Annotated in this window: 52 protein-coding genes and 5 tRNA genes (1 of these 57 cut by a window edge); 18 read left to right on the forward strand and 39 right to left on the reverse strand. The window is 34.4% G+C overall.

Annotation, left to right across the window (positions count from 1 at the left end):
• Positions 1-1,951, reverse strand: a 1,951-nt coding sequence (locus KWG70_RS15465) for a beta strand repeat-containing protein (RefSeq protein WP_394801641.1), incomplete at its 3' end; no start/stop codon positions are given.
• 430 nt (positions 1,952-2,381) lie between these two features.
• Between KWG70_RS15465 and KWG70_RS15470 the strand changes: the two genes are divergently transcribed.
• Complete coding sequence (locus KWG70_RS15470) at positions 2,382-3,971, forward strand: peptide chain release factor 3 (protein ID WP_230936946.1); 1,590 nt, start codon at positions 2,382-2,384, stop codon at positions 3,969-3,971.
• A gap of 145 nt (positions 3,972-4,116) precedes the next feature.
• A complete protein-coding gene (locus KWG70_RS15475; protein ID WP_230936947.1) occupies positions 4,117-4,344 on the forward strand; it encodes a (4Fe-4S)-binding protein in 228 nt (75 codons plus the stop codon).
• A 303-nt stretch (positions 4,345-4,647) separates the two neighbouring features.
• Here KWG70_RS15475 and KWG70_RS15480 read toward each other — a convergent pair whose 3' ends face one another.
• The 25 genes from KWG70_RS15480 to KWG70_RS15600 form a co-directional block, all read right to left on the reverse strand.
• A complete protein-coding gene (locus KWG70_RS15480) occupies positions 4,648-4,962 on the reverse strand; it encodes a DUF3467 domain-containing protein (protein WP_230936948.1) in 315 nt (104 codons plus the stop codon).
• 185 nt (positions 4,963-5,147) lie between these two features.
• Positions 5,148-9,449, reverse strand: a complete 4,302-nt coding sequence (gene rpoC, locus KWG70_RS15485) for a DNA-directed RNA polymerase subunit beta' (protein ID WP_230936949.1) — start codon at positions 9,447-9,449, stop codon at positions 5,148-5,150.
• Between the two features lie 62 nt (positions 9,450-9,511).
• On the reverse strand, positions 9,512-13,324 hold the full coding sequence (rpoB, locus tag KWG70_RS15490) for a DNA-directed RNA polymerase subunit beta (protein WP_230936950.1): 3,813 nt from the start codon (positions 13,322-13,324) through the stop codon (positions 9,512-9,514).
• A 125-nt stretch (positions 13,325-13,449) separates the two neighbouring features.
• Positions 13,450-13,827 (reverse strand): 50S ribosomal protein L7/L12, encoded by a 378-nt coding sequence (gene rplL / locus KWG70_RS15495; RefSeq protein WP_230936951.1) that lies wholly within the window; start codon positions 13,825-13,827, stop codon positions 13,450-13,452.
• Positions 13,828-13,886: 59 nt separating this feature from the next.
• A complete protein-coding gene (gene rplJ, locus KWG70_RS15500; protein WP_230936952.1) occupies positions 13,887-14,408 on the reverse strand; it encodes a 50S ribosomal protein L10 in 522 nt (173 codons plus the stop codon).
• Positions 14,409-14,428: 20 nt separating this feature from the next.
• Positions 14,429-15,109, reverse strand: a complete 681-nt coding sequence (gene rplA, locus KWG70_RS15505) for a 50S ribosomal protein L1 (protein WP_394801642.1) — start codon at positions 15,107-15,109, stop codon at positions 14,429-14,431.
• An 18-nt stretch (positions 15,110-15,127) separates the two neighbouring features.
• On the reverse strand, positions 15,128-15,568 hold the full coding sequence (gene rplK, locus KWG70_RS15510) for a 50S ribosomal protein L11 (protein ID WP_230936954.1): 441 nt from the start codon (positions 15,566-15,568) through the stop codon (positions 15,128-15,130).
• Positions 15,569-15,641: 73 nt separating this feature from the next.
• Positions 15,642-16,199 carry a transcription termination/antitermination protein NusG gene (nusG, locus tag KWG70_RS15515; RefSeq protein WP_230936955.1) on the reverse strand — a complete coding sequence of 186 codons (558 nt, stop codon included), beginning with the start codon at positions 16,197-16,199 and terminating at the stop codon, positions 15,642-15,644.
• 17 nt (positions 16,200-16,216) lie between these two features.
• Positions 16,217-16,408 carry a preprotein translocase subunit SecE gene (secE, locus tag KWG70_RS15520; protein ID WP_230936956.1) on the reverse strand — a complete coding sequence of 64 codons (192 nt, stop codon included), beginning with the start codon at positions 16,406-16,408 and terminating at the stop codon, positions 16,217-16,219.
• Between the two features lie 14 nt (positions 16,409-16,422).
• Positions 16,423-16,495: transfer RNA gene (locus KWG70_RS15525), tRNA-Trp, on the reverse strand.
• Between the two features lie 63 nt (positions 16,496-16,558).
• The gene (tuf, locus tag KWG70_RS15530) at positions 16,559-17,746 is read right to left on the reverse strand and encodes an elongation factor Tu (protein ID WP_230936957.1); all 1,188 of its coding nucleotides are present in this window, start codon (positions 17,744-17,746) and stop codon (positions 16,559-16,561) included.
• A gap of 61 nt (positions 17,747-17,807) precedes the next feature.
• A tRNA-Thr gene (locus KWG70_RS15535) sits at positions 17,808-17,879 on the reverse strand.
• Between the two features lie 61 nt (positions 17,880-17,940).
• Positions 17,941-18,013, reverse strand: a tRNA-Gly gene (locus tag KWG70_RS15540).
• 273 nt (positions 18,014-18,286) lie between these two features.
• Positions 18,287-18,368 (reverse strand) — tRNA-Tyr (locus tag KWG70_RS15545).
• 54 nt (positions 18,369-18,422) lie between these two features.
• Positions 18,423-18,496 (reverse strand) — tRNA-Thr (locus KWG70_RS15550).
• A 101-nt stretch (positions 18,497-18,597) separates the two neighbouring features.
• A complete protein-coding gene (hpf, locus tag KWG70_RS15555) occupies positions 18,598-18,900 on the reverse strand; it encodes a ribosome hibernation-promoting factor, HPF/YfiA family (RefSeq protein ID WP_230936958.1) in 303 nt (100 codons plus the stop codon).
• 27 nt (positions 18,901-18,927) lie between these two features.
• Positions 18,928-19,818, reverse strand: a complete 891-nt coding sequence (locus KWG70_RS15560; RefSeq protein ID WP_230936959.1) for a tyrosine-type recombinase/integrase — start codon at positions 19,816-19,818, stop codon at positions 18,928-18,930.
• Positions 19,819-19,938: 120 nt separating this feature from the next.
• A complete protein-coding gene (gene rpsU / locus KWG70_RS15565; protein ID WP_230936960.1) occupies positions 19,939-20,133 on the reverse strand; it encodes a 30S ribosomal protein S21 in 195 nt (64 codons plus the stop codon).
• Between the two features lie 87 nt (positions 20,134-20,220).
• The gene (locus KWG70_RS15570) at positions 20,221-21,651 is read right to left on the reverse strand and encodes a carboxypeptidase-like regulatory domain-containing protein (protein WP_230936961.1); all 1,431 of its coding nucleotides are present in this window, start codon (positions 21,649-21,651) and stop codon (positions 20,221-20,223) included.
• 56 nt (positions 21,652-21,707) lie between these two features.
• Complete coding sequence (locus KWG70_RS15575; RefSeq protein ID WP_230936962.1) at positions 21,708-22,874, reverse strand: acyl-CoA dehydrogenase family protein; 1,167 nt, start codon at positions 22,872-22,874, stop codon at positions 21,708-21,710.
• Between the two features lie 21 nt (positions 22,875-22,895).
• Positions 22,896-23,753 carry a ComEA family DNA-binding protein gene (locus KWG70_RS15580; RefSeq protein ID WP_230936963.1) on the reverse strand — a complete coding sequence of 286 codons (858 nt, stop codon included), beginning with the start codon at positions 23,751-23,753 and terminating at the stop codon, positions 22,896-22,898.
• A gap of 36 nt (positions 23,754-23,789) precedes the next feature.
• The gene (locus tag KWG70_RS15585; RefSeq protein ID WP_230936964.1) at positions 23,790-25,409 is read right to left on the reverse strand and encodes an alanine/glycine:cation symporter family protein; all 1,620 of its coding nucleotides are present in this window, start codon (positions 25,407-25,409) and stop codon (positions 23,790-23,792) included.
• A gap of 97 nt (positions 25,410-25,506) precedes the next feature.
• Entirely contained in the window at positions 25,507-26,538 is a 1,032-nt protein-coding gene (locus KWG70_RS15590; RefSeq protein WP_230936965.1) for a potassium channel family protein, read from the reverse strand.
• 12 nt (positions 26,539-26,550) lie between these two features.
• Positions 26,551-26,778: a PspC domain-containing protein gene (locus tag KWG70_RS15595; protein ID WP_230936966.1), complete on the reverse strand. Its 228-nt coding sequence runs from the start codon at positions 26,776-26,778 to the stop codon at positions 26,551-26,553.
• A gap of 15 nt (positions 26,779-26,793) precedes the next feature.
• On the reverse strand, positions 26,794-28,065 hold the full coding sequence (locus KWG70_RS15600; protein ID WP_230936967.1) for a DUF2851 family protein: 1,272 nt from the start codon (positions 28,063-28,065) through the stop codon (positions 26,794-26,796).
• A gap of 106 nt (positions 28,066-28,171) precedes the next feature.
• On the opposite strand from KWG70_RS15600, the gene KWG70_RS15605 reads away from it, so the two are divergent.
• The 3 genes from KWG70_RS15605 to KWG70_RS15615 are packed head-to-tail and all read left to right on the forward strand — an operon-like array spanning position 28,172 to position 30,476.
• Positions 28,172-29,065 (forward strand): hypothetical protein, encoded by an 894-nt coding sequence (locus tag KWG70_RS15605; RefSeq protein ID WP_230936968.1) that lies wholly within the window; start codon positions 28,172-28,174, stop codon positions 29,063-29,065.
• Positions 29,066-29,084: 19 nt separating this feature from the next.
• Entirely contained in the window at positions 29,085-29,603 is a 519-nt protein-coding gene (locus KWG70_RS15610) for a lipocalin family protein (protein WP_230936969.1), read from the forward strand.
• Between the two features lie 42 nt (positions 29,604-29,645).
• Entirely contained in the window at positions 29,646-30,476 is an 831-nt protein-coding gene (locus tag KWG70_RS15615; RefSeq protein WP_230936970.1) for a M23 family metallopeptidase, read from the forward strand.
• On the opposite strand, the gene lipB is transcribed toward KWG70_RS15615, so the two are convergent.
• The 3 genes from lipB to KWG70_RS15630 are packed head-to-tail and all read right to left on the reverse strand — an operon-like array spanning position 30,477 to position 32,168.
• On the reverse strand, positions 30,477-31,175 hold the full coding sequence (lipB, locus tag KWG70_RS15620; protein ID WP_230936971.1) for a lipoyl(octanoyl) transferase LipB: 699 nt from the start codon (positions 31,173-31,175) through the stop codon (positions 30,477-30,479).
• 4 nt (positions 31,176-31,179) lie between these two features.
• Positions 31,180-31,968, reverse strand: coding sequence for a hypothetical protein (locus tag KWG70_RS15625; protein ID WP_230936972.1), 789 nt, complete (start codon positions 31,966-31,968; stop codon positions 31,180-31,182).
• 41 nt (positions 31,969-32,009) lie between these two features.
• Complete coding sequence (locus KWG70_RS15630) at positions 32,010-32,168, reverse strand: YqaE/Pmp3 family membrane protein (RefSeq protein WP_230936973.1); 159 nt, start codon at positions 32,166-32,168, stop codon at positions 32,010-32,012.
• Between the two features lie 122 nt (positions 32,169-32,290).
• Here KWG70_RS15630 and KWG70_RS17990 point away from each other — a divergent pair, with 122 nt between their 5' ends.
• The 7 genes from KWG70_RS17990 (at position 32,291) to KWG70_RS15665 (ending at position 41,624) form a co-directional block, all read left to right on the forward strand.
• A complete protein-coding gene (locus KWG70_RS17990) occupies positions 32,291-33,349 on the forward strand; it encodes a helix-turn-helix domain-containing protein (protein ID WP_230936974.1) in 1,059 nt (352 codons plus the stop codon).
• Positions 33,350-33,458: 109 nt separating this feature from the next.
• On the forward strand, positions 33,459-33,869 hold the full coding sequence (locus KWG70_RS15640; protein WP_230936975.1) for a DUF1573 domain-containing protein: 411 nt from the start codon (positions 33,459-33,461) through the stop codon (positions 33,867-33,869).
• Between the two features lie 74 nt (positions 33,870-33,943).
• Positions 33,944-34,834 carry a thioredoxin family protein gene (locus tag KWG70_RS15645; RefSeq protein WP_230936976.1) on the forward strand — a complete coding sequence of 297 codons (891 nt, stop codon included), beginning with the start codon at positions 33,944-33,946 and terminating at the stop codon, positions 34,832-34,834.
• A 103-nt stretch (positions 34,835-34,937) separates the two neighbouring features.
• Positions 34,938-36,629: a lysine--tRNA ligase gene (gene lysS / locus KWG70_RS15650; RefSeq protein ID WP_230936977.1), complete on the forward strand. Its 1,692-nt coding sequence runs from the start codon at positions 34,938-34,940 to the stop codon at positions 36,627-36,629.
• Between the two features lie 42 nt (positions 36,630-36,671).
• On the forward strand, positions 36,672-37,589 hold the full coding sequence (locus KWG70_RS15655) for an endonuclease/exonuclease/phosphatase family protein (RefSeq protein ID WP_230936978.1): 918 nt from the start codon (positions 36,672-36,674) through the stop codon (positions 37,587-37,589).
• Positions 37,590-37,712: 123 nt separating this feature from the next.
• Positions 37,713-38,972: a fibronectin type III domain-containing protein gene (locus tag KWG70_RS15660; RefSeq protein WP_230936979.1), complete on the forward strand. Its 1,260-nt coding sequence runs from the start codon at positions 37,713-37,715 to the stop codon at positions 38,970-38,972.
• A 165-nt stretch (positions 38,973-39,137) separates the two neighbouring features.
• The gene (locus KWG70_RS15665; protein ID WP_230936980.1) at positions 39,138-41,624 is read left to right on the forward strand and encodes a zinc-dependent metalloprotease; all 2,487 of its coding nucleotides are present in this window, start codon (positions 39,138-39,140) and stop codon (positions 41,622-41,624) included.
• Positions 41,625-41,677: 53 nt separating this feature from the next.
• On the opposite strand, the gene KWG70_RS15670 is transcribed toward KWG70_RS15665, so the two are convergent.
• The 7 genes from KWG70_RS15670 to KWG70_RS15700 all read right to left on the reverse strand — a co-directional run bounded on the left by KWG70_RS15670 (position 41,678) and on the right by KWG70_RS15700 (position 45,565).
• Complete coding sequence (locus KWG70_RS15670) at positions 41,678-42,427, reverse strand: alpha/beta hydrolase (protein WP_230936981.1); 750 nt, start codon at positions 42,425-42,427, stop codon at positions 41,678-41,680.
• Positions 42,428-42,461: 34 nt separating this feature from the next.
• Positions 42,462-43,340, reverse strand: a complete 879-nt coding sequence (locus KWG70_RS15675; RefSeq protein WP_230936982.1) for an alpha/beta hydrolase — start codon at positions 43,338-43,340, stop codon at positions 42,462-42,464.
• 37 nt (positions 43,341-43,377) lie between these two features.
• Positions 43,378-44,073: a CPBP family intramembrane glutamic endopeptidase gene (locus KWG70_RS15680; RefSeq protein WP_230936983.1), complete on the reverse strand. Its 696-nt coding sequence runs from the start codon at positions 44,071-44,073 to the stop codon at positions 43,378-43,380.
• Between the two features lies 1 nt (position 44,074).
• Positions 44,075-44,341, reverse strand: coding sequence for a hypothetical protein (locus tag KWG70_RS15685; RefSeq protein WP_230936984.1), 267 nt, complete (start codon positions 44,339-44,341; stop codon positions 44,075-44,077).
• A gap of 73 nt (positions 44,342-44,414) precedes the next feature.
• A complete protein-coding gene (locus tag KWG70_RS15690; RefSeq protein WP_230936985.1) occupies positions 44,415-44,897 on the reverse strand; it encodes a hypothetical protein in 483 nt (160 codons plus the stop codon).
• A gap of 40 nt (positions 44,898-44,937) precedes the next feature.
• Positions 44,938-45,405 (reverse strand): hypothetical protein, encoded by a 468-nt coding sequence (locus KWG70_RS15695; protein WP_230936986.1) that lies wholly within the window; start codon positions 45,403-45,405, stop codon positions 44,938-44,940.
• A gap of 1 nt (position 45,406) precedes the next feature.
• On the reverse strand, positions 45,407-45,565 hold the full coding sequence (locus KWG70_RS15700) for a hypothetical protein (RefSeq protein WP_230936987.1): 159 nt from the start codon (positions 45,563-45,565) through the stop codon (positions 45,407-45,409).
• A gap of 151 nt (positions 45,566-45,716) precedes the next feature.
• Here KWG70_RS15700 and KWG70_RS15705 point away from each other — a divergent pair, with 151 nt between their 5' ends.
• The 3 genes from KWG70_RS15705 to KWG70_RS15715 all read left to right on the forward strand — a co-directional run bounded on the left by KWG70_RS15705 (position 45,717) and on the right by KWG70_RS15715 (position 48,227).
• Positions 45,717-47,228 (forward strand): hypothetical protein, encoded by a 1,512-nt coding sequence (locus KWG70_RS15705; protein WP_230936988.1) that lies wholly within the window; start codon positions 45,717-45,719, stop codon positions 47,226-47,228.
• Positions 47,229-47,321: 93 nt separating this feature from the next.
• A complete protein-coding gene (locus tag KWG70_RS15710; RefSeq protein ID WP_230936989.1) occupies positions 47,322-47,783 on the forward strand; it encodes a Spy/CpxP family protein refolding chaperone in 462 nt (153 codons plus the stop codon).
• Between the two features lie 114 nt (positions 47,784-47,897).
• Complete coding sequence (locus tag KWG70_RS15715) at positions 47,898-48,227, forward strand: hypothetical protein (protein ID WP_230936990.1); 330 nt, start codon at positions 47,898-47,900, stop codon at positions 48,225-48,227.
• A 50-nt stretch (positions 48,228-48,277) separates the two neighbouring features.
• On the opposite strand, the gene hemL is transcribed toward KWG70_RS15715, so the two are convergent.
• The 3 genes from hemL to KWG70_RS15730 are packed head-to-tail and all read right to left on the reverse strand — an operon-like array spanning position 48,278 to position 51,277.
• Positions 48,278-49,564 carry a glutamate-1-semialdehyde 2,1-aminomutase gene (gene hemL, locus KWG70_RS15720; RefSeq protein ID WP_230936991.1) on the reverse strand — a complete coding sequence of 429 codons (1,287 nt, stop codon included), beginning with the start codon at positions 49,562-49,564 and terminating at the stop codon, positions 48,278-48,280.
• Between the two features lies 1 nt (position 49,565).
• On the reverse strand, positions 49,566-50,381 hold the full coding sequence (locus KWG70_RS15725) for a glucosaminidase domain-containing protein (RefSeq protein ID WP_230936992.1): 816 nt from the start codon (positions 50,379-50,381) through the stop codon (positions 49,566-49,568).
• Between the two features lie 5 nt (positions 50,382-50,386).
• Positions 50,387-51,277: a 1-aminocyclopropane-1-carboxylate deaminase/D-cysteine desulfhydrase gene (locus tag KWG70_RS15730; RefSeq protein ID WP_230936993.1), complete on the reverse strand. Its 891-nt coding sequence runs from the start codon at positions 51,275-51,277 to the stop codon at positions 50,387-50,389.
• 198 nt (positions 51,278-51,475) lie between these two features.
• On the opposite strand from KWG70_RS15730, the gene KWG70_RS15735 reads away from it, so the two are divergent.
• The 3 genes from KWG70_RS15735 to KWG70_RS15750 all read left to right on the forward strand — a co-directional run.
• On the forward strand, positions 51,476-55,843 hold the full coding sequence (locus KWG70_RS15735) for an Ig-like domain-containing protein (protein WP_230936994.1): 4,368 nt from the start codon (positions 51,476-51,478) through the stop codon (positions 55,841-55,843).
• Between the two features lie 372 nt (positions 55,844-56,215).
• A complete protein-coding gene (locus KWG70_RS15745; RefSeq protein ID WP_230936996.1) occupies positions 56,216-56,377 on the forward strand; it encodes a DUF5522 domain-containing protein in 162 nt (53 codons plus the stop codon).
• Positions 56,377-57,671, forward strand: partial view of a urocanate hydratase gene (locus KWG70_RS15750; protein WP_230936997.1) — the 5' portion only. 706 nt of this gene lie beyond the right edge of the window; only the first 1,295 of its 2,001 coding nucleotides appear in the window; the start codon lies at positions 56,377-56,379; its stop codon lies off the right edge, out of view. The genes KWG70_RS15745 and KWG70_RS15750 overlap by 1 nt, the downstream gene beginning before the upstream one ends.

Below are 57,671 nucleotides of genomic sequence, written 5' to 3' on the forward strand. Positions count from 1 at the left end.
TTGCCGTTGTTCCACCTGCTGCGGAATCAATTGGTGTTCCACTAAAGTCATCATTCTCAGCGTTGATACTTGGATCTACATCTATAGTCACATCGGCTGTGTCACAAATCGTTGGGTCTACATCTAAACAAATCTCATAGGTAACTGTATATGTACCTGCTGTACTTCCCGCTGGTACATTAATCGTTCCATCGGTATTGATTGTTACGCCTGTTAAACCTCCATCATTGGTGATGTTAATATTATCTGCGATGTTACCATCAGTTGCAGCTACTCCATCGGCTGTATCTGTACCATTTCCGTTATCTGCAAATACACTTGCCGTTGTTCCACCTGCTGCGGAATCAATTGGTGTTCCACTAAAGTCATCATTCTCAGCGTTGATACTTGGATCTACATCTATAGTCACATCGGCTGTGTCACAAATCGTTGGGTCTACATCTAAACAAATCTCATAGGTAACTGTATATGTACCTGCTGTACTTCCCGCTGGTACATTAATCGTTCCATCGGTATTGATTGTTACGCCTGTTAAACCTCCATCATTGGTGATGTTAATATTATCTGCGATGTTACCATCAGTTGCAGCTACTCCATCGGCTGTATCTGTACCATTACCATTATCTGCAAAAACACTTGCCGTTGTTCCACCTGCTGCGGAATCAATTGGTGTTCCACTAAAGTCATCATTCTCTGCACTAATACTTGGATCTACATCTATAGTCACATCGGCTGTGTCACAAATCGTTGGATCTACATCTAAGCAAATCTCATAGGTAACTGTATATGTGCCTGCTGTACTTCCCGCTGGTACATTAATCGTTCCATCGGTATTGATTGTTACGCCTGTTAAACCTCCATCATTGGTGATATTAATGTTATCTGCGATGTTACCATCAGTTGCAGCTACTCCATTAGCTGTATCTGTACCATTACCATTATCTGCAAAAACACTTGCTGTTGTTCCACCTGCTGCGGAATCAATTGGTGTTCCACTAAAGTCATCATTCTCAGCGGTTATAGTAAAGCTACAAGACACTGGAGCAGTAGTTACATTTGAATTGGTCAATGTACATCCAGCATCATCAGAAAAGGCAGCTGTTAAATCGATAGCGCCTCCATCTGCAGGTAATTGCACACCAATAAACGTATGAAATGTTGGATCATCTAAACTACCCACAGCTACAGATGCTGTTCCGTCTCCACTTAAATCTAAAGTTCCAGTTGTAGGTGCGTTAGCAAAAATCACTGAGACATCAGCAGTAAAGAAATCATCACTAGTATTTAAAGGTGTTCCATTATCATTACAAACTGATTCGTTTGATGCACTAATGTTTGTTACCTCACATACAAGGGATAAATTAAGTGCATCAACAAAATTCCAAGTTCTTGCACAGGTTCCTCCGGAGAAAAATTCAAATAAAAATGTACCACTGGAAGGTGCCACGAAGGTTGCAGTTGGTCTAGTCCAAACATTTTCAGTTGGAGGTGCAGCAAACGTTAAAAACACAACCCCATCAAGTCTAATTTGTAATTCAGGAGTACATGCCGTACTTCCTGGTCTTGTTTCAATTAAATAATCAAAAGAAAAACTATAGGTCTCGCCTCCAATTAGAGTAACATTTTGACCAATACCTTCTTCACCACCTCCTAAAGCTCTAAATCCAAAATAACAACCACCACTAGGTGATGCTGTTCTTGGGAAATAAGTACCATCCCAAGATCGCTCTCCTTCCGTTGATCTATCGGGTGTATTGGTTTTAATCCAACCATCTGGTGCTTCATCTCTATCGGCATCGATACCTGTACAGTCTGCTACTGCTTGATCAAGACCAGGATTTGTTAGAATATTTTGTGAATTACCGTTCCAAGAAAATAAAATGGCCGCAAAGATTAAAGCTCTGGACACCAATGAAACGTTTGTAAACGAGAATCGAGTAAAGATTTTCATATTATCTTAAGGTAAAATTATTTATATCTATATAAAATTTTATTATTCCAAACACTAGAGTAATAACAACACCTTAAAATTTTAAACAAAAAAAACCTAGTCACATACAGAAGTATGCAAGAAGGAATATCTTATTTTTTGTAGGTTCAAAATAGTGCTATTAATCTATAATTATTTATGGAAAACCATCTAGAGGGACAATGGAGTCCAAAAATAATGATTCTCCTTAAGAATATTTTAACAAGTAATTTCTTTTCGTTCATGGTTTAAAAATTATCGATGAAATACCAATCACCAATCTACAAAGCACAAAAAACCACTGTTTTAGTATGAATGCTGTATACTATCGATAGATAAATTATAATTATATCACTGGTTTTTAATCTTAAATAATTTAATAAAATTATATTTGCATCTACTAAAAATGACTATGACTTTTAAAGAGGAAATCAATAGACGACGTACGTTTGGAATCATTTCGCATCCAGATGCTGGTAAAACAACTTTAACTGAAAAATTACTTCTATTTGGAGGCGCCATTCAGGAAGCAGGAGCTGTAAAAAGTAATAAGATCAAGAAAGGTGCTACTAGTGACTTTATGGAAATAGAACGCCAAAGAGGTATATCGGTAGCCACTTCAGTTCTGGCCTTTGAATATAATGGTATAAAAATTAATATTCTTGATACACCTGGTCACAAAGATTTTGCTGAAGATACATTTAGAACCCTCACAGCAGTTGATAGTGTTATTGTAGTTATTGATGTCGCAAAAGGTGTTGAGGAACAGACAGAAAAGCTTGTTGAAGTTTGTAGAATGCGTAATATACCAATGATCGTTTTTATTAACAAAATGGATCGTGAAGGAAAGGATGCTTTTGACCTATTAGATGAAATTGAGCAAAAGCTTGGCCTTACGGTTGTTCCTCTCAGCTTTCCTATTGGAATGGGATACGATTTTAAAGGAATCTATAACATCTGGGAAAAAAATATCAACCTTTTTAGTGGAGATAGTAGAAAAGACATAGAAGAAACGATTGAGGTTAATGACTTGGCATCTTCAGAACTTGATAAGCTTGTAGGCGATGTAGCTGCAGAAACTTTAAGAGAAGAAATAGAATTAGTAGACGGCATCTATCCTCAATTTAATAAAGACGACTACCTAAGTGGACAATTACAGCCTGTCTTTTTTGGCTCGGCTTTAAATAATTTTGGAGTTAGAGAGCTACTCGATTGTTTTGTTAATATTGCACCAAAACCCAGACCTAAAAACAGTGAAGAGCGATTGGTACTACCTGATGAAGATAAGTTTTCAGGATTTGTATTTAAAATTCATGCTAATATGGATCCAAATCACAGAAACCGATTGGCCTTCATAAAAATTGTTTCTGGTGAATTTAAGCGTAATACACCCTATCTTCATGTGAGACACAATAAAAAATTGAAATTTTCTAGCCCTAATGCTTTTTTTGCTGAAAAGAAAGAAATCGTTGATATCTCATATCCAGGTGATATAGTGGGCCTACAAGACACAGGTAACTTCAAAATTGGTGACACTTTAACAGAAGGTGAAGTCTTAAATTATAAAGGAATACCTAGTTTTTCACCAGAACACTTTAGATACATCAATAATGCAGATCCTCTTAAGTCCAAACAACTTTATAAGGGTATAGATCAACTTATGGATGAGGGAGTCGCACAGTTGTTTACACTAGAACTTAATGGAAGAAAAGTTATTGGTACCGTTGGTGCACTGCAATATGAGGTAATTCAATATAGATTAGAGCATGAATATGGGGCAAAATGTACATATGAAAATTTAAATGTACATAAAGCTTGTTGGGTAGAAGCAGATGATATTAAAAGTGAAGAATATAAAGAGTTTTTGAGAGTAAAACAGCGTTTCTTGGCTAAAGACAAGCAAGGACAATTGGTGTTTTTAGCGGATTCAGCGTTTTCTTTACAGATGACACAGCAGAAATACCCAAGTATTATCTTTCATTTTACTTCAGAGTATAATTAAGTTAAAAAAAGTGTCGTTCATCTAAAATTTCAGAATAAATTTGTTTTTTAACGATGTTTTTATACTTTTAATCGATGATTAGGTTACGATAACATTTTAGTTATCTAAATTTAATATAGATTAAAACCCCAAAATTGATCTACTCATGAAAACAAATCCCAATGTTTTCAGTAATAGCGATATTACTGTAACGTACAACCCGTGTAAGTGCATTAACGCTGAGCGTTGTGCCAAAGAACTTTCGAACGTATTCCGCCAATCCGTTATTCCTTGGATTGATTTAGATGGCGCATCTACAAAAAAGATTATTAAGCAAGTTAAGAAGTGCCCTTCAGGTGCTTTACAGTTTCATTTAAACCAAGAAGTGGCTTAAATCAATGATTTTTGTCTTATTGAAGTTGCTATACAATTTTCTAAGAAATAGGTATTTGCGAAGAACAAAGCTTGCTAAAGTAGCTTAATGAACTCTTATTCGGATACTAAGCATTCCGAAATAAACAACCATGCTTAACTACCTACATTATTTCAATAAAAAAGCCTTTGAAACAAAATTTCAAAGGCTTTTTTAAGGTTATGCTTGACCTGTTGGACCAAAATTCAAAGGAATTGGAGGTTGCTCATGGGACATTTCGAGCACCTATAAAACGTCCTTTATCAGGACCTTATCCTTAAAAGTTTAAGCCTGTCCTGTTGGGCCAAAATTCAAAGGAATTGGAGGTTGCTCGTAATCTTTGATTTCTCCATGGGCCTTTTCGAAGCGATTTACATTATCTCCCAGAGCCTTTAACAAGCGTTTTGCATGCTGTGGTGTCAAGATAATTCTCGATTTCACCTTGCTTTTAGGAGTTCCTGGCATAATACTTACAAAATCGATTACAAATTCTGAAACCGAATGATTTATAATTGCTAGGTTGGAATAAGTCCCTTCTGCTATTTTTTCATCTAATTCGATGTTTATTCCTGGTTTTTTATTTTTATTTTCTTCTGCCATAACAAAATTGTTTGTATTTCCGTTGAACGGAAAATTTATGATTTATACATTCTATTAAAAAAGCCTTCAAACAAATTAATGCGTGAAGGCTTTTATTTTATAAACTCCTGCCTTACTCATTCATGCTAACCCTACAATAAATAAGGCATTCGCGAATCTTCGATTTTGCAGGATTTAGATAACTATTAATTATAGTTCATCTCTTCTTTTGCTTTCATCATTTCATTGAATTCTTCTTTAGAACCTACAATGATGTTATCAAATTTTCTAACACCAGTTCCAGCTGGAATTCTATGACCAACGATTACATTTTCTTTCAATCCTTCAAGATCATCTACTTTAGCATTTACAGCTGCTTCGTTAAGAACTTTTGTTGTTTCCTGGAACGATGCTGCAGATATAAATGACTTGGTTTGTAATGAGGCTCTTGTAATACCTTGTAAGATAGGTGTAGCAGTAGCAGGTTGTGCATCACGTGCAGTTACTAATGCTTTATCTTCTCTACGTAGTATTGAGTTCTCATCTCTTAACTCTCTTGATGTTAAAATCTGACCAGCTTTTAAATTCTCAGAATCTCCAGCTTCTTCAACCACTTTCATTCCGAAAATCTTGTCATTTTCTTCAATGAAATCTGATTTATGAACCAATTGATCCTCTAAGAAAATAGTATCACCAGAATCAATAATTTTTACTTTACGCATCATCTGTCTAACAACAACCTCAAAGTGCTTATCATTAATCTTCACACCTTGCAAACGGTATACTTCTTGAACTTCATTCACTAAGTATTGTTGTACAGCAGCAGGTCCTTTAATATTTAAAATATCATTAGGTGTAATAGAACCATCAGATAAAGGCATACCAGCTTTTACATAATCATTTTCTTGTACAAGAATCTGATTAGATAATTTTACTAAATATTTCTTGATTTCACCAAGCTTAGATTCAATAATAATCTCGCGGTTACCTCTTTTGATTTTTCCAAAAGATACAACACCATCAATTTCACTTACTACAGCAGGATTAGACGGGTTACGTGCTTCGAATAACTCAGTTACACGAGGTAAACCACCTGTAATATCACCAGCTTTAGCAGATTTACGAGGGATTTTAACTAAGATTTTACCAACCTTAATTTTCTCTCCATCATCAATCATAAGGTGTGCTCCTACTGGTAAGTTGTAAGAACGTATTGTTTCTCCTTTAGAATCTTCAATATGAAGTGTTGGAATTAATTTCTTGTTTCTAGATTCAGAAATTACTTTCTCTTGGAAACCAGTTTGTTCATCAATTTCTACTTGATATGTCACACCCTGTTCGATGTTTTCATACTTCACTTTACCAGCAAATTCTGAAATAATTACACCATTATAAGGATCCCACTGACAAATAGTATCTCCAGTCTTCACTTTATCACCTGGTTTTACATAGATGAAAGATCCGTAAGGAATATTATTTGTACTTAATGTGATACCAGTTTTGGCGTCCACTAATTTTAATTCAGATGTACGAGAGATAACAACATCTACTTCTTTTCCATCATTATCAGTACTCTTAACAGTTTTTAAATCTTCGATTTCTGCAATTCCATCGAATTTCACTGTTAATTTATTTTCTTCTGAAATGTTACCTGCAATACCACCTACGTGGAATGTACGCAATGTTAACTGTGTACCAGGCTCACCAATTGATTGTGCAGCAACTACACCAACAGCCTCACCTCTTTGTACCATTTTACCAGTAGCAAGGTTACGACCGTAACACTTAGAACAAATACCTTTTTTAGCTTCACAAGTTAATGCTGAACGCACTTCGATTGAATCTAAAGCAGATGCTCCTATTCGTTTTGCAATGGCATCATCAATGTGACCACCAGCTTCAATTAGCAACTCCTCAGTAAGTGGGTCATAAACATCATTTAAAGATGTACGACCTACAATTCTAGCCTCAAGAGTTTCGATAACTTCTTCATTCTTCTTCAACGGATTAACTTCAATACCTCTTAATGTTCCACAATCTTCTGTGTAGATAATAACATCTTGAGACACATCTACTAAACGACGTGTTAAATAACCAGCATCGGCAGTCTTAAGTGCCGTATCGGCAAGACCTTTACGAGCACCGTGAGTTGAGATAAAGTATTCTAAAATTGAAAGACCTTCCTTAAAGTTAGAAAGAATCGGGTTTTCAATAATTTCTCCTCCTCCTGCATTCGATTTTTTAGGCTTTGCCATCAATCCACGCATACCTGTCAACTGACGAATCTGTTCTTTAGATCCACGAGCTCCAGAATCAAGCATCATAAACACTGAGTTAAATCCTTGTTGATCCTCACGGATACGTTTCATAGATAACTCTGTTAATTCAGCATTGGTAGATGTCCAGATATCAATAACTTGGTTATAACGCTCGTTATTTGTAATTAATCCCATGTTATAGTTACCCATAATACCATCAACTAAGCCATTGGCTTTGTCGATCATACCTTGTTTTTCTGCAGGAATAATGATATCCCCTAAACTAAATGATAAACCACCTTGGAATGCGAACTTATATCCTAATGTTTTAATTTCATCTAAGAAAGCCGCCGTTTCAGGTACACTAGTTACTTTTAAGATACCATGAATAATATCTCTTAACGATTTCTTAGTTAATACTTCATTGATATATCCTGCTGCTTCAGGTACTTTTTCGTTGAAAAGTACACGACCAACAGTTGTTTCAATGATTTGAGTTGTTAACTCACCTTCTTCGTTAAAATCTTTCGTACGAACTTTAATACCAGCATTAAGATCAACTTTTTTCTCATTGTAAGCAATAGTTACTTCCTCAGGAGAGTAGAATGTTAATCCTTCACCTTTAACCGTATAATCCTTATCTGTTTTACGATGCTTAGTCATATAGTAAAGACCAAGTACCATATCCTGAGAAGGTACAGTTACAGGAGAACCATTAGCTGGGTTCAAAATATTATGAGACGCTAACATTAATAGTTGCGCTTCTAAAATCGCTTCAGGACCTAATGGTAAATGAACAGCCATCTGGTCACCATCAAAATCGGCATTAAATGCAGTACACACTAATGGGTGTAACTGAATTGCTTTTCCTTCAATTAATTTTGGTTGGAAAGCTTGAATACCAAGTCTGTGTAATGTAGGAGCACGGTTTAGTAATACTGGATGTCCTTTAAGAACATTCTCTAAGATATCCCAAACTACAGGCTCTTTTCTATCTATAATTTTCTTTGCAGATTTTACAGTCTTTACAATACCTCTTTCAATCAGCTTTCTGATAATAAAAGGCTTATAAAGTTCTGCAGCCATATTTTTAGGCAATCCACATTCGAATAATTTTAATTCTGGTCCAACAACAATTACCGAACGTGCTGAGTAATCTACACGCTTACCAAGTAAGTTCTGACGGAAACGTCCTTGCTTACCTTTCAATGAATCGGATAACGATTTTAATGGTCTGTTAGAATCTGTTTTAACTGCAGAAGCTTTACGTGTATTATCAAATAATGAATCTACCGATTCTTGTAACATACGTTTCTCATTACGCAAGATAACTTCAGGAGCTTTGATTTCAACTAAACGCTTTAAACGGTTGTTACGGATAATAACACGACGATAAAGGTCATTTAAATCGGATGTTGCAAAACGCCCACCATCTAAAGGCACTAAAGGTCTTAATTCTGGTGGAATGATTGGAATAGCCTTCATGATCATCCACTCTGGCTTATTCTCTCTATTGGCATTAGAATCTCTAAACGCTTCGACAACTTGTAAACGTTTTAATGCTTCTGTTTTACGTTGTTTAGAGGTTTCAGTGTTTGCTTTATGACGCAATTCAAATGATAATTCGTTTAAGTCGATTCTTGATAATAACTCGATTAAACATTCAGCTCCCATTTTGGCGATAAACTTATTAGGATCTGTATCATCTAGATGTCTGTTTTCTTGTGGAAGAGCTTCCATGATATTAAGGTACTCTTCTTCAGTAAGGAAATCCATTTTCTGTAAAGGTTCTCCTTCGGCATTTTTAGCCTCACCAGGTTGAATTACCACGTATCTTTCGTAGTAGATAATCATATCTAAACGCTTAGATGGTAAACCAAGTAAGTAACCTATTTTATTTGGTAACGAACGGAAGTACCAGATATGAGCGACAGGCACAACAAGATTGATGTGTCCAACGCGATCACGACGTACTTTCTTTTCTGTTACTTCAACACCACAACGGTCACAAACAATACCTTTGTAACGTATTCTTTTGTATTTACCACAAGCACATTCAAAATCCTTAACAGGACCAAAAATACGCTCACAGAATAAACCATCTCTTTCTGGTTTATGTGTTCGATAATTAATAGTTTCTGGTTTTAAAACCTCACCACGAGATGCTGCTAAAACAGACTCAGGAGATGCTAAACCAATTGAGATTTTATTAAATCTCTGTACTGTATTCTTATCTTGTCTTCTTGCCATAATATTATGTGGTTACCGTTTGGGCAACTCTAGAGTTGCCCTCACTAGCAAAATTTTTCAAATTATTCTTCTAATCTAATATCTAATCCTAATCCTTTCAATTCGTGCATAAGTACGTTGAAAGATTCAGGTAGTCCTGGTTCTGGCATTGGCTCTCCTTTTACGATAGCTTCGTAAGTTTTAGCTCTACCGATAACATCATCAGATTTTACTGTTAAGATTTCACGTAAAGTACTTGATGCTCCATAAGCTTCAAGTGCCCAAACCTCCATCTCACCAAAACGCTGACCACCAAACTGTGCTTTACCACCTAATGGTTGTTGTGTAATTAATGAGTAAGGTCCAATAGAACGTGCGTGCATCTTGTCGTCAATCATGTGACCTAATTTAATCATATAAATCACACCTACCGTTGCTGGTTGATCGAAACGATCTCCTGTTCCACCATCATATAAGTATGTATGACCAAATCTTGGCACACCAGCTTCATCTGTAAACCCATTAATCTGGTCTAGAGTTGCACCATCAAAAATTGGCGTTGCATATGTACGTCCTAATTTTTGTCCTGCCCAACCTAAAACAGTTTCATAAATCTGTCCGATGTTCATACGCGATGGTACACCTAACGGATTTAATACGATATCAACAGGTGTTCCATCCTCTAAGAATGGCATGTCCTCTTGACGAACAATACGAGCAACAATACCTTTGTTACCGTGACGTCCTGCCATTTTATCTCCAACTTTTAATTTACGTTTTTTAGCAACATAAACCTTAGCCAATTTGATAATACCAGCTGGTAATTCATCACCTACAGAAATGGTAAACTTCTCACGACGTAATGATCCTTGAAGGTCATTTTCCTTAATCTTATAGTTGTGGATTAAATCTGCAACTAAGGTGTTTAAGTGGTCATCAGTTGTCCAAGTTCCTGAAGTTAAATGCGTATAATCGTCGACAGCGTTTAACATCTTAAGTGTATATTTCTTTCCTTTAGGAATGATTTCTTCACCTAAGTCGTTATAGATACCTTGAGCGGTTTTACCATTTACAAGAGCGAATAATTTTTCAACTAAAACAGCTTGTAAATCATCAAACTTCTTGTAGTAGATATTTTCTAATGCTTCAATATCTTCTTTATCTTTTGCTCTTTTGCGTTTATCTTTGATGGCTCTTGAGAATAATTTCTTCTCAATAACTACACCGTGTAATGAAGGAGATGCTTTTAAAGATGCATCTTTTACATCACCAGCTTTATCACCAAAAATAGCGCGTAATAACTTTTCTTCTGGCGTAGGATCAGATTCACCTTTAGGAGTAATCTTACCAATAAGAATATCACCTGGCTTAATCTCTGCACCAATTCTAATCATACCATTTTCATCAAGGTCTTTTGTTGCCTCTTCAGAAACGTTAGGAATATCGTTAGTCAATTCTTCGTTACCTAATTTGGTATCTCTAACTTCTAATGAATATTCATCAATATGAATAGATGTAAATATATCGTCACGAACAACTTTTTCTGAGATTACGATTGCATCCTCAAAGTTATAACCTTTCCATGGCATAAAGGCCACTTTCATGTTACGTCCTAATGCTAATTCTCCATTTTCGGTAGCATAACCTTGGCAAAGCACCTGTCCTTTTTTAACTTTATCACCTTTCTCAACGATAGGCTTTAAGTTAATAGAAGTTCCTTGGTTTGTTTTTCTAAATTTCACTAGTGGATACGTTTTAGTATCACTATCAAAACTTACCATTGCTTCCTCATCGGTACGTTCGTACTTAATTGTAATTTCATTAGCATCAACATACTCTACAACTCCATTTCCTTCAGCATTAATTAATACTCTAGAATCTGAAGCCACTTGACGCTCAAGACCTGTTCCTACGATAGGTGCTTGAGGGCGTAATAAAGGTACAGCTTGACGCATCATGTTAGATCCCATCAATGCACGGTTGGCATCATCATGCTCTAAGAACGGAATCAACGATGCCGAAATAGATGCAATCTGGTTAGGAGCAACATCTGTATAATGAACGTTAGCAGGATCTATCACTGGGAAATCACCTTCTTGACGTGCAATAATTTTATCTTCAAGAATTTTTCCATTATCATCAACACTGATATTCGCTTGAGCGATTAACATGTCTTCCTCTTCCTCTGCACTTAAATACGTAGGCGCATTCTTGATATCTACAACACCGCCATCTGCTTTTCTATAAGGTGTTTCAATGAATCCCATTGAGTTTACCTTAGCATATACCGATAGAGATGAAATTAATCCAATGTTTGGTCCTTCAGGAGTTTCAATTGGACATAATCTTCCGTAGTGTGTATAGTGAACATCACGAACCTCGAAACCTGCTCTTTCTCTAGATAAACCTCCAGGTCCTAAAGCTGATAAACGACGTTTGTGTGTAATCTCTGCTAATGGATTAGTTTGATCCATAAACTGAGATAACTGGTTTGTTCCGAAGAATGAATTAATAACAGACGATAAGGTCTTAGCATTAATTAAATCAATCGGTGTAAATACTTCGTTGTCACGAACATTCATACGTTCACGAATCGTACGAGCCATACGTGCCAAACCAACACCAAATTGAGAAGATAACTGCTCACCTACAGTACGTACACGACGGTTAGATAAGTGATCAATATCATCAATCTCTGCTTTAGAGTTGATTAATTCAATTAAGTATTTAATGATGGTAATGATATCTTCTTTAGTAAGCACTTGCTTATCCATTCCAATATCCAAACCTAATTTTTTGTTCATTCTGTAACGACCTACTTCACCTAAAGAGTAACGTTGGTCAGAGAAGAATAATTTGTCAATGATACCACGTGCTGTTTCCTCATCTGGCGGCTCAGCATTACGTAATTGACGGTAGATATGTTCTACAGCTTCTTTTTCAGAGTTTGTTGGATCTTTTTGTAATGTATTGTGAATAATTGCGTAATCTCCTTGTTGAGATGTTTCTTTGTGTAACAAAATAGTTTTTACACCAGCTTCAAGGATTTCTTCAATATTATCTTTGTCTATAACTGTATCACGATCTAAAACAATTTCGTTACGTTCGATAGATACAACTTCTCCTGTATCTTCATCAACGAAATCTTCATGCCATGTATTCAAAACACGAGCGGCAAGTTTACGATCGATTACTTTTTTAAGTCCAGATTTTGATACTTTAACCTCTTCGGCAAGATCAAAAATCTCAAGAATATCTTTATCACGCTCAAAACCGATAGCTCTAAAAAGCGTAGTAACAGGTAACTTTTTCTTTCTGTCAATGTAAGCATACATTACCTGATTGATATCTGTAGCGAATTCTATCCAAGATCCTTTAAAAGGAATAACTCTTGCTGAATATAATTTAGTACCATTTGCGTGAAATGACTGACTAAAGAATACACCAGGAGATCTGTGTAATTGAGAAACAACTACACGTTCTGCACCATTGATACAGAAAGTTCCACTTGGAGTCATGTAAGGGATTGTTCCTAAATATACATCTTGAACAATCGTCTCAAAGTCTTCATGTTCTGGATCTGTACAATACAGTTTTAAACGTGCTTTTAATGGCACACTGTATGTAAGTCCTCTTTCGATACATTCTTCAATTGTATATCTAGGTGGATCGATAAAATAATCCAAGAACTCTAGTACGAATTGATTACGAGTATCTGTAATTGGAAAGTTTTCCATGAAGGTATTGTACAGTCCTTCATTTCCTCTTTCTTCTGATTTTGTCTCTAACTGGAAAAAATCCTGGAAGGATTTGATTTGAATATCCAAGAAATCTGGGTATTCAGTTCTGTTTACTATGGAAGAGAAATTTAATCTTTCAGCTGTATTTGCTAACATCGATGAACGAGATTTTGATTAAAAAAATAACTAGTTTATTTGTGCACCTTTTTTATACACAAAAGGGTTTAGGTCATTCCGAGCGTTTCGGAAGACCTAAACCATAATTTGTAGGTTTGTTAAGCTTACTTAAGCTCAACCTCTGCTCCAGCTTCCTCTAATTGAGATTTTAGAGCTTCAGCTTCGTCTTTAGCAACACCTTCTTTGATAGCACTTGGTGCTTCGTCTACTAAACCTTTAGCTTCTTTTAATCCTAAACCAGTTAATTCTTTAACTAATTTTACAACAGCTAATTTAGAACCACCTGCTGCTTTAAGGATTACGTCGAATTCTGATTTTTCTTCAGCTGCGTCTCCACCTGCTGCTCCGCCACCTGCTGCTACTGCTACTGCTGCTGCTGCTGGTTCGATACCATATTCGTCTTTTAATATTGTAGCTAATTCATTAACTTCTTTTACTGTTAAATTAACTAATTGTTCTGCGAAATCTTTTAAATCTGCCATTTCTATCGTTTTTAATAATTTTAATAAAATATAATTTGTTTAAGTGCGTACTTATTTGATTATCCTTCTTTTTCGGATAATGTTTTGATGATACCTGCTAATGTTCCACCACCTGATTTAAGTGCTGAAATAACATTCTTTGCTGGTGATTGTAACAATGTAACAATCTCTCCAATCAACTCTTCTTTAGACTTGATATCAACTAACATGTCTAATTGATCGTCTCCTAAGTAAATTGCTTCTTCAATAAAAGCTCCTTTAAGCAAAGGCTTTTCAGATTTTTTACGGAAGGCTTTGATTACTTTAGCTGGAGCATTACCAGTTTCAGAATACATTACAGAGGTATTACCTTTTAAAACTGTTGGAAGATCTCCGAAATCTCTTTCAGAAGCTTCCATTGCTTTAGTTAATAATGTATTTTTTACTACATTTAATTTTACATCTGCTTTGAAACAAGCGCGACGTAAATCTGAAGTGCTACCTGCATTTAATCCAGAGATATCTGTTAAATAGATATTTGTATTATCTGCTAACTGTGCAGTTAACTCTTCAATTACTTGTGATTTTTCTTCTCTTGTCATAATATTAAAGATTTAACTACTTATGCGAATTTAACGTCAATCGCAATACTTGGGCTCATTGTACTAGACATAAATACACTTTTCATGTATACACCCTTTGCAGCAGTTGGTTTCAGTTTGTTTAAAGTGGTTAACAATTCCATTGCATTGTCCTTAATTTTATCAGCACTAAATGATGCTTTTCCAATTGGAGCGTGTACAATTCCTGTCTTGTCTACTTTAAAATCGATCTTACCAGCTTTAACTTCAGATACTGCTTTAGCAACATCCATTGTTACTGTTCCTGTCTTTGGATTTGGCATTAAACCTCTTGGACCTAATACTCTACCTAATGGACCTAGTTTACCCATAATAGCTGGCATAGTAACGATAACGTCAACATCTGTCCAACCACCTTTGATTTTTTCTAGGTATTCATCTAATCCTACGTAATCAGCACCTGCAGCTTTAGCTTCCTCTTCTTTATCTGGAGTTACTAATGCTAATACCTTCATGTCTTTACCTGTTCCGTGTGGAAGAGATACAACACCTCTTACCATTTGATTAGCTTTACGAGGATCAACTCCAAGTCTCACCGCTAAATCAACAGAGGCATCAAACTTTGTATACGTAATTTCTTTTAATAATGCTGAAGCTTCTTCAAGAGAATATAATTTATTCTTCTCTACTTTAGCTCTTGCTTCTTTTTGTTTTTTTGTCATTGCCATTTCAAAACGTTTTTAGTTAGGAGCTTCTCCGCCTCTAACAGTGATACCCATTGATCTTGCAGTTCCTGCAACCATCTTCATTGCAGAGTTTATGTTAAATGCATTTAAATCTTGCATTTTGTCTTCTGCGATAGCTTTCACTTGATCCCAAGTTACTTTTGCTACTTTTTTTCTGTTCGGTTCACCAGATCCTTTTTTTACTTTGGCCGCTTCCAATAATTGTACCGCAGCTGGAGGAGTTTTAATAACAAAGTCGAAAGACTTGTCTTTGTAAACAGATATTACAACTGGAAGAACTTTACCAGGTTTATCCTGAGTTCTGGCGTTGAATTGCTTACAAAATTCCATGATATTAACTCCAGCAGCTCCTAAAGCGGGTCCAACCGGTGGCGACGGATTCGCAGCACCTCCCCGAACTTGTAATTTAACTACTTTACCTAATTCTTTTGCCATTTTAAAAATTTTAGTTTTGTATGTCTTTTATGTGGAAGCAAAAAAGACGTACTATCTATATTTGTAACAATTATTATACTTTTTCAACTTGCATATAACTTAATTCTAATGGTGTTTTTCTTCCGAAAATCTTAACCATAACTTCAAGTTTACGCTTTTCTTCATTTATCTTTTCGATGGTACCATCAAATCCATTGAATGGTCCATCTATAACTTTTACTGTTTCTCCAAGTGTGTAAGGTATAGCAACATTTGCATCGGCATCTACAGCCAATTCATCTACTTTACCTAACATTCTGTTTACCTCAGATTGTCTTAATGGTACTGGATCTCCTCCTTTAGTTTCTCCTAAAAATCCAATTACGTTTGTAATAGATTTAATAATATGAGGAATCTCACCACTTAAATTTGCCTGAATCATAATATATCCTGGAAAATAAACACGTTCTTTATTTATTTTCTTTCCGTTACGAATCTGGATAACTTTTTCTGTTGGAACGAGTACTTGATCTACATAATCTTCTAAACCTAATCTAGAAATTTCATTCTCGATATAGGTTTTGATTTTGTTTTCTTGACCACTTACGGCTCTAACAACGTACCACTTTTTATTTGTATTACTTTCAGACATTCTCTGTGTTGTTTTAGTTATATTAAATCAAAGTAAGCCTTAATTACTTTACTAAAAACAGTATCAACTCCCCAAATAGCTAATGAGAATATGATTGAAAATACAGCCACTAAAACGGTTAAACTTTGCCCTTCTGCCAATGTTGGCCAAGACACATTATTCTTTAACTCGTCAAAAGATTCTTTTATATAATTTACAATTCCTGCCATTTGTTTTGTATTTGCACGGGTTGAGAGACTCGAACTCCCGACACCTGGTTTTGGAGACCAGTGCTCTACCAACTGAGCTAAACCCGTAAATATAAATCAAGGCGTTCCGACAAATCGGAACACCTTAATTAATATTTATTTAATAAATATTTAGTCTAAAATTTCAGTAACCTGTCCAGCACCTACTGTTCTACCACCTTCACGAATTGCGAAACGTAAACCAACGTTCATTGCAATTGGTTGAATTAATTCAACTGTAATAGTAAGGTTATCTCCAGGCATTACCATTTCAACTCCATCAGGAAGCGCAATGTTTCCAGTTACATCAGTTGTACGTACGTAGAACTGTGGACGGTAGTTATTATGGAATGGAGTGTGACGTCCACCTTCTTCTTTCTTAAGGATATAAACCTCAGCTTTGAAGTTTTTGTGTGGAGTTACAGATCCTGGCTTAGTAATTACCATACCTCTAGAGATTTGAGTTTTCTCAATACCTCTTAATAAGATACCAGCGTTATCTCCAGCTTCTCCTCTATCAAGGATTTGACGGAACATCTCGATACCTGTAATTGTTGAGTTTAATTTCTCAGCACCCATACCAATAATCTCTACTGGATCACCTGTATTAGCAACACCTGTTTCGATACGACCTGTAGCAACAGTTCCACGACCAGTAATTGAGAATACATCTTCAATTGGCATTAAGAAAGGCTTGTCCATATCACGTACTGGCTCTTCAATCCAAGCATCAACAGCTTCCATTAATTCCATTACTGTATCAACCCATTTTTGTTCACCGTTAAGTGCTCCTAAAGCAGAACCAGCTATTACAGGACCATTATCTCCATCATACTCATAGAAAGATAATAAATCTCTGATTTCCATTTCTACTAATTCTAATAACTCATCATCATCAACCATATCCACTTTATTCATGAATACAACGATACGTGGAATACCTACCTGACGTCCTAAAAGGATGTGCTCACGAGTTTGTGGCATTGGACCATCTGTAGCAGCTACAACTAATATTGCACCATCCATTTGAGCAGCACCAGTAACCATGTTCTTTACGTAATCGGCGTGACCTGGACAGTCAACGTGAGCGTAATGACGATTAGCTGTTGCATATTCAACGTGTGATGTATTAATTGTAATACCTCTTTCTTTCTCCTCTGGAGCGTTATCAATTTGATCGAAATCTTTTGCTTCAGATAAACCTGCATCAGCTAATACTTTAGTAATAGCAGCAGTTAAAGTTGTTTTACCGTGATCTACGTGTCCAATTGTACCTATATTAAGGTGTGGTTTTGAACGATCGAAAGTTGCCTTTGCCATGTTTAATTTATTTAATCTTAATTTATATTAGTGTTCAATTTAATTTTCTTTCTAAAAAAAGAGCCAATGACGAGATTTGAACTCGTGACCTCTTCCTTACCAAGGAAACGCTCTACCCCTGAGCTACACCGGCGTAAAGTGTTTACTTCCTCATTTAAACTAAATGAGATTCCTGCCTTCGCAGGAATTTTTTGAGCGAGAGACCGGGTTCGAACCGGCGACATTCAGCTTGGAAGGCTGACGCTCTACCAACTGAGCTACTCTCGCATTTAATAATTGTTTATCAATTATAAGGTTTCAATATTTCAAAGTCTATTTTTAGAATCAAGCGTTCTAAAAATAATTTTTATGGATTAACTCGCTTCGCTTGTTGATCCTTACCAAAAACTTATTTCGCTTATACAACAAAATTAATTAGATGGTTTTAAGGATTAACTCGCTTCGCTCATTGATCCTGGATTGGTGAACCAATCCAAAGAATTTTTAAATGTAGTTTTACAAAAGCAAGCTTTTGACAACTCTTTATTAAAAAATTCTTTGTGGGGAGAGCAGGATTCGAACCTGCGAAGACGTAGTCAGCAGATTTACAGTCTGCCCTCGTTGGCCGCTTGAGTATCTCCCCAATTTTAAAGAACTTTTGCTAAAATTAACACCTGTTATTTTTAGACTTTTTTAGAGCCGATGGAGGGACTCGAACCCACGACCTGCTGATTACAAATCAGCTGCTCTAGCCAGCTGAGCTACATCGGCTTTTCTATAACTTTTTCGCTATAAAAAAAGCCCGCTATTTCTAACGGACTGCAAATGTAAAGATTTATTTATTTATTCAAAACATTTTTTGAAAAATTTTATCAGATATGTGCTCTTAATTTTTCTTTTCGCTTTTTTAACTGTCTTTCTAGAGAGGAAACTGCCATATCTGTCCCTTCTTCAAATGTTTTGCACTGTTTTTTTACAATAAAACTATCGCCTGGCACTCTAACTCGTGCTTCAAAAACTTTATTCTCTTTATCGCTTGTGTTTTCAACTTTCAAATACACATCAGATTGTATGACTTTATCATAAAACATATCTAACTTATCCATTCGTTTTTGAATGAAATCAATTAGCTTTCTGTCTGCGGTGAAATTTACAGATTGTGTGTTTACCTTCATAATCGTTCTTTTATTAGTTAGACAATATTATTTTTTACTTCTTGGATGTGTATTAGAATACACTTTCTTTAATTCGGCTATACTATTATGTGTATAGACTTGAGTTGCTGCTAAACTTGAATGACCAAGAAGCTCTTTTACAGCATTTAGGTTTGCACCTTGATTAAGCAAATGAGTCGCAAATGAGTGCCTTAATATATGTGGACTCCTTTTTACTTTGGTAGATACATTACTAAAGTAATCATTTATAATTCTGTAAACAAGAGTTTCATAAATTTTAACCCCTTTTTTTGTTAAAAACAAATGGGAATTATCTACAATGGTTTCTAAATTATTTCTTACCTGCAAATAGTCTTCAATCGTTTTTAAAATGGAATCTATTAAAGGAATCAATCGTTCCTTATTTCGTTTACCTAAAACTTTTAATGTTTTATTGGATAGATCTACGTCAGATATTTTTAATTGAACTAATTCAATACGACGAATGCCTGTCGCATAAAATAGTTCTATAATTAATCGGTTTCTTAATCCTTCAAAATCTTTGGCAGAATTAAGTGCTTCTAAAACTTGTTTCATTTCAACTTCAGAAAAAGGAACCTGCACTTTTTTACTCACCTTTAAGGCTTTGTGTTTTGCCAATGGGTTAACTTCAATACTTTTAGTTTTAATTAGAAATTTATAATAGGTGTTAAGAGAAGATACTTTCCTGTTAATACTTCTATTTGAGATTCCGCTCTCTACTAAATTGACTATCCAATGTCTAATTTGTTGATAATTAATATCTATTATAGAGTCTGCATCAAATTCTGAAGTCATGAAAAGTTGAAAATCTTCTAAATCGTTTACATAAGCTTTCAGTGTTAGCTTAGAATAATTTTTCTCTAACAATAAATAATCTGAAAATGCTTTAAAAGTCATATAAATAATATTTACTCTTGAAGAGTATAATAAATGTACAACCTTTTATTTGTATTTCATTTGATCGCAAAAAAAATCCTGCTATTTCTAGCAGGATTTATATCGTATAAAAAACACGAATTATACAGCTTCTTGATCTCTAAGACCTTGAACGTACTGTGCTTTTTGTATTTGTGCTCTACGTGCGATTGAAGGTTTGGTAAATTGCTTACGTTCTTGCAACTGGTTTTTAACCGTTGTTTTCACAAACTTACGTTTGTAACGTTTTAACGCTCTATCTATATTTTCTCCTTCTTTAACTGGAATTATTAACATAGTTCTTAACCTCCTCTCTTTTAGAATTTTTAAGGCTGCAAATATAGAAACTAATTTAAAATGTCCAATTAATTTTTTTAAATATTTTTAGTTGTCTTTAAACAGCGAAGCACGAGTACTTAAATCTTCAATAAGCTTTTCATCTTCTTCACTTTCTAGAAGAATATTATAGTTTTTCCAAAAGTCTTTATTATAAGGCTTTGGAGAGAAGATATCCATATCCCATTTATCATTAAGAGCTGTCTTAATAACTTCTTTATCTAAAATTATTTCGGAGAATAGTATTTCCTGTACAGTATAATAGTAACGTTCTTCTTTATTATAACGTTCCTTCTCTTCGTCACTTACTTTCTCATCAGCTTTAAAACCAACATTCACCAACTTGGGTGTTTCATAATAAATATAGTTAGGATACATTTTATCTTCATATTCAATATAGGTAATCACCAACTTATGATTAACCTGTGTATCGAATAATCGCTTACTTCTTACCTTTTGAGCATCAGAAGCAGCAATGAGTTCATACTCTATCTTTTTGATTGCATAGTTATCATAATAAATATATAACCATCCATTAGCTACATAACCCTCATTAAAAATACCTTTAGTACCTAGTCCTACAAAATCTGTACTTTCTGAAATTTTAATTTTATAGATCTTTCGGTCGTTATCTACTAGTATTGTATCCAATTCAAATTGATGCTTATCTAGGATGTTTTCTCCAAATAATGCTTTAGCATCATCAGAATTTCGCAGAAGATTTAATTTCCCTTGAAATATATTCTGAAGACCATTAACTCGATTGTCATTCCATTTTATAGCATCTACTAATTGGGAGGTACGCAACTGACTGCGTCTGACATCTTTAGGTTTTAAGCGGCGACTTCTTGTGGTTTGATTTTTATAGGATACATATGAAAAAATACTATCTACATCTCTCAAGTCGTAACTCTTTCGCATTTGATCTACATTGATCTTCAAGTAATCTGAACTTTTAGAACCATAACCAGAATCGTAAACAGTTATCGCACTTTCGATAAGCCATTTAAATTCTACTTTGTTACGTTCCTTATGTCTTAAAAATCCTTTTTGAATGTAGGCCGAATCTGGCAAATTATTAGAGAGCTTTTCCATAGCTCTAAGCACTATTTCGTTTCCAGTTTTTGGTCGTGTTTCGGCAATAAGGACGATCTCATCTAATGAAGCAACATCTTCTTCTAAGTAGACGTCGACTGAATTATCAAACTCATTGACAGGCACCTTAAAACTTTTATAACCAATTGACGAAATAATTAAAGTATCTTTTTCAAATTCTTGAGGTACTTGAAGTAAAAATTTCCCATCCGAATTACTTACCGTACCTATCGTTGTATTCTTAACGTAGATACTAGCACTTTCAATAGGAAGCAAGGTTGTAAAATCTACAATCTTATTTTTGACTTCTGTCTGCGAAGTTGCCGTAATTGTAAAAAACAGTATGCTAAATGCAAGACCATATTTTAAATGTTTAATTCCCATACTAAGTATTCTATTTATTAACCGAACCGTTAGTTCATACTATTTCCGAAGAAAAATTAAGTCGCTGGTTTATAGTCTTTATCATCAATTGTCATCTTCGCTATGATTTCTCTGAGTATCTCCGAAGTACCACCACCTATTGGTCCTAATCTGCTATCGCGCAATAATCTTGCCATTGGGTATTCTTCCATATAACCATAGCCTCCTAAAAATTGAAGACATTGGTATATCACCTCATCGGCCATTTTAGTTGATCTTAGCTTTGAGATCGTTGCTTCTTTAACTACATATTCACCTTTATCTAAACGACTAGTAACCGCATAATTAAATTCTTTACACATGATCATATCTGCATAACAATCGGCAAAACTATGACGAAGTGCTTGAAACTTATCAATAGACTTTCCAAAAGCTTGTCTTTCGCTCATATATTGTTTTGCATAATCTAAAGCATACTCTGCTCTTGCATGAGCATTAACTCCCATAATTAAGCGCTCTAAAGCAAAGTGTTGCATGATGTATGGAAATCCTTTATTTTCCTCTCCCATTAGATTTGAGGCTGGAATCTTGACGTTATCAAAAGCAATTTCACCTGTATCAGATGCACGCCATCCTAATTTATCCAACTTAGTTGCTGAAACGCCAGACACATCACGATCTATAATAAAAATACTAATTCCCTTGTTTCCAAGTTCTGGGTTTGTTTTTGCTGCAACCACTAGATAGTCACTATAAACACCATTAGTAATGAATGTTTTAGAACCATTTATCACATAACTATCGCCGTCTTTTACTGCTGTAGTTCTCATTCCTGCAACGTCACTTCCTCCAAAAGGCTCGGTAATACATAAGCATCCTATTTTATCTCCACTAATACTTGGAGCCAGATATTTCTCTTTAATGGCATGATCACCTTCTTTATTAACATGTGTCATTGCTAAATATGCGTGTGCCCAAATAGCCGCTGCAAATCCTCCAGAATCAATTTTTTGAAGCTCTTCAAGCAGAATAACAGTGTAAAATAAATCGAGATTCATTCCTCCATACTCTTCCGGATATGCCAACCCAAAGAAGCCCATCTCACCAAACTTTTTCCATATGAAACGTTCAATATGCCCAGTTTCTTCCCATTTTTCGATATGAGGAACAACTTCTTTTTGTAAAAAATCTTTTAAACTTTGTCTGAATAATTCATGTTCTTCGGTGAAGTACATACTGCTCATGGTTTGCTTTTTTAGTAATCATTAATCGAATGTCAAATATAACTCAATTATCTCACTTTTTTTAACAGGAAAACCTTTAACTTTCATTAATTCATCTAAAGATTTAAATCCTTCTCTAAGCGTACGCTGTTCTATGATATTATAGGCAATTTCGTAATCAATGTATTTTATGGTAACCAGTTCTTCTATTGTAGCTGTATTAATATGTATTTTAGTAATAGGTGTTCCTGATTTAACAGTAAACTGGTTTAAAACACGACCAATAACCTCTGGAGACAAACCATATACCTCCTTAAGTTGAACATCTGCCACAAATCCACCTTTTCTATTTCTATAATTTACGATACGTTCAGAAAGCGCCTCTCCTATACCATTTACTTTTTTTAATTGTAATGCTGTAGCTGTGTTTAAATCTTGTTTTTCAGCAAATGTTTTAGGTTTTGAATTTTCTGAAAATGAACTATTGTATTGTCGCTTTGGTTTTGGATTTGTAACCCAATCTGGAAACTTAAAATATGGAGATATTTCTGCTAAAAGCGCATCAGACACTTGAGTGACCTTTTGAAACTCTGTCGCAGAATTAACCCATTTATTTTCTTCTCTAAACTTATGAAGTCTATCAAGTTCTTCAGCAGACATCCCAAGCGTATATCCTTTATAATCTGTAATAAAATTAGGGTTAAACGGAAATATTTTGGGTTGGCTATTTTTTAATTTCAATTGTTTGAGTGAATCCACTTCTGCTCTGTACGCCTGTATCAGAGCAGTATCGTTTTCAAATTCTTCCGAGGAAAAATCAACAACATAAATAGCACATTGAATAGCTAGTATGAGAAGTATTAATACGAAAATCCCACTCCGTTGTTGTTTTGTAAACATGAAGTGGGATTTTAGATTTGACATATCGTAATATGTTTATTTCGATTTATTCGCTTTTATAGCATCTAAATAACGTGTTAATTGCTTCCTAACCACAGGGAATAAGAAGAATAAACCAATCATATTAGGGAAGATCATAGCGAAGATCATGGCGTCTGAGAATTTCCATATTGATCCCATACTTGCTGCTGCTCCAATAACAACGAATAATAAAAATAATACTTTATAAACTAAATCTGCTGTCTTACCTCTTCCGAATAAAAACTTCCATGATTGTAAACCATAGTAAGACCATGATATCATTGTAGACACAGCGAATAGTACTACGGCTATTGTTAAGAATATATTTGAGTAAGGTATGTATTGAGCAAATGCTTTAGATGTAATTCCGGCACCTTCAAATGGTTGACCGTCAATAAAGACAACACCTGAACCATCTCCACCATATTCAAAGAAACCTCCAAAGTTAAAAATCACGATTACTAAAGCTGTCATTGTACAAATTAAAACTGTATCAATAAACGGCTCTAAAAGTGCTACTAACCCTTCAGAAGCTGAATATTTTGTTTTTACAGCTGAATGCGCAATTGATGCCGAACCAGCACCTGCTTCATTAGAGAATGCTGCTCTTTGAAATCCGACTAATAATACACCAATTATTGAACCAACACCAAATGCTGTTGGGTTAAATGCTTCATTTACAATTAAACCTATAGCATCATCAATTAAACTAAAGTTACTAAAAATGATATATAAACACGCAGCTACATACATCACAGCCATAAATGGCACCACCTTTTCTGTTACTTGGGCAATACGCTTAATACCTCCAATAATAATGATACCTACTAGAATGGCTAAAACCACACCCACAATAGCACCTGCAGCTGAACTTTCCCAATTAAATAATTCTTTAATTACGATAGTTGCTTGATTAGATTGTGCTGCATTTCCACCACCAAAAGATCCTCCAATACAAAACACAGCAAATATAGCTGCTGCTACCTTTCCTAAAGTTTTAAATCCTTTTGATTTTAGACCTTTACTAATGTAATACATCGGACCTCCATATACTGTTCCATCTTCATCTACATCTCTATATTGAACACCTAAAGTACATTCAACAAATTTTGTTGACATCCCAAGCAATCCACATATAATCATCCAAAATGTAGCTCCAGGTCCACCTAGTGCAATTGCTAGTGCAACACCTGCAATATTACCATTACCTACAGTACCGGAAACTGCGGTCGCAAGCGCTTGGAAATGACTCACCTCCCCTTCTTTACTTTCATCTCTAATTGTTTCTATAGCATCTCCACCTGGTGTAGGGTCACCATACATGGAGTCTGAAGTTGCATGATCTATATCGTCGTATTTACCTCTAACAACATTAATCGCTTTTCCGAAAAAACGAACATTAGGAAAACCAAAATAAATTGTAAAAAATAGTGCACTACCTACCAATAAAACCAACACAAATGGAATGGTAATAGTATCACTTTGATAAACAGGAAAGAAAATTGCATCAAAAAAGCCATCTGCTACAGGCTGAAATGCCTCGTCAATTTTTTGATCAAGTCCTTTTTCGTCATCTTGAGCATATGTTAATAATGGTAAAATAACGGCGAAAATTGAAAGAAGATATTTCTTCATACTTGAAGTATTTAAAATTAGTTAGTTTTTATTAAGGCCACAAGATGCTAAAAAAAATCGACTTTTTAAAGTACACCTTGTTAAAATGAAAATGAGATTAGTCTATACCATAAAGCGAGTTAAGCTTTTGTATTTGCTCTGGGCGCCCTAAAACGATAATTTTCGAGTTCGGCTCTAATTTCATGTCGGCTTCTGGGTTAACAATGTAATCTCCCGAACTATCTTTATAACCTATTACTGTACAACCTGTTTTCTTTCTAAGATCCAAGTGTCTCAAGGTTTCTATCTTAGACGTGGTGAACAGCTTCTCTACGCCAACCTCTTCAATGTTTACATTTCCTTTTCCAACTATGGATAGGTTATCGATGAATTCTATTAAATCTGGTACAACTACTAAAGATGCCATATGATCTCCTCCAATCATATCTGGTAGAATGACATTATTTGCACCTGCCAATTTTAATTTTTGATAGGACGTTTCTTGTGATGCCCGACTAATGATGTTCATTTTTTGATTAATCTGCCTTGCAGACAATACCACAAATAAATTATCGGCATCATTTGGCAAAGCAGAAATCAAGGTTTCTGCTCGATCAACTCCTGCCTGTAATAAAATTTCATCTTCATTAGCATTTCCTAATACAAAAGGAACCATCTCACTCTGAAACTTTTCAAGTACTTCTTTATCTTTTTCTATGACAACAAAAGGCTTTTTATAGGCAAGAAGTTTTTTTGCTGCTTGTTTTCCGTTTCTTCCATAACCACAAATAATAATATGGTTTTTAAAGCTATCGATTTTCTTTTGCATCTTTTTCTGTTTTAATTCTTCATAATTATTCTTGCTTAAAATATATTCGGTAATTACTGTAATAGCATATCCAAGGATAACAACGCTGGCCATAATTAGAAATATAGTAAAAACCTTAGCATTGTCATCGAGTGGCTGAACCTCTCCAAACCCAACTGTAGTTACTGTAATAACGGTCATATACAATGAATCTACCCAAGAATAATCAGATATAATTTTAAAGCCTAAGACACCAATAATGAGCAGGAATAACAACAATAGAACTGCTGTATAAATCTTTCCTTTAAATAATTTTATTAATGGGCTTATTGGTCTAATCACGTGTTAATTAGTTTAAAGATCAAATACTGAGGAGCGTTTGGTATAAACAATATCCTTGATTTTAATCCAGAACGCAAAAAACAAATACAATGCAAAACCAAATCCGAGAGTAGCAAACGTCAAATACATAAATGAAGTCCGCACCACTTTTGCTCTAATTCCTAAACGATCAGCAATACGCTGACACACATAATAGCCACGCTTTTGAAAATAGTAGAGTATTTGATAAAATATTTTCACACTGCAATTTAAACTTTATTTACTTAAAAGTGAATTTCCAATAGCACATTTTAAACACTTGTTTTTATTACAATAGTTTTGCTTAAGTTGAAGGAGTCCTTGAGAGGTCATTGCAGATTTCGAAACCAGTTTTAAGGTATTAAAACCGTCAATAATCGAATTATTTTCAGAAGCAATACTATCTATAATTTCAACTATTATATCCTCTTTGCTCTCCATTTTTTGCCTTGCATGATAAAATTTTAAAGGCAGTATCGCATTAATTAAAAGCAAATCGACAAAAGATTTGGTTATTATTTTTTTTGATGGTTTCGTTTCTTTACCAAACGTATAGTGTGATTCCCAAAATGATGATGTTGGTACTTCAAAGAGCGCGTAATAATCTGAAAGTCTATCAATAGACATGGCTTTAGAAAAAAGATGATGTTCTTTAAAATACAAATTGGCCAGTTGTGATAATCGAATAGTTGGAAAATTTAAAGGTCGTAATCTAAAAAACTGTAGCGGAATAACACCGTGATTTTCTAACTGAAATTTTTGTTTCAAGAACCAATATTCGTTCTGCAATTCTTTATAGTAAGGATGACTAAAGTTATCATTAAGCAATCTGGATTGCCCAAAAAACAATGCTTCTAGTGACAGTACATTACTTTGGGATTTTCTAATTACCGAAAAATCCATAGAGTTAGCCAAACTAAAAAATGAATCGCCGTTAACTTTAAGTCCGAAGGCTTTAGCCAACAACTTGAACAACACAGCTTCCCAATTATTTTTTGAAGATTCAAGTAGTTCTTCTATATGCTTTGATTTATGTTCTAAGCGTTCAAAATATAAGCGTTCTAACCAATGTATGATTACAAAATCTGAAACATCAGCGAAGTCTTTCTCACAATTAATCCATGTGTTTTTGGCTGTAAAAAGCCTTTGATAATTAGCTAGTAAATCTTTATTAATAATTGACTTAAGCTCTAGAGTAGGAATTATTGAATTATCATGTCTGTAAATTTCGGTGTCATGCTCATAAACGACATGCAATATGACATTATCATAGGACGAATCCTGTTCGTGACCATGAACAAACCAATCGCTTGACTTTATATGAACTTCTATATTGCCTGCCCAAAGCTGGTTTCCAATACGCAACTGACCATTGAAAAAATCTGGACCGCTATTGGAATTCAATCTTCCACCCGAGATTATTTCCAACGGTTCATGCTGCGTAGTCTTTAAATCAAAAACATCTATTTTTTTATAATTCCATACATAATGAAGAAATGCTTCTTGCATGAATACAAATATATAGAATATTTTCTATATATAAAATTACACATCAAATTATTAATACTTTTCAAAAAAATAACCGAACTTCGTTTAGCACCATCAAAAGGATATCATGAAAAAAACTCATCTACTAATAACACTATTAATTTCAATTGCAAGTTTTGGTCAAAACACACCGCTCGAAAAATATGCAGCGGCAGAAAAGCTTTTAGAAACCAATCAAATTGATTCTGCATTTATAAAGTTCAGTGAATTAGAAAAAAGCATTCCTGAAAATGACACCCTTTATGAATATGCTCTATGGTATAAAGTAATGACCGCTACACATTTGGAAGAATTAAATAGGTATAGTGAAAAGTTTGACAAATCCTTAGAGTATGGATTAGCAGCATTAGAAGGTATTGAAAAAGGAAAATTCTTTTTTGAACAAGATTTTGCAAAACGTGAGTTTTTTATGATTAAAAACATTACAGTATCTCATCATGGTCTCGGTCATTTTGATGAAGGTAAAAAATGGAAAGCTAAATTATATGAAGCTAAAAAAAATGATGTTTTGCCAGATGGTATTGATCAATATTTCAATTATGATTTTTTTAGGTTTGAAGACAAAAACATTTGGGGTTACGAATGGTATGAAGAATTGCCAAAAGATCGCTTTTCAAAAAGTTTTACTAAGGTAGTTTATTATGTGTACAGTACCAATCCAGATGGCTCAGACAAAGATCAATTATATCGTTTACACGTTTTAATGTTTCATGGATCTAATGATAATTTTGACTACGTTATGACCAAAAGACTTGGAACCGCAACCGAAGGTTTCAGCGGCTCTTTATATGCCTACACTTACAAAGAGGATATTGATTACAAAAAGTTAAAAAATGACGTTAAAGAAATTTTGAAAGGAAACACAAAACCAGATACAGAGCGTGTAATTACAAAAGGTAAAGACGGAAAAGTGAATGTTGATATTAAAATGAAAAACGATAAAAAACAAAAAAATGATTAGTCAATAGCCCTTGAGTATTATGATCAATTTTAAATTTAAAGGCAACATTCTGATCGTATCTATAGCGCTGCTCATATCCTGCTCTAAAGAAAAGAAAGAACCTTTTCCCATACCAGAAAATGCTGTAACTTTAATTGCTGGAGATTCAATTAAAGTATGGAAACTCGCTAGAAGGACTAATAACAATGTGAGAATGAATATGGGCGATTGCTTTCTCTCATACAGAGCTACTTATACAACAGATAGTATTATGTATGATAACAATGGAGCATTTAGAGATTGTGGCGAAACATTAACAACGCATTGGACACTTTACGAAAGTGATGATGGTTATCCTTATATTAAACTGAAAGGTGAACAACTCAAAAAGCTAATGCATCTGGATGTAGATTATAAATTCTTTAAAATTCTTGATCTCAGTAATTCTCAAATGGTTTTAGAATTTAGACATAAACAGTTTTCATCAAAAGAAACTACGATTATAGATGTCTTTGTTCCTGATAGTGTATCTATAAAGGATAGGGATTTTCACTGGTAGATTCTAAGTGTAACAAAACGAATTCTGTATCATCTATATGATATGAAAATATACTACTCAATCATTCTTCTTACTGTTGTTATAGTTCAGAATAGTTATGGACAAAAAGCTAAAAATGAACCTTTTTCATACGATGATGAGATAGAATTTTACTGGAAAACAGAAAACGATAGTTTAGTACTTAAAGCAAAAAATAAGTTACTAATTCCAACTGAAATTATTATAAGAGAGCGGAAAACGAACAATGAAGTGCAATCTATATTATTAAAAGCAAAAGATAGTATAACTATAGTCTCTCGTGTTCGCAACAAACCAGACACTTTAATAGCCAAACAATTCAATAAACGCCTAAAAATTGGGTATTATTATGGACATAAATCACTTATAAACCCAGATACAACTTATCAATATCGTTTACCGTTTCAAAAAGGAAAAAAATATGCAGTGAGCCAAGGATTTAGAGGAAAATCATCCCATAGTAAAACGTCCTCTTTATACGCCATAGATTTTCAATTGGACATTGGTGAACCTGTTCATGCTGCTCGTGAAGGGTTAGTCGTTCAGGTCATTGATTGGTATACAGAACATGGTGATAGATCATTCATAAAAAAAGCAAACAAAATAGTTGTATTGCATAGTGACGGAACTATAGCGTCCTACGTGCATTTAGATTATAAAGGCAGCTTTGTAAAGATTGGCGAGTATATCACAAAAGGGCAAAAAATCGGCACTTCAGGTTTAACAGGGTTTACTCGCGGACCTCACCTTCATTTTGTAGTTAGAAAGGAGAGGGATATCGCTATTCCTATTTATTTTGAAGGTTATAAAAAGAAAGAATTAAAACGCCGAAAACGTTATAAGGTCAAAAACTAACTATATAAACTCGGCTTCAAAAAGCGTTTTAAAATGTTTGAGTAGTTTTTCCTTTACTTCATTTTCACTAACAACTGTGGTACCTAACTCAACGTTAAGAGAAGTCACTGCTTTACCTCTAATCCCACAAGGAATAATATTGTCAAAGTAGCCAAGGTCTGCATTCACATTGAGTGCAAAGCCATGCATTGTTACCCAACGACTAGCACGAACTCCCATTGCACAAATTTTACGAGCAAATGGCGTTCCTACATCCAACCAAACTCCTGTTTCACCTGGACTACGATCAGTCTTTAATCCGTATTCTGCTAAAGTGAGAATAATCACTTCTTCTAGAAAACGCAAGTATTTATGAATATCTGTAAAGAAATTATCTAAATCCAAAATAGGGTAACCCACAATTTGACCAGGACCATGGTAAGTAATGTCTCCTCCTCTATTTATTTTGTAAAAGGTCGCTCCTTTTTGGGTTAATTGTTCTTCAGACAAAAGCAAATTGGACATATCGCCACTTTTACCTAAAGTATAAACGTGAGGATGCTCTACAAACAGAAAATAATTATCTGTCTCTAATCCAGCATCCTCGCGTCTATTTTTGATTTTAGTATCTAAAATACCTTTAAAGAGTTGCTCTTGATAGTCCCAAGTATCTTTAAAGTCTCTAGTTCCTAAATCTTCAAGTTTTATGTTTTTATTCAATAGTCTAGTCTTCTAAAACCACATCTAAAGTCATCTGTTCTGGTGATTTAATCATTTCAATAAAGTTCATAGTGAGCCTTACCGTTTTTCTATCTTTACTAATCTCTGCATTCTTGTTAGTTACAGATTTAACAGGCTTCGGGAAGTTGTAAACTAAAGTATAACTCATAGCTTCAAACATCTCTTTAGCTTCACCCATTTCAGATATTTCCTTGTTAAGTGCCTCTATATTTTCTGGTGATTCATCATAACCTTCTTTTAAACTCCTAGAAAATGTTTTTCCGTCGTATGAAAAATCAACATATTCAAACATACCTTCCGACGCTTTTGCCACTTGACTTTCTCCCATTTTTGAAAACGAAGGATCAGACTTAGAATTTAGTGTTTTTGCGTCTTCAATATTTTTAAGTGTTTCTGGTAATTCGTCTAAACTCTTAAAAGAAGATCCTATTCCAATGTTAAATAGTCCTTCTTCTTGATCCATTTTCATTCGCATAACAATATTCTCTAGCGCTTTAAGCTTATCTTGTTCTTCCTGAGGTAATTTGGCGATACTGTCAGCTTTTTCAACTAACATATGCTTAAAGTAAACCACACTATCCATTTTAACTTTTTCCTTCTCTTCATTACTTTGTCCACCTCCCATTTGCTCCTCGAGTGTCTTCATAACTTCTCCCATGTCATAACTGATCATGAACTCTCCAGATCCGTCTTCTTTAAAAGTGATTTCTTCGGTAAAATTGCAACTGGTTAATAAAAATAAGCTGGCTAGTACAAATAAATATCGTTTCATGTTTTAAAAATATAATTGAATTAGAAACGCAAAGATACAATTTATCTTTCAGGATTGTTAAGAATAACTAATGCAGCTATAACGCCAGGAACCCAGCCGCAAATCCATAATAGAAAAACAATAAAGATTGATCCACAACCTTTTCCAATAACAGACAAAGGCGGAAAAATAATAGCGAGAATGACTCTCCAGAAACTCATAATTTAATTTTTTTGATGATTGATGATGTAGTTATAGGACGTTGGCTTTATCAATTTGTTACAGTTCGGCGATTCCATGTATCTTCATTTTCTATTAATTAAAAAAATACTAGTTTAGTGCTGTGAGAAATTTATATTACATTCTTAGCTTTTTTCTCTTCGGAAATGTTGCCACAGCTCAACATAACTTTAAAGGTTATATTGATAACGACCGCTGGCAAAATGAAGTTTATTTATCTGTGATTGAAGATTACCGAACACTTGAAGGGATCAACGATGAGCAAATCATAACCAAAGTCACAACAGGTCCAGATGGTTTTTTCCAATTTACAGGAAACCAACTCGACACAGCACACAAAATTTATAAGCTTCATGTTGATAATTGTACATCATTTAATCAAGGAAGTAATCATTTTGAAGGTCATTGTTCTGATAGCAACGATATTTTATTTATTGCAAAAAACACCGATACCATAACATTTCCGCTATCATTTGATGCGCAAATGTTTTGCGACATTGTTTCTACTAATCCGCGCACAGCAGCTTTTATAAAAGTAGATTCACTAAAAGAAGTGATGAAGTTTGCTTATTCAGAATTTAGAAGCAAAGCCAGTAGAGATCTCAATAATAAAAAGTGGTTTAAAACACTACAAGATTTTGGAGAAACCTTAGATGAACCCTTAGCCGAATTGTACATCTATGCGTTTTTATCAGATCGTGGCAATCAGTTTCATGACTATTACCTTGAGGATCTGAAAGCTAATTCATATTATGATGGTTTATTAGAGCGGCTACAAGATAAATATCCAAATACATCGTATACAAAACAGTATGAAGCTGAATTGACTTCAGATAAGTTCATTGCTTTCCCATTAAAAGAAAGTTCTGGTTTTAACTGGATCTATGTTGGTATTGTAGTATTAATCATATCACTCTTTTTCAATTTTTGGTTTCTTATTTCAGCTAAAAAAAGAAAAGCTAAACAGCACACCCAAGCCAAAGAGCAACTTACAAAGCAGGAACAAAATGTACTTGATCTTTTATTAGATAATAAAACAAATAAGGATATTGCAGACGCACTTTTTGTGAGTGTAAGTACAGTAAAAACACATGTTAACAACGTTTACAAGAAACTAAATGTGAACTCTAGAGACGAATTAAAGTCCCTGTTTAACAGTTAGTTACAAAATTCAACCTAGGGACTAGTACTCATTTCAACCCTTATTTTTACAAATTTCACATCGATAATTTTGATGTTTGCTTTCATATTAATCATTTAAAATTTCAATTATGAAACGAACATTAAACATTGCAATCTTATTAGTATTAACATTTAGTCTTTTTAATGCTGCAGCACCTATTAATTATGACATTTACAATACAAAAGTTGCCGTAATCAAGTTTAAAACCGAAGTTGTAGACTATGGAACTATTACTCAAAATTCTGATGGAACTAGACTTTTTTCATTTACAAACACAGGTGATGCACCTTTATTAATTACAAATGTAAAAGCGAGTTGTGGTTGTACTGTACCAAGCTATTCTAAAGCGCCTATTTTACCTGGTGAATCAGGAGAACTGAGTATTAAGTATGACACGAAAAGACTTGGAGCTTTTACCAAGACAATTACTGTAACCTCCAATGCTGAAGGCGGTAACAAGATTCTTAAAATTAAAGGAAATATTGTCGCTTCTAAATAGCAAATAGCATCTACCCTTTCGACTGCAATCAAAAGGGTAGATATTTTTCTTCTCATTAATCTTAAACCATCAACATGATTAAAAACATTACTATTATAATAATCACACTGGTTATTACAGCTCAAATATATGCGCAACCTCTTAATCAAGAAATTGCTCAAGAGGGAGAAACTCCTTTTCTACTTGGTAAGATTGATAAAACCGGATTAACCTCTGGCACCTACAACACATGGTTTTCAAAAAACTATAAAGACTACATTATAGATGAATTGATAATTTCAGAATTAAAACAAAAACTAAAAGATTACAACATTACGTTGTTTATGGGAACGTGGTGTGGTGATAGTAAGCAGGAAGTTCCACACTTTTATAAAATCTTAGACGCTTGCAATTTTCCTAAGGAACAATTAACGGTTATTGCAGTAAGCAGAAAACCCTATATGTACAAACAAAGTCCAAACCATGACGAAGCTGGCCTAAATATACATCGCGTACCAACTTTTATTTTTTACAAAAACAGAACGGAAATCAATCGAATTGTAGAACATCCTGTTGAGACTCTAGAAAAAGATATGCTAAATATTGTAACCACAAACACGTATAAATCAAATTATCAAATCGTTACTAGAGTACATGAGATATTAAAAGAAGATGGACTAAACGGATTAAAAAAGAAAAGCAAAAAACTAATCAAATCATTTGAAGGAAAAGTTTCAAACATGTTCGAACTCAACACCTACGGACGCGTGCTTTATACCAATAATAACATAGATGAAGCTATTGAAGTTTTTAAACTAAACACAAAATTGTTTCCCGACAACCCAAGAACTTTTATGAGCTTAGCCAATACCATAGGTGTTAGTGGCAATTCTAAAGAAGCCATAAAAGTTATGGAAAAAGCAATAGAACTATTTCCTAACAATGTTGACCTTGTAAAAAATCTTGAAGCTATAAAATCTAAATAATAGAAACAGTTGGGTTTAAGACCATCAGGATTTTAAAACCTGATGGTTTTTTTACGTTAATTCTTGTAAATAATGTAATTTTGCACCTCAAAATAAATTTAGAATGCAACTTTCAGAACAAGAATTGGTAAGACGCGATAAACTCGCAAAATTAAGAGACTTAGGCATTAACCCTTATCCTGCAGATTTGTTTCCTGTAGATCAAACATCTAAACAGGTAAAAGATCTATTTGAAGAAGGCAAGAAGGTTATTATTGCTGGTCGATTAATGTCTCGTCGTATTCAAGGAAGTGCAAGTTTTGCAGAACTACAAGATAGCGCTGGCAGAATTCAAGTGTATTTTAATAGAGATGAAATCTGTGCAGGAGACGATAAAAGCAAATACAACGATGTGTATAAAAAATTGCTTGATATTGGAGACTTCATTGGTATTGAAGGCGAATTATTTACAACTAAAGTAGGCGAAAAAACAGTAATGGTAAAAGACTTTACACTATTAAGTAAAGCATTGAAACCTTTACCTCAACCGCGTGTAGATAGCGAAGGAAAAGTACACGATGCATTTACTGATGCTGAGCAACGCTATAGACAACGTTATGCAGATTTGGTTGTAAATCCGCATGTGAAAGAAGTTTTTGTCAAGCGCACAAAACTCTTCAATGCAATGCGTGAGTTTTTCAATAACTCAGGTTATTTTGAAGTAGAAACACCTATTTTACAACCTATTCCAGGTGGTGCAGCAGCACGACCATTTGTAACACATCACAACAGTTTAGATATTCCATTATATATGCGAATTGCTAACGAGTTGTATTTAAAACGTTTAATTGTTGGTGGTTTTGATGGTGTGTATGAGTTCTCTAAAAACTTCAGAAATGAAGGTATGGATAGAACACATAACCCTGAGTTTACAGCTATGGAAATCTATGTATCCTACAAGGATTACAATTGGATGATGGATTTTTGTGAACGCTTATTAGAGCATTGTGCTATGGCTGTTAACGGAACGACCAAAGCTACATTTGGAGAACACAATATCGACTTTAAAGCACCTTATGCTCGTGTAACAATGGCTGATTCTATCAAGCATTTTACTGGGTTTGACATTACTGGTAAAACAGAAGATGAAATTCGTCAAGCAGCAAAAGATTTAGGCGTTGAAGTTGATGACACTATGGGTAAAGGAAAGCTTATTGATGAGATTTTTGGTGAGAAATGTGAAGGCAACTATATCCAGCCAACCTTTATCACAGATTATCCAAAGGAAATGAGTCCATTATGTAAAGAGCATCGCGATAACCCTGATCTAACAGAACGTTTTGAATTGATGGTCTGCGGAAAGGAGATTGCCAATGCCTATTCTGAGCTAAATGATCCAATTGATCAACGTGAACGATTTGAGCATCAACTGAAACTCGCTGCAAAAGGCGATGACGAAGCTACAGAATTTATAGATTATGATTTCCTTCGTGCTCTAGAGTACGGCATGCCTCCTACGTCTGGAATGGGAATTGGAATGGACAGATTGATCATGTTCTTAACCAATAACCAATCGATACAGGAAGTTTTATTCTTCCCTCAAATGCGTCCAGAGAAAAAGCAAGTAGAAATGACCGAAGAAGAAAAAGCTGTTTTTGAAATGCTTAAGTCTAATTCACCAATCGACTTAAACGCTTTAAAATCGCAATCTGGATTGAGTAATAAAAAATGGGATAAGACCATCAAAGGCTTAACTGGTAAAAAAGTAGCCAAAGTGGTAAAAAATGATGATGGGTTATTTGTTGAAGTGATCTAACACAATAATTATAATTTGGATGAGTTTAAGAAACCAAACCGTATGACTTTGACTCTAAAACTAAAACAGAATTATAAAGCATATCTACTTATTGGATATGCTTTTTTGTTGATTGTTCATTTCATTTTGAAAGATCATATATTTCCAATTAGCATTGTTTTTTATGCATTCCCAGTTCCTATTCTTATACTATCTGGATTATTTTTAGTGTTATTATTTTTCCGCAGAAAAGTATACCGTTTTGGTATTTTGGCGTTAGTGATTCTATTGTCTCTTCATTGGTTACAGGACTATTACATGTCTTCCGAAATTAAAACCCCTAAAGACACATCAAAAATTTTATTTTGGAATCTGGCCAAAAGGAAACAATTATCTGTATCATATCTTTCAAAACAAGTCAATACTTACCAACCAGAAATTTTAGCTTTCGTTGAAGCACCTCATACCACATTAAAAAACCTAGATTCCCTAAAAAAGGTGTTGCCAAATTACAATTTCATGCCACTTAAAGGCGCAATGCTGATTGCTGCTAAGCATGACATTGAGTTACTTGAATTTAGTATCCTTGAAGATGCCTATAAGATTAATTTATTAGAAATCAATACCAAAGATTCTAAGTTAAAACTCATTATAACCGACCTCACAGCAAATATATTAGTGAACAAAAAGAATCCTTTGGCTTTTGTATCTAATTTTGCAAAAACCAATAATGTAGATCTTGTTGTTGGTGATTTCAACACACCCTATGAAAGTGTGTTCTTTGAAACTTACAAAAATGACTTTACAAGTTTTCATGAGTACACTAATGGATTTACTGCCACTTGGCCACTCGGTATCCCTTTGTTTGAATTAGACCACATATGGTTAGCCAATAGGCATTCGCCACAAAGCCTAATCAAGTATTACAGCGACGCTTCAGATCATGCGCTACTGATTTCAGAGTTTATCATTAATCAATAACTCATATAAGCAGTTCATAGTTAAGTTGATAGCTGAAAATTATCATCACAACGATTAAATCTTTTTGTTGAGAAAGATTTTTATTACATTCGCAATCAGCTATTAATCAGAAAAACAACCCAAATGTTAAAAAAAACCTGTCTACTTGTATTATTCGCTAGTTTTTTACTGAACTGTAATAACGACGACGACTTTGTCGCAGCCTGCGAAACCGTTACTAACGTTACCTCAACCGTAATTACTAATAATTCGGCTATTATCACATGGGATACCTCGAGCGTATCAGCATTATATACGCTAGAATATGGTGTTACTGGATTTACAATTGGAAGTGGAACAACACAATCTGAAACAGATACTAACGCAGTTCTATCAGGATTAGAACCAGCCACCACTTACGATGTGTACATACAAACTATATGTACAGCAACAAACGTGAGCATGTATTCTGAAGTATTTACCTTTACAACAGATGCACCTTTTGTCGTGCCTGAGTTTCTGCCTACACTTTCAGAACTGAACCTTTATGGAGGTGAAAGTTTAGATGTATTGAGACCAACGACTTACGGCTTTCAATATGAACTAAGCACGGCATTATTTACAGATTATGCACATAAGCAACGTTTTATGGTGTTGCCACAAGGTGAAAAACTCACCTATGATGGAGACGGTCTTCCCCTTTTTCCAGATAATTCTGTAATTGTAAAGACATTCTTTTATAATAATGATGAACGTGATTTGAGTTTAGGACGCAAAATCATTGAAACTAGAGTTTTAATAAAAATAAATGGATCTTGGGAAACTGGAGATTACAAATGGAACGACGAACAAACGGAAGCATTCTTAGATCCAAATGGAAGTATAGTACCTGTAACATATATTGATGCCGATGGAGACACCAATAATGTTAATTACCAAATCCCTTCAGATACTGATTGTTTTACATGCCATAGAATTGGTGACGATAAAACGCCAATTGGTCCAAAAATGAGAACACTTAACTTTAATGTGAGTGGCTTAAATCAGCTACAGAGTTTAATCAATAGTGATCTTATTGATGGCCTGACAGATCCATCTTCGGTTAGCGTATTACCAAAATGGGATGATGATGTTAACTATACTTTAGAAGAGCGTGCTAGAGCCTATTTTGATGTTAATTGTGCACATTGCCATATTGAAGGTGGTTTATGTGAAGTACAATCTACATTGCGATTAGATTATGAACGCCCTTTCGCCGATTCTAATATTCAAAGTAGAAGAAATAGTATTATCAATAGAATTTCAACCTATAATCAAGGGTTTAGTATGCCATTAAATGGTACAACTATGGTACATGATGAGGGTCTTGCTTTAATCTTAGAGTATTTGGATACTATAGAATAATAATTAAATTTTATCATTAAAACATCAAAAGAGCTACTACTAAGTAGCTCTTTTTGTATTATTTCTAGGCATTTATAGTTAAAATAGTATTAAAACTAGAACTTACTTTTTTATGCTCATATGAGATTTATTATTTTCGTTAACTAATTTTAAAAATCAACCACTTTGAAACATTTTTCTATTAAACTACTTTTAGTAGTTTCCGTATTCTTTGTTGCTGTTTCGTGTTCATCAACGAAAAAAGCCAGCAAAGCAAAAACAGCCACAACTGCGGCTAAACCTCCAGGAAAAAAACCAGGAAAGAACGATCCAAAACCTTATAATAAAGTCATCACTAAGGATGCAAAAAGTGATAAAGGATTATTTACTGTTCATACCTTAGACGACAAATATTTTTACGAAATACCAGATTCTCTCTTTGACAGAGAAATGCTAATGGTTACTCGTATTTCTAAAACTGCAAGCGGATTAGGTTTCGGTGGCGGAAAACAAAACGAACAAGTTTTACGTTGGCAGAGAAAAGGAAAGAAAGTCATCTTACGCGTTGTATCTTACAATGTTGTAGCTGATGATTCACTTCCTGTTAGTGAAGCCGTTGTGAATTCAAACTTTGAACCTGTATTGTACACCTTCCCTATAAAAGCTTATAGCAAAGACTCAACGAGTACAGTAATTGATGCAACACCTCTATTCCAAAAAGATGTAAAGTCTTTAGGGTTGCCTCAATTTAGAAGAACACCTTATAGAGTGACACGTTTAGAAAGTGACAAATCTTTTATTGAAGGTATTAAAAGTTACCCAAGAAATATTGAAGCTAGACATGTAAAAACCTATGCTGCAGGAAGACCACCATCTAACTTTAGCACAGGAAGCATTTCTATAGAAATCAATAACTCTATGATTTTGTTACCAGATAACCCAATGAAGCGTCGTTATTTTGATGAGCGTGTAGGATGGTTTACAAGTAACACGACAGATTATGGATTAGAAGATCAAAAAAGTAAGTCTCTTACGTATTTAGATCGTTGGAGATTAGAAGTAAGAGATGAGGACATTGCCAAATTTAATAGAGGTGAATTAGTTGTTCCAAAAAAACAAATTGTATACTATATAGATAGAGCGACTCCTGTAAAATGGAGAAAATATATCAAGCAAGGTATCGAAGACTGGCAAGTTGCTTTTGAAGCCGCTGGATTTAAAGAAGCCATTATTGCAAAAGACCCTCCTTCAGTTGAGGAAGACCCAGAATGGAGCCCAGAAGACGCACGTTACTCTGTTGTACGTTATTTAGCATCTCCAATTCCAAATGCCAATGGTCCTCACGTAAGTGACCCAAGAACTGGTGAGATTTTAGAAAGTGATATTAACTGGTACCATAATGTAATGTCTCTATTACGTGGCTGGTTCTTTGTACAAACTGCAGCAATCAATCCTGATGCCCAGAGCCCACAATTTAAAGATGAAGTCATGGGACGCTTAATTCGTTTCGTTTCAGCTCACGAGGTTGGACATACGTTAGGATTGCCTCATAACATGGGAAGTAGCGTTGCTTATCCTGTTGAAAAATTACGTGATGCTGAGTTTACTCAAAAATATGGTACAGCACCATCAATTATGGATTATGCACGTTTTAATTATGTAGCGCAACCTGGTGATGAAGGCGTAGCACTTATGCCAAATATTGGAGTTTATGACAAGTATGCGATTTCTTGGGGATATAGACCTATCTTAGGTAAAACGGCAGAAGAAGAAAAACCAATTCTTAACCAGTGGATTATGGAACATGCTGGAGACCCAATGTATCGTTTTGGTCACCAACAAGCGGGAGACGTTGTTGATCCAAGTTCTCAAACTGAAGATTTAGGTGATGATGCAATGCTAGCGAGTGACTACGGAATTAAAAACCTTAAGCGTATTGTTCCTAATTTAATTAGCTGGACTACAGAAGCTGGTGAAGATTATGACGATTTACAAGAAATGTATGGTCATGTTATTTCTCAGTTTAACCGTTATATGGGACACGTCTCCAACAATATAGGTGGTGTGTACGAGCATTATAAAGCTGCAGGTCAGGCTGGAGCCGTTTATACAGCTGTAGATAAAGATCATCAAAAGAAAGCGATGAAGTTTATTCAAGATAACTTATTTACAACACCAGATTGGTTAATCAATAAAGACATTTTTGATCGTATTGAGTTTACTGGATCTGTTGAACGTATTCGTGCTATGCAGTCTAGAACACTTAATAACATTATGAGTCTAGGAAAAATGCAACGTTTAACTGAAGCTCATACTTACGATAGCGATGCATATTCTCTAACTGAAATGATGAGAGATTTACGTAATGGAGTTTGGAGTGAATTGCGATCTGGTAAGAGAATAGACACTTACAGACGTAACCTACAACGTGCTCATATTGATAGACTAGCATTCTTAATGACTGCTCCTAACCAGAGCGGAAGATCATTTAGCCCGTATGTAAAAGTAACTGGTGTAAATACAAGTCAGTCAGATATTAGAGCTGTGGTAAGAGCAGAACTAAAATCATTACAACGTTCATTACGATCAGCTCGTGGTGCTGATTCTATGAGCAGAATTCATATTGCAGATGCTTTAGAGCGTATTGATGCCATATTAAATCCGAATGGATAAATAGAATTCAATATATAACATAAAAAAAGCTTCAGAGATTTCTGAAGCTTTTTTTATTTCAGTAATCTATCAATGGTATTTTGATAGCTTTCAAATTCTACTAAATCATTATGACTACCACCTTTGATCGTTATAAACGTTGTGAGTTCCTGTGGAGCAACAGTCATTAACTTTTCTGCTGAAGCATAAGGCACAACACTATCTCCTGTGCCATGAAAGATGGTTATTGGACATTTCACAGCTGTAATAAATTCATTTGAAGGAAATTTATATTTCAGTAATGTCGATACTGGAAGAATTGGAAATCGGTGTTTTGCCACATCTACGATACTATAATAAGGTGTTTCTAAAATGAGCTGTTTTGGTTTATTTTTTGAAGCTAAATAATTGGCAATCCCTGTTCCTAAAGAGCGTCCATATAAGGTAATTTCATTTTCAGAGTAGCGCTGTAATAAATAGTCATAACAGTATTGTGCGTCATCATAAAATGCTTGTTCACTAAGTTTCCCAATACTCTTTCCGTAGGAGCGGTAATCCATCACCAATACATCATAGTTTTTGGCAACAAAATATTCGGTGATTTTTCCCCATCGACTTAGGTCACCCGCATTTCCGTGAAAATATAAAATGACACCTTTAGGATTATCTGTTTTAAAATGAAGGGCATTAATGCTAACATGAGTTGAAGGTTTCAAAAACAATTCTTCGAAAGGATAGTCAAAATTATACTGATAATTCTGTTCTAATGTCGTAGGAAGAAACAACAGTTTTTCTTGTAAAAAGTAAAGTGACGTGCCTATCATAACATATAGTGCTATTAGAACCTTAAGCAGGTTTTTAAGCCTTTTTCTTAGTTGGTTTTGAGGAGTGAATGACATTGATACTTGTGGTTTCTAAATCGATGGTTTTGGGTGCTTTATTTATTATATCATCTAACATGACGTGATACGACTCGAAGTTATTGAGATCTTTATGCCCACCTCCTATCACTGTATGCAGCTTGGTAAGCTTTGGATTTACCTTAGACAGCTTCAAGCTTGTTTTGAACGGAATCAATTTATCATGTGTTCCATGAATAATATGAATTGGACATTGCACATATTTTAACCATTTGTATGTTGGCAATGGATATTTTATCAACAATGACAACGGCATAAAAGGTGCGTAACGCGCTGTAACTTTTGTTAAACTGTAATATGGTGCATCTAAAATTAGCATTTTGGGATGATTCATCGAGGCTAATTTTGCTGCGAAACCTGAACCCAAGGATCTACCATAGAGAATTATACGATCCTCGGTGGTTTGTTCTTTAAGTTTATTATAGACCAATTGTAAATCACGCTTGATTGCTTTTTGTGAACGTCTACCTGTGCTCTTTCCAAAACCTCTATAATCTACCATAAGTACATTATAGCCATGCCTTGTAAAATCTACAGCAAACTTTCCCCAACCTTTAATACTTTTAGAATTACCCTTAAGATATAATACAACACCTTTACTCTCTCCTTTCGGAAAAAACCGAAGTCCATTAATAATGGCACCATCACGTGTTTCAAGGTTATACTCTTTGGTATCCTGATTTTCATAATCAAACTGAAAGTCGGCTGGTAACTTTTCTGGTTTAAACAACATATAATCCTGCAAATAATATAAAGCTATACTAATCGCAATATAAATAGCAAGAACAGTTATAAGAATAGTCAACCAATATGGCATATGAGCGGTTTTGTTGTAACAAGATAGCAAAAAATTGCTAGTGTATATATTTCAGAAATACATTGGCAAATGGGTCTTGATTAACTACAGTGTAATAAAACAATGCACCAAGCCAACCATGAAACAAACCAAGCACATATAAGTTTTTGGATTTAAGATAGACATAGCCATAAAACAAGGCTAAAACAAAGGTCCCGATCATTAACCAAATCGAAGGATAATGCACTATCGAAAATACTACTGCAGTCATTAAAATAACGGTAAGCTTCTTAAGCCTAATAGATTTTAGAGTACTTAGATTTCCAGCAACCAAACCAATAGTTAAAAACTGCTGTACAGTTCCCCAAATAGGATAGGTGATCAATAATGGAAGTATATGCCAAGTTGGATTTAAAGTCCCTTGAATATAACCTATCACTAAAAAAGCTATTATTGAGACAATCCCAAAAGGCAGTACTAATTTTAGCACATTTTTGAAGTTATCACGTCTAAATCCCCAATCTTTCAAGACGAACTTATCTTTTTTAAAGCGATAGCTTACATAAAGCGACCACGATAAAATAGCCATAATAACAAATGGTAATCTCCAATCGAGATAATCCATAAAAATAAATTTCCCAATACCGGTTAAGGCTACAGCAATAATCTCAAGAAGTCTAACCTTATCTGAAATAGGTCGTGTCAAACTAAAGTTTGAAAAATCAATTAAATATTTTGTGAGTCTTGTTTTCATGTTAATTAGCATAAGGGTAAAACAGTAAACTAAAAGTAATTAAGGTTAAAAGCATTAACCAAAATGCTATACGCTTATATCTAGCTATCTTTTTTTTTGAAATGAAGTAATAAACTACAGCAAATACAAAACCCAGAACGATAAGAAAAGGTATCGAAATCACAAAAATTAGAGAGATTCCGCCACCACCTACTGGCACAAATGGTTTCATCATAAGTGTTAAAAAGCCAAAGAATACTAAAATTGCAATTTTGTAAGAGTCTTTCATTTTATCTGTATTTTGATTTAAAACCTTTCAGGCATCACACCTGAAAGGTTTAGGGTAACTAACCAACCCATCATCAAAACAAAAAAATCATATATACGATAATCCCTTCGGCGATTCCTGTAATGATGCTCATTCCTAAAATGTCTTTAATTTTACTTCGTAAAAAGAATACAGTACTTAAGATGGCCATAATGGCTGCTAACAATATTTCAAGTGCTTTAATTTCTGAAAGCAAATACGTAACACCTGTAAATGCTGCTGTAATTCCTGCGGTAATAAGGCAGAATTTGATAATTTCATCTTTGGTGTAATTGCCTTCTTTAAAGCCTTTTCTCAAGTCTCTGAGAATAGATAAAATAAAGAGTAATGGCACTACAGATAGAAATGGAGCAAAAATAACTTTGATGCCTTTTACAATACTTAAATCGTAGTAAAAGAAAAACGCAATAGCTGTAAAGGCTAATAAACCAGTAACGATAATAGATTGAAATGTAAATAACAATTCTCGTTTGTTCACATTGGTTTTCGGTTTCGGAGGTTGCATAATTGGATTCATAATTTTAAGGTTTTGATGATCTTACTTTTGTTTTAATTACTTAAGCAGTTAGAAAAAATACATGTATAGCTAGTGAGAGAAGGACACCACTTAAAATTCCGTTAACTCTCAAATTGTTGTACAAAATGTAATTAAGTACATAGCTACTTATTGTTGTGGAGTTAATGAGATGTGCAAAAATGAGGTGGTCTTCTAATTTTTGACCCGTAGCCCATTCTACTAATTGCATACTCACAACACCTATAATGACACTCACTACGAGAAGTATGGTAGCTGGTTTTTGGTTCTTCAGTTTGTATTCGTCTGTATTTTGCGGTAAAAAATGTTCAATCAATAGAAAACGCACAAAAAATAACATGGGTAACGGAAACAAAATAGATGCAACTATTTTGATAACATCTTTTAAGGTTTTAATCTCGTCATATCCCAAAAACACTAAATAGACAAACACAACTACCGATACTCCAGTAGTGACAATAAATGCAGTATTAACCTGTTTGAGCTTCATTTTAGAAACTTGAAAGATTCGCATTGGTAATCGATCTATTAGCTAATTGCTCGACACAATGGTTATAGCTTTCAATAATTTCGTTTTGAATTTGTTTAGAAAACACAACTACTGTAGCAATAACAACTATAAAAAGTGTGGTTTTGATAAACTGTCTCATAATATTTTGTTTTGTTGATTACACTACAAATGTGCGACAGTTTAGCAAGTCTAGAAATACAGTTTTTATAAAAAACTGACGATATAATATATTTTATATTCATTTTTAATACTATTTTTACTTAAATTAACAAATAATAACCGACGATTAAATGATAGATTTAAATGCTATAGTTTCCACTTTTTCTTCGGAAGATGAGCAACGTTTTATTAACTACTTAGAGAAAAAGAACAAACGAAACGACACGAAGAACATCCAATTGTTTAAACTTTTAGTTCAAGACGAACTTACGTCGAAAGAAATGTGTCAAAGCATTTATAATAATAACAGCAAAGATGCTTACCATGCCTTAAGGAAACGCCTTTATCAATCTCTTATTGATTTTATTGCAAATAATAATCTAGAAGAAGAGAACTCGGTAGATATGCAAATCATTAAATACATCCTAGCTTCCCGAACATTCCTCATTCACAAAAAACCAAAAATTGCCTACCAAATATTAGACAAAGCTGAAACATTAGCCCAAGAACATTATTTGTTTCCAATACTCAATGAAATTTACCATACCAAAATCCAATATGCCTACTTAAATCCTTTGGCCGATATTGATGATTTGATAGTAAAGTTCAGAAACAATCAAAAACAACATTTCATAGAAGAAGAGCTCAATTTGGTCTATGCAAAAATTAGACAAACTCTAAGCGACATAACCTACAAAGGGAAAGTTCTAGATTTTAAAACCATACTTAATGATACTTTAGAAGAACACAATATTGATATTTCAGAATCACTCTCATTTAAATCTTTATATCAGTTAATGACTATCGTTAGTCTTTCGGCTTTTGTAACCAACGATTACTTAAAGATTGAACCCTTTTTAATTGACACGTATCAAAACATACAACATCATAAAAGCAATAACAAACAACTGGTGTATCACATTCAAGTAATTTATATGATCGCCAACACTTTGTTTAGAAATAAAAAATTCAAAGAATCATTAGTCTACCTGGAACAAATGAAAACGCTAATGCTTCAGCAGCGAAAAAAGTACAACACCACATTTAAATTAAAATACAACCTACTCATAGCTCTTAATTACAACTATTTAGAAAGGCAAGAGGAAGCTATTGCTTTACTAGAATCTATAAAACATACTAAGCATGCTGATATCGAATCATTATTAGACATTCATTTAGGTTTGGTCATGTTTTATATTCAAAAATCAGACTTTAAAAGTGCTAAAACTATGTTTTCTAAATTTTATCATACCGACAAATATTACATAGAAAAAGCCGGAAAAGAATGGGTTATAAAAAAGAATCTTTCAGAAATTATTCTCTATATAGAACTTGGAGATTTAGATCTTGTAGAGTCAAGATTACTAAGCTTTAAACGATCGTATTTCGATTATTTACAGCAGATTAACCAAGAAAGAGTAATTATTTTTATAAATTTAATCGAATTTTATTTTAAAAATCCTGAGCATATTAGATCACATGATTTTAAAGATAAAGTTGAAAACGCATTCGTTTGGATTGATGAGCGACAAGAAGATATTTTCGTAATGAGTTTTTATGCTTGGTTAAAGAGCAAAATGGAAGCTAAACCACTTTATGCAACCACACTAGAACTTATAAAACGAGCGCAAACTGTTAATTAGAGGTTAAAATTTTATGGTCAATTAAACTATTCTAATAGAAGATGGTCAAAGAGACATCAATGAAAAACGTATAATATTAAAACCAAAACAATTATGAAGAAATTAATTTTAATCGCATTAGCATTTGTCTCAATTCAAGCTGTGGCACAAGACCAAAGAAGACTAAAAGCTAAAGAAGGCCGAAAAGCCAAAATGGATATGAGGCATGACTTAACAGCTGAAGAAATGGCTACGATTAGCACAAAAAAAATGACACTAGCTTTAGACCTAACCGAAAAACAACAAGTGCAAGTAAAAGAAGTGATGTTAGCCCAAGCTGAGACTATGAAAGCTAAAAGGAGCGAACGTGAAGAAATGAAAAAAGAAAAAGGTGAGAAAAAAGTATCTAAAGAAGAACATGTTAAAATGCTCAACAAAAGACTAGATGATCAAATTGCCATGAAAAAGAAAATGAAATCTATTTTAACTTCCGAACAATATGAAAAATGGGAAAACATGCAAGGTAGACGTCAACATAAAAATAAAGGGAAACACAAAGATAAGTCGAAACACTAAATAAGTTTCCAAGACAATTTTACAATATCAGCATCGATTTTAACGGTCGATGCTTTTTTTTATCATAAAAATCATTAATTTTAAGCCAGTTGAATTATTTATGATACAAACACAATGAAAAAATTAATTACACTTTGCATATTTGCCATCGCACTTTTATTTAGTACTCAAGATGTCACAGCCCAAAATACTTTAGAAATTAATGAAGCAGCGAATGCTAAAACCAAAGAGCTTAGAAAGAAAATCAAGTTTGAGCAAAACAAAATGGATGATGTATACAAAGCATACCAGGCTTATGGCATTGCTTATAAAAAGATAAGTGGCAACTTAGAAGGCAACAAAGATCGTCTTGAAAAAATAGAAAAAGTTTTAGACGAAAAACTAAAAACAATATTAACTCCAGAACAATATCACAACTATCTAGAACTCATACGAGGACTCTAACTTAGTTTAAGACAAATAAAAAAGCGACTTAAAAAGTCGCTTTTTTATTTTTATAATGTTTGGGCTACTTTTTCTACTGCCCTTATCGTTTCATCCAAATCCTCATAACTTAAAGCATCTGTAATAAACCAGGTTTCAAATGCACTAGGTGCTATATAAATTCCTTCATTTAACATGCCATGAAAAAAGGCTTTAAAAGTCTCATTATTTCCTTTTGCAGCCGAATCAAAATCAACAACCTCATCTTCTGCAAAATGAATAGAAATCATTGAACCTTTTCTGTTAATAGTGTGAACAACGTGATACTTATTAAGAGCATTGGCACACCCTTCGTGTAAATATTTAGTTTTATCAGCCAATCTTTTAAACAAATCTTGATCACTATTAATTGAAGTGAGCATTGCTAATCCAGCAGCCATAGCCAAAGGGTTTCCGCTAAGTGTTCCGGCTTGATATACATTTCCTAAAGGTGCCAAATGACTCATGATTTCATTACGGGCAGCAAATGCGCCAACTGGCAAACCACCTCCAACAACTTTACCAAAGCAAACAATATCGGCATCTACATTGTAGAGTTCTTGAACACCTCCTTTAGCAAGTCTAAAACCTGTCATTACCTCATCAAAAATGAGCAGAATATCGTTTTGATCACATATAGTTCTTAATGCTTTTAAAAAATTATTTTTAGGAGGAACACATCCCATATTACCAGCTACAGGTTCTATGATAATACAAGCAATTTCTCCTTTATTTGCATCAACTAATGCATTAACATTATCAATGTCATTATAAGTTGCTAATAACGTATCTTTTGCTGTGCCTTGTGTTACACCTGGACTATTAGGACTTCCAAAAGTTACGGCACCGCTTCCAGCTTGAATTAAAAACGCATCACTATGCCCATGATAGCAACCCGCAAATTTTATAATTTTTTCTTTTCCTGTGTATCCTCTTGCTAATCGAACAGCACTCATACAGGCTTCTGTTCCAGAATTCACAAAACGTATCTTGTCAATGTTTGGAACCATTGATACAGCTAATTCTGCAATTTTCGTTTCAATTTCAGTAGGCATTCCAAAAGAAGTACCTTGCTTTGCTTTAGCAATAACAGCATCTACAACAGGCTGGTAGGCATGACCCAATAACATTGGACCCCAAGAATTAATGTAGTCAATATAGCGATTATCATCCTCATCATAGACATATGCCCCTTTTGCTGATTTTGCAAAAATTGGTGTTCCTCCAACAGCTTTAAACGCTCTCACTGGCGAATTAACACCTCCAGGAATCACCTGTTCTGCATCTTTAAATAATGCACTACTACGTTGATATAACATATTATTTTGATTTTATAATAAGAATTTGCCCTAGGGAAAGGTCATTATTTTTCAGGCTATTAAGGCGTTTAATTTCTTCAACCGAAGTATTATATCGTTTAGATAATGAATATAAAGTATCACCTTTCACCACTTTGTGACTTACAGATAAATCTGATTTAGGTCTATCATTTGGAACTGCAACATTATTTAAAACCATGTCATCATATTTATCTAATTGATAGCGCTCAATTAAGCTAATCAACTTCTGAGGATATCGTCTATCTGTTGCATATCCAGCAGCTCTCAGCCCCTTTGCCCATCCCTTATAATCGTTTGATCTTAGTTTGAATAATTTAGAATAACGACCTCTAGTTGTTAAAAATGCTGAATGGTCTTCAAAAGAAGAGAATGCATGTTCATACTTTCTGAAGCATTCTTGGGATTTATCATCATCATGATAGATTTTTTTACCTTTCCAACCATGACATTTAATTCCGAAATGATTATTAGCTTCTACCGACAATCTTCCTTTACCAGAACCAGATTCTAGTATGCCTTGCGCCAATGTGATACTTGCAGGGATTTTAGACTTTCGCATTTCATCCATGGCAATCGCATTATATGTCAAAATATAAACCTCAGTAGCGCTCAATTTTGAATTTTCTGGTATGTCTACAGTTTTTGGTAATTCTTTTACTTCCGGCGTTGTCTTTGGCGCAACAACAACCTGCTCAGTTTTTTGTTTTGACTTGCTTTTTTTTGTGACAATTCTCTTTTTAGAACCACAACTAAAAGCAAATGCACTTAAAACTAAAACGAAACCTATTTTTTTCATAGACATTAAACGATTAAAGGCTTTTTTTGTTGTTGTAATTTAGTATTCATTCCTTCAATTCCTTGCAAACCACCAGTATGTATAGCTAGTATTTTTGAATGCTTCGGAAAATAGCCTTTTTTAATTAAATCGTAAATACCAAACATCATTTTCCCTGTATAAATCGGGTCTAACGGAATGTTATAAGAATGCTTAAATTCGTTAATAAATATTATCAAATCTTCAGTTACTTTAGCATATCCACCAAAATGATAACTGGTAATTAACTCCCAATTTTCATATAATGCAAATTTAGTAATTTCTTCTTGTAAAAAGTTACCTTTTAACGCAGGAAAACCAAGAATTTTTTGATGTGGCAAGGCTGAATTTATTAATCCTGAAATTGTTCCTCCAGTGCCTACAGAACAACACACAAAATCATAACATTCATCTGCTTTGGTTAATATCTCCTCACATCCTTTTATGGCCAATGCATTGGTGCCTCCTTCTGGAATCAGGTAAAAGTTATCAAATTCATTTTTTAATGCAGCTATAAAATGTTTATCTGCTTTACTCCGAAAATCTTCTCTTGTCACAAACTTTAATATCATTCCGCAGTCTCTAGCAAAAGCCAAGGTTGGATTCGTATCAACTCTATCTATTAACTCCTCACCTCTAATAATCCCAACAGTATCAAAACCAAATTCTTTTCCAGCCGAAGCCACAGCTGCAATATGATTTGAAAATGCACCACCAAAGGTTAATAGTGTTCTCTTCTTCAATCGTTTTGCCTCATATAGATTGTATTTCAATTTTCGATATTTATTGCCAGAAATATAAGGATGAGTTAAATATTCAGGCTTTATATCAACCTGATTATCAATACTTAAATTCCTTTTATCTTCAAATTTTAACATTTAGTCGAATATAATAACTGTATTCACACGAACAAAGTTTAAAAAACTATATTTATAATAGAATACATACGCTTAATTAACAAATAAACATATAATTAAGCAGTATTACTAAGCGAATCCCCATAATCGTCAGTTCATATCCTACCAGAAAATCATGAATCTCATGACTTTATATGTTGTGCATAAAATTGAATATGTATGATTAGAAAATTACTCCTTGCCTCAGTATTTACTATATTTTTATGCTCAGAACTGAATGCACAAGTCACGATCTTCTCTGAAGATTTTGAGACTGCCACTGGATCCGAAAATCAAGCTACACCTTATATTGGTTGGCAAACTGGCGATTTCGCAACAACACCTCCAACAAACAATAACTATTGGTGGGTATTAGATAATACAAGATGTAATGTGATATCAGGTAATTACTCAATGGCTGTGAGTATCAACACCCCTGTTACCACTGGAACTCGACCTGAATATCGAGATAATAGAGTTGCGTCTACCCTAGTCTATTACACAACACCAATAGATGCCACTAATTATACTAATGTGACTTTAGACTTCAATTGGATATGTGAAGGTGAATTGTTTTTTGACTTTGGTTCAGTAATCTATTCTTTAGATGGAACAACTTGGGCTGCACTTCCTGCAACTTACCAAGGTCAGAGTACTACTCAAAATGTCACTAATTTAGACTTATCTGTAATTGACGGACAACAATTTTATTTAGGTTTTGCATGGGAAAACGATAATTCTATTGGTGGATTTCCAGCGTTTACTATTGATGATATTGATGTAAAAGGTATTCCATTAACCCCTTGTACAACACCTAACCAGCCTACAACTTTAAATCTAAATTCATCTGGAGATACTATAAATGGATCTTTTACTGATGCAGTTCCTACACCTGATAATTATTTGGTCGTAGTAAGCCCTTCAGCAACTGCACCAACACCTGTGAATACGACATCTTACAATATCGGTGACACCATAGGTGCTGGATATACTGTAGTAGATATTGATAACGATACCAACTTTACTGCGACTGGATTAAATCCAGCCACTACATACTATATATACGTTTTTTCTTATAACTCCACTTGTATAGGTGGCCCTCTTTATAATTCTACTAATCCTTTAACCGGAAGCACCACAACAACAACATCTACATATTGTACTCCTTCAAATGAATTAGTTGCATTCAATGCTACTGTGAAATATATAGATGACGTAGAATTTACAGGAACATTAAACGATGTTTCAAACTTAAATTCTGGTAACTCAGTTGCAGGATATACAGATTGGACAGGCTTACCTAAAAGTATTCAAGCTCAAGGTGAAGGTATTAACGTTTACGTAGAAGCCTTTAATGGTAGAGGTCGTTGGAAAGCTTGGGTTGATTGGAATAAAGACAGTGCTTTTGATTTTACTACTGAAGAAGTTTACGATAGTGGCGCAGTAGGTACAACCACAACAACCTTTAGCTTTGTTATCCCTGCAAATCAAGCTATTGGTGATTATAGAATTCGTATTAGATTTTATAATTCAGCAGTAGATAATTGGAACTACGATTTTGATTCATGCGAATTTTTTGATTTTTGGGATGATACTACAGGCAATCCCAATGATGGTGATTTTAGATTAGGTGAAGCAGAAGATTATTTATTCACAGTCGTACAAAGCTGCGGTGCAACTATCACGAGTAAAACAGACGGCTCAACCTGTGGTCCTGGTGCAGTTACACTTCAAGTAACGGGCTCAGCTGGAACGTCGCAATTTAAATGGTATGACGCTGAAACCGGTGGAAATCTAGTTGCTACCACTACTGGAGATTGGTCTCCAATTATTTCTAATACAACTACTTATTGGGTTACAGCCGATAATGGGAGCTGCGAATCTTTAGTTAGAACTAAAATTACTGGTACCGTAAACCCTATAACAACTTTAACAATTACACCAGCAGTTCCAGAAATATGTGGTGAAGATGATATTATTCAAATAGCAGCAATTGGAAGTACCGAACTTGCATATTTAATTGATGAAGATTTTGAATCTGGAAACTTAGGTGTATTCACACAAAACAATATAGAAGTTAACGGAGCGCCTTACGATGGAATATCCCAATGGCAAACCCAAACCAGTACTTATGAACCCTTTCAATTTGTTTGGAATCCGGCCATATCCTCAGGTTTTGGAGCAAATGTTTTTGCTATGAGCACATCTGATTCTGGAATTATACACACAGAAAATGAATTGATTTCACCAATTACGGATGCTACAGATTTTACAGGTTTAACGCTCGAACTTGACATGTACTTTTCGCAATATTTCCCCTCTGTGCCAGAATATGTAAATATTGAAGTCTCTACCGATGGAGGTACTACATGGCCAAATGTTATTGCAAATATTACGAGTGATGTCGGATTCGGAACCAATTTTAGTCATTTAACTTATGATCTATCAGCTTTTGATGGTGCACCTAGCTTAAGAGTTAGAATCTATTATTATGCAGATTGGGGAGACGGTGTCGCTGTAGATAACATCCAATTGCATGGCACCAGACCACTGAACCCATCATTCACATGGACTGGTACTGTCGATGCCTATACAGACGCAGCGGCCACAATACCATACACACCAGGAACAACTGCCGCGTCAGTATATGTAAAACCAACAATAGTTCAATTACAGCAATCGACCTTTTCATTTACTGCCAATGCAACACTTTCTAATGGTTGCACTATTAGTAAGGACATTTCAATTACTAATAACACCAAAATTTGGAATGGTACACAAGGCACAACAACTTGGAACGATGCAAACAATTGGTATCCTACAGGAGTTCCAACAAGTGACAACTGTGTCGTTATTGGTGATGTTGGCATACTTCCCGATCCAAGTATATTAGGTCCGCCTGTACCACCTACACCATCATATGCTAGAAATTTAACCGTTAAAAGTAATGGTAATTTGGAATTGGAACCATCAACATCTTTAACTGTTACCGATTGGATTGATGTAGATCCCAATGGTTCGCTCATGGTAAGAAATAATGCCAATTTAGTACAGGTTACAAACGTAGTTTCAAATAACAATACGGGAAGTATCACAATGCAACGAGAAGTAACCGGTTTGAATGCTTCAGACTATGTCTATTGGTCTTCATCGGTCGAAAATTTTGCAGTCGCTGGAGTTTCTCCAGGCACAAATGCTGGATTTAATTTAATATGGATTCCAACTGTTGGTGGAAATGGTGTTGGAAACTATGGAGAATGGCAAGCTACAACAGAAAATATGGTTGCTGGAAAAGGATATGCCATTAGAGGGCTTTCTGGAACCTCTGTAGTGAATACTGCAGCATTTATTGGTCGACCAAGTAACGGTATTATTAATAGGCAAATTTCCAGAGGAACTTACAATGGAGGAGATTATCCAGGAGCTGGATCTACTGTAGCTACAGCAATTGATGATAATTGGAACTTAGTTGGTAATCCATTTCCATCTGCAATTTTTGCAGATACGTTCATTACTACTAATGCCGCTGTCATAACAGATGATGCTAATCCTGTAATAGCTGGAACAGTATATCTTTGGTCACACCAATCTGCTCCTAGTAATGTTGTGACCGATCCGTTTTATGGTGATTATGTTTACAACTACAATCCAAATGATTATATCGCTTATAACTTAACAGGATCTACGCCTGCAGGCTTTAATGGATTTATTGGAGCTGGTCAAGCCTTTTTCGTTCTAATGGATCATACTGCAACTACACCTTCAAATCTCATATTCGACAATACAATGAGAAGCGGTGTTTATGACAATAGTCAATTTTATAGAACCGCTAATCCTTCTGTGAATGACAGTGAAACTGTGATTGAAAAACATAGGCTTTGGTTGGATCTAATAGATGATAATGATAATGCCCACTCTATTTTAATTGGATATATTTCAGGAGCATCTAACGCAAAGGATAGACTATTTGATGGAAACCAACTGAGCGACGGTAACACACTTTTTTACTCGTTAATTGATAATGAGAATATGTCTATTCAAGGACGTTCGTTACCATTTAATGATTCAGACACTGTGCCTCTTGGGTATCAAATCCCTCAAAATGGTACGTATTCTATTGCTATAAATAGTGTAGACGGGTTATTTGAAACAACAAACCAAAATATCTTTATAGAAGATACTTATACTAATACCATTCATGATTTAAGATTAAGCCCATATAGTTTCACCTCAGATTCTGGATCCTTTAATGATCGATTTATTCTAAGGTATACTAATGAAACTTTAGGCGTTAACCCTCTAAATGATAATGAAGGTATAGTAGTAAGTACACCCAAAAGTGAATACATCAAAGTAACTTCCGAAATTGGAACAATTAGCACTATAGTTATTTATGATGTAATAGGTCGATCAATAATTAAAGAAAATGAGATTAATCAATCAGATTTCATTCTAAACAAAACCAGATTATCTCATGGAACATACATTGTTAAAGCTGAATTAGTTAACGGAAAACAAAAAATTCAAAAAATCGTCTTAAAACAATAACTTATAAGTAACTAACAAATCCAAAAAAAGGCCTTGATTTCAAATAATTGAGGTCTTTTTCATGAGTATAAGCTTCCTTTTCAAATGAAATATGGTGATATGCTTTATACCAATTTTTCATTTTAACCCATTTAATTAAAAACTCAACAACATAAAATATATAAAATGGAATAATAAGCATTTCTAGTTGTTGCCTTAAATGAATTCGTTCATGATTAACTAGCGTTGCATTAGTTTTTAAGTAATTATATTTCAGAAAAATAAATGGAAAAATCGTTATTCCAACATAACCTCTTGGCACTAAATATTTAGAAATTAAAACCATATTTATAATCAATCAAAAATCTTTCCAATTTACATTATCTTTGTAAGATGAAGAAGATAATTCCAGTCGAAGAAGGAGATTATTATTTAACACCCGAAGGTTACCGCTGTTTTACAGAACAATATCATTTAAAACGAGGTTATTGTTGCGAAAGCGGATGCAGACATTGCCCTTACGGTTTCGATAAAAATACTTTAAAAAAAAAGTAATGCCAACAACAACACTATCATTTAAAGATCAAATAAAAGAAGGAATACCTAATGTTTTACCACAACCTAAACCTTACAACCCTTCAATTAATCATGCACCAAAAAGAAAAACTATCTTATCTGCTGAAGAAGAGGTATTAGCACTTAAAAATGCATTGCGTTATTTTGATCCATCTCATCACGATACATTATTACCCGAATTCAAAAAAGAATTAGATACCTACGGAAGAATTTACATGTATCGCTTACGTCCAGATTATAAGATGTATGCGCGTCCAATTAATGACTATCCAGCACAATCAAAGCAGGCAGCCGCAATTATGCTAATGATTCAAAATAATTTGGACTATGCTGTGGCACAACATCCTCACGAATTAATCACTTATGGAGGTAATGGCGCTGTATTTTCTAATTGGGCACAATATAGACTAACGATGAAATATTTGTCTGAAATGACAGACGAACAAACCTTAGTCATGTATTCTGGGCATCCAATGGGTTTATTCCCAAGTCATAAGGAAGCACCTAGAGTTGTTGTTACCAACGGTATGATGATTCCTAATTATTCTCAACCCGATGATTGGGAAAAATTTAATGCCTTGGGTGTCACTCAATACGGTCAAATGACTGCTGGAAGCTATATGTATATCGGTCCGCAAGGAATTGTTCATGGCACAACTATTACTGTTTTAAATGGCTTCAGAAAGATAAAAAAAGAGCCAAAGGGACATCTTTTTGTAACTTCTGGTCTTGGAGGTATGTCTGGAGCACAACCAAAAGCAGGTAATATAGCTGGCTGTATAACCGTTTGCGCAGAGGTCAATCCAAAGATTACACAAGTACGTTTAGATCAAGGTTGGATTGATGTTAAGATTACAGATTTAGATGAATTAGTAACTCGTGTTAATAAAGCTAAAGCCGAAAAAGAAACTATATCTATAGCCTACCTTGGTAATATTGTAGACGTCTGGGAAAAATTCGATCAAGAACATATACATATCGATTTAGGAAGTGATCAAACATCTCTACATAATCCTTGGGCTGGAGGTTATTATCCCGTCGACCTATCATTTGACGATGCCAATGAAATGATGGCAGAAAACCCTGAATTATTCAAAATTAAAGTTCAGGAAAGCTTACGTAGACAAGCGGATGCCATTAATAAACATACTGCAAAAGGCACTTATTTCTTCGACTACGGAAATGCCTTTCTTTTAGAAGCTTCAAGAGCTGGTGCAGATATTATGGCAGATAATGGTATTGATTTTAAATATCCGTCGTATGTTCAAGATAT

Origin of the sequence: Psychroserpens luteolus, from assembly GCF_021032705.1 — a bacterium.
In the GTDB taxonomy this organism is placed as follows: Bacteria; Bacteroidota; Bacteroidia; order Flavobacteriales; family Flavobacteriaceae; genus Psychroserpens; species Psychroserpens luteolus.

Bases quoted from the DNA above. Each gene is read 5' to 3' on its own strand.
- rpoB (WP_230936950.1), bottom strand. From the start codon at position 13,324: ATGTTAGCAAATACAGCTGAAAGATTAAATTTCTCTTCCATAGTAAAC.
- KWG70_RS15675 (WP_230936982.1), bottom strand. From the start codon at position 43,340: ATGCCATATTGGTTGACTATTCTTATAACTGTTCTTGCTATTTATATT.
- KWG70_RS15705 (WP_230936988.1), top strand. From the start codon at position 45,717: ATGATAGATTTAAATGCTATAGTTTCCACTTTTTCTTCGGAAGATGAG.
- KWG70_RS15660 (WP_230936979.1), top strand. From the start codon at position 37,713: ATGTTAAAAAAAACCTGTCTACTTGTATTATTCGCTAGTTTTTTACTG.
- KWG70_RS15730 (WP_230936993.1), bottom strand. From the start codon at position 51,277: ATGTTAAAATTTGAAGATAAAAGGAATTTAAGTATTGATAATCAGGTT.
- rpoC (WP_230936949.1), bottom strand. From the start codon at position 9,449: ATGGCAAGAAGACAAGATAAGAATACAGTACAGAGATTTAATAAAATC.
- KWG70_RS15600 (WP_230936967.1), bottom strand. From the start codon at position 28,065: ATGCAAGAAGCATTTCTTCATTATGTATGGAATTATAAAAAAATAGAT.
- KWG70_RS15630 (WP_230936973.1), bottom strand. From the start codon at position 32,168: ATGAGTTTCTGGAGAGTCATTCTCGCTATTATTTTTCCGCCTTTGTCT.
- tuf (WP_230936957.1), bottom strand. From the start codon at position 17,746: ATGGCAAAGGCAACTTTCGATCGTTCAAAACCACACCTTAATATAGGT.
- rplL (WP_230936951.1), bottom strand. From the start codon at position 13,827: ATGGCAGATTTAAAAGATTTCGCAGAACAATTAGTTAATTTAACAGTA.
- KWG70_RS15470 (WP_230936946.1), top strand. From the start codon at position 2,382: ATGACTTTTAAAGAGGAAATCAATAGACGACGTACGTTTGGAATCATT.
- KWG70_RS15680 (WP_230936983.1), bottom strand. From the start codon at position 44,073: ATGAAAACAAGACTCACAAAATATTTAATTGATTTTTCAAACTTTAGT.
- KWG70_RS15685 (WP_230936984.1), bottom strand. From the start codon at position 44,341: ATGAAAGACTCTTACAAAATTGCAATTTTAGTATTCTTTGGCTTTTTA.
- secE (WP_230936956.1), bottom strand. From the start codon at position 16,408: ATGGCAGGAATTGTAAATTATATAAAAGAATCTTTTGACGAGTTAAAG.
- KWG70_RS15695 (WP_230936986.1), bottom strand. From the start codon at position 45,405: ATGAAGCTCAAACAGGTTAATACTGCATTTATTGTCACTACTGGAGTA.
- KWG70_RS15670 (WP_230936981.1), bottom strand. From the start codon at position 42,427: ATGATAGGCACGTCACTTTACTTTTTACAAGAAAAACTGTTGTTTCTT.
- KWG70_RS15645 (WP_230936976.1), top strand. From the start codon at position 33,944: ATGATTAAAAACATTACTATTATAATAATCACACTGGTTATTACAGCT.
- KWG70_RS15735 (WP_230936994.1), top strand. From the start codon at position 51,476: ATGATTAGAAAATTACTCCTTGCCTCAGTATTTACTATATTTTTATGC.
- KWG70_RS15690 (WP_230936985.1), bottom strand. From the start codon at position 44,897: ATGAATCCAATTATGCAACCTCCGAAACCGAAAACCAATGTGAACAAA.
- rplA (WP_394801642.1), bottom strand. From the start codon at position 15,109: ATGACAAAAAAACAAAAAGAAGCAAGAGCTAAAGTAGAGAAGAATAAA.
- hemL (WP_230936991.1), bottom strand. From the start codon at position 49,564: ATGTTATATCAACGTAGTAGTGCATTATTTAAAGATGCAGAACAGGTG.
- KWG70_RS15575 (WP_230936962.1), bottom strand. From the start codon at position 22,874: ATGAGCAGTATGTACTTCACCGAAGAACATGAATTATTCAGACAAAGT.
- KWG70_RS15610 (WP_230936969.1), top strand. From the start codon at position 29,085: ATGATCAATTTTAAATTTAAAGGCAACATTCTGATCGTATCTATAGCG.
- KWG70_RS15570 (WP_230936961.1), bottom strand. From the start codon at position 21,651: ATGGGAATTAAACATTTAAAATATGGTCTTGCATTTAGCATACTGTTT.
- KWG70_RS15615 (WP_230936970.1), top strand. From the start codon at position 29,646: ATGAAAATATACTACTCAATCATTCTTCTTACTGTTGTTATAGTTCAG.
- KWG70_RS15710 (WP_230936989.1), top strand. From the start codon at position 47,322: ATGAAGAAATTAATTTTAATCGCATTAGCATTTGTCTCAATTCAAGCT.
- KWG70_RS15640 (WP_230936975.1), top strand. From the start codon at position 33,459: ATGAAACGAACATTAAACATTGCAATCTTATTAGTATTAACATTTAGT.
- KWG70_RS15560 (WP_230936959.1), bottom strand. From the start codon at position 19,818: ATGACTTTTAAAGCATTTTCAGATTATTTATTGTTAGAGAAAAATTAT.
- rplJ (WP_230936952.1), bottom strand. From the start codon at position 14,408: ATGACAAGAGAAGAAAAATCACAAGTAATTGAAGAGTTAACTGCACAG.
- KWG70_RS15725 (WP_230936992.1), bottom strand. From the start codon at position 50,381: ATGAAAAAAATAGGTTTCGTTTTAGTTTTAAGTGCATTTGCTTTTAGT.
- KWG70_RS15475 (WP_230936947.1), top strand. From the start codon at position 4,117: ATGAAAACAAATCCCAATGTTTTCAGTAATAGCGATATTACTGTAACG.
- KWG70_RS15480 (WP_230936948.1), bottom strand. From the start codon at position 4,962: ATGGCAGAAGAAAATAAAAATAAAAAACCAGGAATAAACATCGAATTA.
- hpf (WP_230936958.1), bottom strand. From the start codon at position 18,900: ATGAAGGTAAACACACAATCTGTAAATTTCACCGCAGACAGAAAGCTA.
- KWG70_RS15585 (WP_230936964.1), bottom strand. From the start codon at position 25,409: ATGAAGAAATATCTTCTTTCAATTTTCGCCGTTATTTTACCATTATTA.
- KWG70_RS15655 (WP_230936978.1), top strand. From the start codon at position 36,672: ATGACTTTGACTCTAAAACTAAAACAGAATTATAAAGCATATCTACTT.
- rplK (WP_230936954.1), bottom strand. From the start codon at position 15,568: ATGGCAAAAGAATTAGGTAAAGTAGTTAAATTACAAGTTCGGGGAGGT.
- nusG (WP_230936955.1), bottom strand. From the start codon at position 16,199: ATGTCTGAAAGTAATACAAATAAAAAGTGGTACGTTGTTAGAGCCGTA.
- KWG70_RS15745 (WP_230936996.1), top strand. From the start codon at position 56,216: ATGAAGAAGATAATTCCAGTCGAAGAAGGAGATTATTATTTAACACCC.
- KWG70_RS15625 (WP_230936972.1), bottom strand. From the start codon at position 31,968: ATGAAACGATATTTATTTGTACTAGCCAGCTTATTTTTATTAACCAGT.
- rpsU (WP_230936960.1), bottom strand. From the start codon at position 20,133: ATGTTAATAATTCCAGTTAAAGAAGGAGAAAATATAGATAGAGCGTTA.
- KWG70_RS15605 (WP_230936968.1), top strand. From the start codon at position 28,172: ATGAAAAAAACTCATCTACTAATAACACTATTAATTTCAATTGCAAGT.
- lysS (WP_230936977.1), top strand. From the start codon at position 34,938: ATGCAACTTTCAGAACAAGAATTGGTAAGACGCGATAAACTCGCAAAA.
- KWG70_RS15580 (WP_230936963.1), bottom strand. From the start codon at position 23,753: ATGTTTACAAAACAACAACGGAGTGGGATTTTCGTATTAATACTTCTC.
- KWG70_RS15700 (WP_230936987.1), bottom strand. From the start codon at position 45,565: ATGAGACAGTTTATCAAAACCACACTTTTTATAGTTGTTATTGCTACA.
- KWG70_RS15715 (WP_230936990.1), top strand. From the start codon at position 47,898: ATGAAAAAATTAATTACACTTTGCATATTTGCCATCGCACTTTTATTT.